Here is a 57,671-nt window from a genome sequence, read left to right on the forward strand (position 1 = left end):
TACCACATACGAGATAAATCTTGTCGTTCATGACAAATGCCCCGGCCGCGCCTCTACGCCTGTTCTCCGGAATAGGTGCGCCTTTCCGCCATTCGTTTTTGGCAGGATTGAAAATGTAAATGTCCGGTATAGGGATCTCGTGGGGATATCCGCCTGTAAATGCGCCCAGTACGTAGATCTCGTTCTTATAAGTGACAGCCTGAAAGTGGCTCATTTCAAGCGGACTCGGCGCCAGGCTTGTCCATGCATCTTTTTTGAAATCATATTCATCAACGGGCTTGATGCCCCGTCCACCCAGAAGGTATAGCTTTCCATTCGCAGTGGCCATTGCATTTTCATGCCGCTTTACGGGAAGATTCTCCGGCTCCGAAACCTGCCATATCTGTGCATTTGCAGAAGCAAAAATGAGGTTGAACAGGAAAATATAACATACCTTATGATAGCAGGATTTCATAGCCAAAAGTGTTTGTGAGGATTAAGAATGCATAATTTCATGCGGTTCATTCTCAAAAAAGCACCATCAAGATACAATTATATTCCTTAAAACCGAAAGACCAGCCACTGGCTGGTCTTTCGGTTAATTTAGGTCAAAAACTTGTCAATTTTTACTACTTACCTGCAATGCGGGACTCTCAAATCCAAGCTTTTTCAACCCAGATTGAATGTCGCTATCTTTCATAAACAGCTTCCAGAGCAAGCCCGTACGGTAGTTCTCGATCATCACAATGATCGGTCCCTGATCTATGGCAAGATGTGATTTTGCATACCAGTTCTGCGACTCGTTGAATGCATCCACGAAACCGTATTCGCTCCATATCTTGTCGCCCAGATCATCATAAAAATGCCGGAGCGCCTTCATTGATTCTTTTGGAGTATATGGAAATGAGGAAAGTGCGGCAGTCGGCGTAATGGTACCAAAGTCGTTTGTCGGTGAGTGCGCATTGTACCCGTTATAGGTATCACTGGCAGTGAGTCCCCAGCTATTTTCACCGTATCCTTTAAACTTACCGGGATTGGCTACACAATGTTTATAGTTGATCAAAGTATGATTTACATTCTGCTCCCAATAATCAGCATATTGGTCTTTCAGCTGTCGCGGGTCCAATCCCAGAAATGAGTAGTGCGCGAAAAACAACGGGCCGCCGTAATCGAAGCCAAGTGGCAGCTTCACGCCGTGGTATTCTTTCCCATTTTTGAAGTGGTCACTTTGTGCCCAGCATTTGTGGTAAACCTGTGCGGAAACCGGGTAACGCGGGGAAGCCGCAGCCAGTATGTGCGTGATCAAAGCTTCATTATATCCCCGAAGCTCAAAATTCATCGCCCAGCCATGATTAGGGCTCCAATGCCAGTACAGCTGATTTGCATTTCCCTGCGTATACCAATCCCATTCAGCTTCGCTCCATAACCATTGAATGCGGTTTCGGAGATCACGTTCCACGTAGTTTTCACCGTCGAAATATTGCCTTGCAGCGAGCAATCCCTGGAACAAAAAGGATGATTCAACCAGGTCGCCGCCATCATCTTTTCTACCGAATGGAATTGTTTTTCCGGTTGCTCCATTGAGCCAGTGCGGGAAAATCCCATGGTAACTATCAGCTTTGGAAAGAAACTTCACCATTTTCAACAAGCGCGCGGCCACTGAGTCGCGTGGCTGCCACTTTCTTTCCGCCGCGACGATCATCGCCATAACACCAAAACCAGTTCCGCCGGTGGTTACTACTTCGTCGCCGTACTCAAAAGCGATATTGCTTCGCTCGCGTGACATGCCGCTTACGGGGTGGCCGAATTCCCAGAAGTAGCGGAAAGTCTGCTTCTGGACAAGTTCAAGTAATGCGGTATCTGACAGATTTTTCGGCCGGTCAGCGGCACTGAATGCCACTGTTTTTGCAGCGGTATTCTTCTTCTTTTGCGCATTGCTATCCACGTTGGTGAACAGCAAAAATATTCCAAGAAGGTAATAACAGGATAACTTCATGATTGAGTAGTTAAATGTCTTAATTGATGTTCGGGCTTGTGAATCCCAGCTTTTTGAGGCCGGATTTAACTTCCGGATTGGTCATAAACAGCTTCCAGGGGAGCCCGCTTCTGTGATTTTCAATCATTATAATAATTGGTCCCTGGTCTATGGCCAGGTAAGAGTCTGCAAACCAGAGGTCCTTCAACGAGAATGCATCACGAAAACCGTATTCGCCCCACATCTTATCGCCAAGTTTGTAATAGAAGAACTTCAAGGCCTTCATCGACTCTGCCGGCGTGTAGGGAAATGAAGAAAGTGCCGCGGTAGGTGTGATAACGCCCTTGTCACTGGCAGGGGAGTTGGCGTTGTAACCAGCAGGAATGTCGCTGGCAGTCAATCCCCAGCATTGATCACTATATCCATAGAACGCGCGCGGATTAGCAATGCAATAGTTGTAATTGATTAACGTATGATTTTTGTTTTGGGTAAAATAGGCAGCGTACTGATCTTGGAGACCGGTCGGGTTTAATCCCAAAAAAGAATAATGAGAAAAGAACAGCGGACCTCCATAAGGTTCTCCCAAAGGCAGCGGAATGTTGAAGTAGCTGTTTCCATTCTTCAACCCGCCGGAATTGGCCCAGCCCTTATCATATACTTCCTTTGAAATACTGTGCGTAGGAGAGGAAGCAGCGAGCACATAAGTGATCAGCGATTCGTTCCAGCCGCGGATCTGGTGGTTCATGTCCCAGCCAAAAGTCGGGCCCCAATGCCAGTAGAGTACCTTTTCATCGTTTTTTGTAAACCAATCCCATTCCACACCCTCCCAGATTGCAGTAATGTCCGCCCGCAGTTTGGCCTCGGCTGCATTGTTTGCATTAAAGTATTGCCTGGCTGTAAGCAGCCCCTGGATTAAAAAGGAAGTTTCAACCAGATCGGCCCCATTATCCTTCTCACTAAAAGGAACCACGGAACCAGTTCCTCCATTGAGCCAGTGAGGAAATGCGCCGTGAAATTTCTGCGTTTTGTCTTTCAGGAAGGCAGTAATCTTCTGCATTCTTTCAAGCCCGGCCGTACGTGTAATAAACTTGCGTTCAATCGCCACCGGAATTGTCATAATCCCGAATCCGCTTCCACCACTTGTGACAACATCGCCTGAGCTATTCCGTTCTCTGGCGAGTCCGCTCACCGGATGTGCAAAGTCCCAGAAGTATTTAAAGGTTTGCTGCTGCACCAAAGTGAGCAATGCGTCATCTGTGATCACCGGAAATTTGTCGGTACTATCAAGCTGAGTATGCAGGCTTAACGTAACTGCATTGGCAAGCGTCGCATTGGATTTTGATTTCAGCGCCGACGTGGCCGAAACCGTGTATGCATTGAGAAATTGGAGATTGCCGGTTGGTACAATTACAATGGTACTATCTCCATCTTCAAGCGTAGCAGAGAATGGCACCTTCTCACCTGAGTTTGCTACGAAAGTAAGTCCGCTGGCAAGAGACGCATCGCTGAGGGCAGAAGAAAATGTGAACCTGAGATTGGGTTTCAGGCTCACATCCGTGTATTCATAGCCTGAGAATGCACCATTTACATCCAGGCTGCTTAGTGTGAAAGTGGAGGGTTTCGCCGGAGCTGCCGGCTCAGGATCATCCTTTGTATTACAGGAAATCCCAAACCAGATCAAAGCTCCGAGAAGAACTAATTTTCTAAAAGGCATTATTTCTTTTAAACCCATCCACTCACTGTTCACTTCAATTAATAACCAGGGTTCTGCACCAGAAGTCCGCCGCTCAGGTCAATTTCGTTTTGCGGGATTGGCCAAACTTCATTCTTGTTCGCTTTCCAGCCTTTTGGTCCAAAGATCTGTGCAGCTCGTCCCTGGCGGATTACGTCAAAATATCTGTCAAACTCCATGGCCAGCTCAACATGCCGCTCACGCCAGATCGCATTCCGCAAAGCCGCTTTTTCCGTGGTTGTAACCTTTGGCAATACATTTTTCAAAGTACCTCTTGCGCGGGCACGAACCATTTCGAGCGACACCAGGGCCTGAGTAGCATTTCCGAGTTCATTAGCAGCCTCTGCATTCATCAACAATACTTCGGCGTAACGTATAACGCGAATGTTCTGCTGAGCACCTTCGTTAAAGCCTGTGATGAACATGCTGAATGGAACGTAGGATTTCTGGTTGTACATCGGATTATCACCGACCGCAGGTATTACATCGCCGGCGGGAGTTGTTTCGCCGCGGAAAATGATTGTTGCGTCACGTCTCGGATCACCTGTTTCGAATGAATCAGCCAAAGCTTGTGTAGGTACATTGAAGCCCCAGCCTCCACCTACCACACCACGTACCCCCTGAACCTGCGAGTATTGCGAATTAGACACGTCTTTATTCGACTCAACCAATGCATTCTGTATCTCAAAAATTGACTCAACAGAATTCTCATTCGGAACACGGAAAAGTGCTTCGTAAGAAGGGAAAAGAGAATATTGTCCCGAAGCAATCACCTGGTTAGTCAGGTCAAATACCTGCTGCCACTTTGCCTGGTACATCGCTACTTTTGCATGAAGGGACTGTGCGGCTCCTTTTGTTGCGCGACCGATGTCCGCTGCACCATAGTTAACCGGCAATGCTGCTGTTGCATCAGCCAAATCCTGCTCAATAGCAGCGTAAACTTCCGCTTTCGGAGTACGGGGAATGTTATATTCGGTAGCATCCTTCGGCAATGTCAAACGAAGCGGTACGTCACCGAAAGCCCTGACCAGACGGAAGTAAGAATAAGCACGTACAAACTTGGCTTCCGCTATATAGCGGGTTTTCAATGCCTCGTCCATGCTGATCGCCGGAATATTGGTAATTACCTGATTTGCGTAGTTGATGTTCTGGTACTGTCCCTCCCAGAATCCAAGCAGCTGTCCGTCAGTTGATCCTACCGTAAATTGATCGTACTGGTTAAAGAATGGAGCATCGGAAGCAGTCGAACCTTTCTCTGCATCGTCGGAACCTACACTTTCAATGGAGATCGCCGCAAATGCCGTGTTGTTCCAGCTACGGAGATTGGCATACATCGCATTGACTGCCTTTGTTGCATCTCCTTCATTTTGCCAGAAAACGGCGCCTGCCTGTTTTCCCTGCGGGTCTGTGTCCAGGAAGCTTTCGTCGCAAGCCGCTGGGATGATCAGCATACCAGCCAGCCCGAAATACATGCCGGCTTTTCTGATATGGTTTTTAAAATTGATATAATTCATGTTGATTCTGATATTAGAAAGTAACATTGATACCGAAGTTGTAAGTAGCCGATAACGGGTACACATTCGCGTCAATTCCAGCTTGCGTCGGCTTGTTCTCATTTGCTCTCACTTCCGGCGACAATCCCTTGTACTTGAAGAAGTTCAAAGCATTCTGCGCATTTGCATAGATTCTCAGCTTGCGGATTTTCAGCTTTTCGTTAAACGACTGTGGCAGTGTGTAACCAAGCTGCGCATTCCTTACTCTGAAATAGCTGCCGCTCTGTACGTAGAATGTACTTGGAGAGTAGTTAACACCACCGCCAATGTTAGCCGAAGGATAGGTGTTTGAGGTACCTTCGCCATGCCAGCGGTTGTCAAAGAAATCCTTTGTGAAGTTCTCGTTACCATAGCGCCAGCCCAGGTTTGCATTGTAAACATCAACTCCGGAAACGCCCTGGAAATCGAGCATCAGATCTATGTTCTTGTAATTCCAGTTGGTATTGATCCCATAAGTAAACTTTGGATTCGGGTTGCCGATTACTTGTCTGTCAAGACCTGTAATAGCACCGTCAGGCGTACCCGAAGTACCACTTATATCACGGTACCGGAAGTCACCTGGCTTAGCAGTTGGCTGTGCCGACTTGGCGATTTCATCCTGATTCTGGAAAATTCCGTCCACAACGTATCCGTAGAAAGAACCGATTGGGTCACCAACGCGGGTACGGGTTGCAAGAGCGCCGCTGGTAAGTCCAACACCACCGTCATAGATCGGGTTGGCACCACTGGTTACTGCAAGTACCTTATTCTCATTGAAGCCGCCATTAACACCGATGCTGTAAGAAAGGTCTTTACTGATTTCATCTCTCCAGTTCAAAGCAAACTCAAAGCCTTTGTTTTGGAAATCAGCCTGGTTACCAACGATACGTCCTGATTGTGTACCAATGGAAGCCAGTACTGGGATATCGAAAATGGCTCTTTCAGTTTTCTTGATATAATAATCAAGTTCAACTGTCAGCCGCGATTTCAGGAAAGCTGCTTCCAGACCTACGTCAGTACCCACACCGCGTTCCCAGTAAGTGGTAGGAGGGATGATGGTGTTAATGCTCGCGCCGGTATTGATAAGGTTGTTTCCGAAAATAGCAGCCAGATTTCCGCCAGTTGCTACCGTCAGTGTAGACAGGTTCGAAGGCACTGACGCATTTCCTATTTTACCCCAGCTTCCTCTCACTTTCAGGTTGTCAAAGAAGTTTTGGTTTTTCATAAAAGCCTCATTACTGATCACCCAGCCCGCTCCGACAGAAGGGAAATAACCCCAGGCATTTCCACCCTGATAGAACTTGGAAGAACCATCAGCACGAAGCGAAGCATTGATCAGGTAGCGATCGCCAAAGGAGTAATTTACCCTACCAAAATAAGACGCATATGTTCCCAGATCACCTTCATCCAGTACGTTGCGGCCTTCGGTATTACCAAGCGACAGGTACAAATCGCCTTCACTGCTATATGGAACGTTCAATGCAGTTGCAGTCAGCTTGTAAGACTGATCACGCTGGGCTGATTGGCCTAAAAGGGCAGTGAAGCTATGCTGTCCGAATTCTTTGGTATAAGTCAATGTGTTTTCAAAGATCCAGTAGCGTGCCTGCGGACGGGTAAAACTTAGCAAGCTGGTCGTGTTGCGCTGCTTGAACGTTGCAGCATACTCGGGGTTGTAAAAGCGTGTTTCATCCTGCGAGTACCGGCCACCCAAGCTTGTTTTGAACGTCAGACCTTTCATAGGAGTGAACTCTGCGTAGGCATTACCGGTCAACAAAGTCCTTTTCGTGTTCTGGTTGTAGTAGTCGATGGTAACCTGTGGGTTGAAGTTGTTGGCATCTCCGAGATTGAAGTCATTTGGATCGCCATAAGAACCATCTTGTTTATACACAGGCACAATGGGAGCCGCAGTGTACAGTTGTCTGAAAATTCCACCTGCTTCGTCTTTCGATTTGCTGAAAGAGCCTGTGGCAGTATAACCTACTTTCAAGCTCTTCAATACCTGAAAATCATTTTGGAGGCGGGCTGTGTAGCGTTTGAAGTTGTTTTTCTGAACAACACCATCCTGATCCAGGTATCCAAGTGAGAAGTTATAGCTCGATTTTTCTCCTCCGCCGCTGATTGAAAGCTGGTGATTGGTGACCTTGGCCGTTCTCAAAATCTGGTCGTACCAATCAGTACCTTCGCCAAACTGGTTTGGGTCAAGAATATTCTCCTTCCCATTGATATTGCTCAGCTCATTGACCATCGTAGCGTACTCTTTCCCATTCGCCATTTTGATCTGGTTAGTTACTTTTTGGAAGCCTACGAAGCCATTGTAATCCACAACTGCTTTCCCGGACTTGCCTTTTTTAGTCGTAATCAGAACAACTCCATTCGCAGCGCGAACACCGTAAATGGATTGACTTGACGCATCTTTCAGGATGTTCATGCTTTCGATATCCCCGGAGTTCAGGAAGCTGATATCGTCAAACCAGACGCCATCCACTACGTAAAGCGGGTTAGCACTTCCATAAGCCGTACCCACACCCCTGATTCTGATCTGAGGAGCTTCCCCAGGCTTTCCTGAGTTGTTGATCTGCACACCAGCCACCTTTCCCTGTAAGCCGCTCACCGCATTCATCGAAGGTTGCCGGGATATGTCTTCACCTTTGATCTGAACGACAGAGCCCGTCACATCTAGCTTGCGCTGGCTACCATAACCCACAACAACAACTTCATTTAACGCTCTCGCATCTTCTTGAAGTCCGACGTTGATGACAGTTTGCGTACCCACCGTAACTTCCTGTGCTGTCATCCCGATCATCGAGAATACCAGCACTGCCTGGCCAGAAGGGACCCTGATTGCAAAATTACCTTCGGCATCAGTTGGTACGCCCGTTGTAGTACCCTTTATAAGCACGCTTGCTCCCGGAAGTGGCGAAGCGTCTGCTGCGGATGTTACTTTTCCTGTCACATCTATTTCCTGGGCGAAGGATGAAGTCCCGATCGCCAGGAAAACAAGCATGTACAGTAACCGTACAGTAGTTTTCATTTGGTATCAATAAAGTTGATTGAACTATTAAAGGAATTAATTGACTTCAAATTTAAATCCGAAGTGAGAGGGAAATCAAGAAATGAACTACATCACCACTACATCACTGGGAATAATGCAAGGTTTATTAAGATTAAACAGGCTTTGTAGTAGATAAGTCCTATCGTATCAAACATCCATCATAAACTGGACGAGATTGTCATCGTTGCCCAAACCCAGCTTTTTGCGGAGGCGATAGCGCTTTATTTCCACACCCCGGATGGAAATCCCAAGTACGGGCGCCATTTCTTTAGTGGATAAATTCATGCGCAAACAAGCAGCAAGTCTGAGCTCGGATGGAGAGATGGTGGGGGAGAGCTGACGAAGCCGCTTGAAGAACTGTTCATGTACCTCATCAAAGTTTTGCTCGAAAAGCTCCCAGTCATCTTTGCCGGCTACATTGCGCTCAATGCTGTGCAGTAACTTTTGGTAATGGATGTTGGGCAGTTGGTGGCCGAGTTCGGCTTTCACCTGTTTGAGTTCGTTACTGATCTCTTCCAGGATCTCATTCTTCCGCACCACGTTGATAGCAACATTGCTGAGTTGCTGACTTTTACTCTGAATTTCACTTTGCAGCTTCTCATTCTGGATCTGCATAATTTGCCTTTCACTGGAAAGTCGCTGCTGCCGGAGTTTTTCTTCCTGTTCCTCAATCAGCCTTTTGCGGTGACGGGCGAGGCGCTTTTCCTGGTAAAAGATCAATCCAAACAGGGCTGTTACGATCAGAATGGTAAAAAGGCTCCTTGCGAACAGCGTTTCGCGCCAGAGGGGCTGGACACTGAAACGGTAGGAAGTAATCAGATCGTTGAGGTTGCTGCGAACTTCGAAAACATAATCTTCCGATTCGAGGTTGGTAAATTCGACAAAGTTCTGATCTGTCCATTCCGACCATTGATCCGTCAACCCCTTCAAACGATACCTGTACTGGATGTTACGGCCATATTCGGGTACGGAATACGAGATTCGAACCGCGCGCACATCCCTGGGCAGAGTCGGATTATTGGTCACTGCATAAGTTTCAGACAGGTTGCGCAGGTTGGCAACTTTGCGGATCATGGGCGCGGAATCAGTATTACCGGCGTCAGTATCGGAAGATCTGTCGTATAGCGCATAGCCATTATCCAGGCATAAAAAGTAATGGTTTTTTGTCACCGGGATAATCGTCTCGCTATTCCGGACCAGTTTCAAAGACAAATCGCGGGGTCTGTTGCCGGGCGAATAGAACGTGACCCTATTCATGAAAACTTTAAACCAATCGTCGCCAATACCAGTACGTACTTTGAATGCTTCTTCTTCGGGCATGAAGTCGGTACTCGTTTTCAAACTTTGCTGCCCCTCGGGTTCAAGGAATGTATTGGCAGACCGGATATGTATTTTCTTCCGCCAGTTGAACAGCTCGACTGAAAACTCACTGGGTATATCGGCCGGTGAACGGAACTCCTGCCATTTTAATGCAGAGTCCAGGCGGGGTGTGAGCTGGCTCAGGAAAAGACCTTTATAAGCATGTGCTAGCCAGAAAAAACCGTTTTTATCCTCAGCAATCTGCCGGATGGGCGTAGGAGGTACCCCTTTCACGGGATATGCGTACGTCCATTGGTTCTGTGCGTTTTTCTTGTAAGTGTGCAGTCCATTGTACGCGCCTTGTAGCAGCAATGTGTCATTTTCGCTTTTGATCGGTAACATAATCCAGCCACCGGTAATATTGGACACCTTCCTGATCCCATTCTCTTCAATGCTATACGTAGCATCATTATGTCCGCAGAGCAGCTGATCGTCGAACACTTTCAGCATCCACGTCTGTCCTTCCAATCCGGGAACTGCCCGGAAAGGCTCGGACGAAAGCCATTTTTTTACAAAAACACCTTTGTTTGAACCGACGTAAAGTTTGCCTCTCCAGATAGCCGCCGCGTAAGTGGAGCCGAGCGGATTGTCGTTTGTTTGATAGGAAATAACGGGCGACGACATTGCTACAAGGCTGATTCCCTGGTCCATTCCAATCCAAAGCTTCTTGTGGCGATCCTCAGAGAGCGCGATAACGGTATTGTTTTGCAAGCCCGTTGTCTTGTTAAAACGATACTTTACCTCTCCGTTTTTCGACAACACATAAACACCGTTCTGAATTGTACCGAGTACAAGGCTGCTGTCCCGTGAGAGTATGATCGCTTTGTTAATGATATTCTGCTTCAACTCCTCCGAAACCGGGATCTGCCAGGGAGTTAGTACACCATTTTGCCAGATAAAAAGCCCGTTTTTGGTAGTTGTGATCAGGATGCGCTTGCCCGGAAGCGGAAGCATGGAGGAGATTATAGAGGTCGCAAGTGACTCGGTACCCGGCAGCCGCGAGAAGACCGCGCCTTTCAGCTCATAAATTCCCTTGTCGATAACCGGTACCAGTACGCGATTATGTACATAGCGAAGGAACATGAAATTCCCATCCGCCTGCATTTCGGTCAGGTTTTGCCCGTCGTACCGGTAGATTTTCGCAAATGACTGGAAGTAGATGTACTCGGGAGTTTTGAGAATATGCCAGATCTCTTCGGTTTTAAGACTTTTGAAATTGGCTTTTTTACTAAGCGAATGATATTTCAATTGTCCGTCAGCCGCGCGCAGCCAGTAGCCAAATTCAGAGAAGCCGCCGACGTAAATGCGCTGCTCCTGCACGGGGGGGCGCTTAGTCTTGCCCGCAAGTGGCGGTACAATGGTAACCTGGTCGCAAAGTACGGTGCGTACGATCTGTCCGTCGGGTAGCGGATACAGCTTCCACGAAGCCCCGTCGTACTCCATCAAACCGTCTGAGTTAGCGGAATATATGATCCCATCAGAGCTTTGGCTGATCGCCCAATTTTGATTGTGGGCCTTGTATTCTGACGAATAATAGTTGACCAAAGGCGGTGTTTCCTGGGCAAAAACCTGGGAGAAGATGCAGAAAAAAACAAGTATAGCACTACCCGAACGTGCCTTATGATTCAGGCTTGCAAAAACATTCATGTCAATAAATGAAAAAAATACTTTCTATTTTCTTGCTTACCGGCTCAGTTTCAATGGCGCAGGTAAAACCCACAGACGACAATACCAGGACTGACATTCGGTACAATCTTAACGAATCAGGATCACATTATGTAAAAGTAACTTTCACGAATCAGGCATGGTTCCGTTTCAATGAAAGTAACCCCGGGACTACGGTACTCGGAGACCCCAAGTCCAGCACATTCGACATCGGCCTCCGCAGGACGCGCCTGCAATTGTTTGGGCAGATCACAGACCGGATCTTCTTTTATACCCAGTTTGGAATGAACAATTTCAATAAGGTAAGTGCTTTCCCTGCCTATAATACCGCCGGAAGTCCCAGCAACAGGAAAGTCGCCGCATTTTTTCATGACGCATTGGGAGAGTATGAAGTCCAGCGGAAAGGAACGGGCTTCATTCGGTTTGGCGGCGGATTGACCATTGTTAATGGCTTTTCCCGTTTCTCTCAACCGGGTATTGGTTCTATTATGACCACGGATGTGCCTGTTTTTGCGCAGGCTACCGTGGACCAGACCGACCAGTTTGCCAGAAAGCTCGCTGTTTACAGCCGGGGTCAGATCGGGAAAGTGAATTATCGGGTAAGTGTTGCAGATCCTTTTCCGGTTGAAACAAATGGTTCGGCGCAGGCCGCGATTAGTCAGAATGCAGTCTTTTCCCAGCGTCACCATCATAAGCAGTTTGAAGGATTGTTGATCTACAACATCTTTGACACGGACGATAACACGACCCCGGGTTACCTGGCTGGTACTTATCTCGGAAAACGCCGGGTGCTGAACATTGAAGCCGGTATCAACTCCCGAAAAAATGCCACGTGGAGGCGGGAGGGGGCCGATACCTTGTACAACAATATGACTTTGTGGTCTGTGGCAGCTTACCTGGATATGCCGCTTGATAATGCAAAAGGTACTGCGGTATCCGCCTATTTAGGGTACTTCAATACCAATTACGGCAGAGGGTACCTGCGTTACAATGGGATTATGAACCCTGCTACCGGCACCACCCAGCCCATTGCGGGCGTAGGTGGTACTCAGGGGAATGCTTACCCGATGTTCGGTACGGGAAGTGTGATCTATGCGCAGGCAGGTTACAAATTCAAAGATGGACTACTCGGCAGTCAGGGAACATTAATGCCTTATGCCTCGCTGCAATATGCCGATTATGACCGTCTTCTTAACGGAATGAATGTTTTCAATGTGGGTTTAAACTGGCTGATCAAAGGACACACTGGTAAAATGTCGCTTAACTACGAAAACAGGCCTGTTTACCGCAACAGCAATGTAGTCAATGAGCTGGAAGCAAACGGCCGCCGCGGCGCTGTGACTTTGCAATACCAGATTTCCATTTAATCAAAAATTGAAATTCACCCTTGCAAAGATGTACCGCCCGTTAAAACCCATTTGCTGAACGCGGCGCGAGTATACAAAGCGGCCGAGGCTCACATTACCTGAATGCGTGTGTTTATCCTGATACACATCAAACACATTGTTAGCGCCTACGGAAAGGCTGATCCCTTTTACAATGTTGAAATTCACTGCCAGATCCGTGACGAGTTTTGCGCCAAAGGTTTGATCCAACGTTTCTTTCTGGCCTGTCAGTACGTTGACGGGCCAGGAGTCGGGTTTTGCGGGATCTATTGTCGGATCAAGATAAGTCACTTCTCCGAAGCGCACGCCGCGTAACATAAGCCCGAGCTTGCCGACATTATAGTTGATGGTCAGGCTCTGCTTGTTCTTAGGGCTTGCGATCTCAAACCTGCTCTGATCTTCCCGGTTGAAGTAGGTATTTACCTGTTTTGTCTGGACCAGGATATCCGATGCGTGAATAATGGGTTTTCCGTCTGCGCCTTTTTTTACTTCATTTTGAATGAAAGTACCTGCCAGTACCGCTCTGAAAGATTGATTGCCCGAAAATTTGGAAGAATAGGAGAGTACCCCCTCGATTCCCCTCGACCGTGTATTTACCGCATTGGAAAAGAAATTGGCAGTAGTTGCATTTGCCTCTGCAAGCTGAGCCTTCAAATCTGCATTGCCGCCGTCGTTGAAATTATTGGTAAGCACAATGCGATTGTTAATGTCAATCTGGTAAGCGTCCATAGTGAGTTCCAATGCATTCGCTAGCTGAATGGTTGTTCCTACGGTAGAGCTTTGCGAGGTTTCCTGTTTCAGCTTTGGAATGCCAAGGATAGCTGCGGGCCGGCTGTCGTTTGTAAATGTCCCGCTTTCCTGCGCTACCTGCTGTCCATTCTGAGTGACGAAAAGCGTGTTGGTTTTGGCATAAAAACGCTGTTGCAAAGAGGGCGCCCGGAATCCTGTGCTCGCCGATGCGCGCAATGCAATTCCATCGGTGATTTTGTAGCGGGTGGCGAATTTGTAGTTCAGTGTATTACCGAAATCCGAATAGTGCTCGAAGCGCAATGCAGCACTCAGCACCCATTTTTTTGTCAAATCCTGTTCAAGGTCCATATATCCGGCCACACTGTTCCGGGAGTGAGATCCTGCATTTTGAGGGAAGAACCCGGAAAACACCTGTGCGCCGGCTGCTACGCCTGCTGCCACGTCATAGTTTTTATAAGAAGCTTCTTCTCCCGCAGTTATGGTGTATTTATCAGTCCGCTGCTCGGCGCCGACTGCCACATTGAGGCCGGAGAGAACCTCGAATTTTCTGTTCAGGTCCAGGTTGATCGTATTCTGGGAAAATCCATTTCCTCCCGCATTGAACTCCTGCTGGATCATCGTTGCAGTGTTGATCTGCGTGTAGTTGACAGAATTGGAAATGGTATAATCGAAGTTGTTTTTGCCAAATGTATTACTCAGGTCAAACCGCCATTGACCCAACTTTCCGCGAAGACCAGCCGCAGCAGAAATATCGGTTACATTGCTGTTTATCTCAGGCAAAAATCCATTCGGATACAATGCAAATACTCCTGTTCTCACCGCAGCTGGAATTGAATTGGGATACCGGTAAAAACCTGCGGCATTGCCTTTCTTGTTATTGTAGCCTCCAAATGCATAAAAATCAACGTTCGACGAAATCAGCATGCTCGCATTCACAACCACTCCGCCGCCCTGCACTTTTGAATTCCCGATCCGCATATCGAAATTGTCTCTCGTCAGGCCTTTTTGTTTAAGTAGCTGCTCGTCCATAACAGCGCCGTCTACCGACGGGAAGATCTGGCCGGTATAAGTGCCCGCCCGGTTGGTTGCCCCGCGATTGACATATTCTCCTGTAATATTCAGAAATCCTTTTTCGCCGATCTTCAATCCATAGTTTAGCCCAATCTGCGCAGTACCTCCGTCTGATACATTCACGGATCCGTTTTTTCCATTATTCAATACATAGTTTTTATCATACTTGGTCATATTCTGACCATAGGAAACATTCCCGCTCAATCCTGTTTTTGATTTTAATATAATGTTGATAACTCCTGCAATTGCATCGGAACCATACTGGGCAGCTGCTCCGTCACGGAGAATTTCAATTTTGTCCACAGCAGTCGCAGGAATGGCATTGAGGTCGGTGCCGACTGTTCCGCGGTTGACAGTACCATTTACATTGACCAGCGAAGATTGGTGCCTGCGCTTTCCATTTACCAAAACGAGCACCTGATCAGGTCCGAGGCCGCGCAGCTGGGCGGGATCAATGTGATCGGAACCGTCAGAGATTGTCTGCCGGGAAGACTGAAACGATGGAGCAACGTAAGTCAGGATCTGGTTGATATCAACCTGTCCCACATTGTTGGTGATCTGGGATACCGGGATAATATCGACCGGAACAGGCGAGTCAATGCGCGAGCGGCCGCCGCTCCGGGAACCTGTGACTACTATCTCGCTTAATACTTCCGAAGATTCTGCAAGTGTGATATTGATTACAAAAGGCGCATTGCCCTGCAAAGTAGCGGGTATTGTTTTAGTCGTGTACCCGACAAAAGAAACGATTAGATTGTAGGTTCCGGGCCCGGCGGCAAGCGTGAACTTGCCTTCTGCATCTGTGACGGTTCCCTGGTTGGTACCCTGCAGCAGAACCGACACGCCGGGAAGCGTGGAGCCACTTTTTTCATCGGTAACCTTTCCGGTGATGGTTTGTGAGAATGCGCATAATGCATTCATAAACATGAACATAGCTAATAGTATTGTTTTCATAAAAGTGTGTTAAAAGATTAAATAGGTTAATTGTTAAAAACGAAAAAGCCGGCTTGGAGATCCAGCCGGCTTGCTTATTACAATTTAGGAATTTTAGAGACTTAGCGCTCCATTCATAGAACGAACGGCTTCTGCTGACTTTTCAAACGCAGCTTTTTCAGCGTCACTCAGGCGAAGGTTGATGATTTTTTCCCAGCCATTTCTGCCCAAAACAACAGGCACACCCATACAGATATCTTTCTGTCCATACTCTCCGTTCAGGTACACGCTGCATGGTACAATGCGTTTCTGATTACGCACGATACTTTCAACCAGAAGCATAGTGGCCGCGCCGGGCGCATACCAGGCCGAGGTACCGATCAGTTTGGTAAGCGTAGCGCCTCCCACCATCGTGTCAGCCGCAACTTTTTCAAGCTGCTCGGAAGAGAGGAACCGGCTCACAGGAATCCCATTGTAAGTAGCCAGTCGCGTCAAAGGGATCATGGTAGTATCCCCGTGACCGCCGATTACCATTCCGTGTATATCAAGCGGCGATACGTCCATTGCCATCGCCAGGTATGTTTTAAAACGCGCACTGTCCAGCGCACCGCCCATTCCGATCAGGCGCTTCTTTGGAATGCCCGATTCTTTCAAAGCCAGGTAAGTCATCGTGTCCATCGGATTGGATACAACGATGATGATTGCTTTGGGTGAATATTTGAGAATATTTTCAGTAACTCCTTTTACAATGCCGGCATTAATTCCGATCAGTTCTTCCCTGGTCATGCCGGGTTTGCGGGGCAGGCCGGAAGTGATAACTACTACATCAGATCCTTTTGTTTTTTCATAATCATTCGTGGAGCCGATTGGTTTTGTATTGAAGCCGAGCAATGCGGCAGTTTGATAAATATCAAGCGATTTACCCTCACTCACGCCCTCTTTGATGTCGAGTAGAACGACCTCCTCTGCCAGCTCACGACGAATAATATTATCGGCAGTAGTTGCACCAACGGCGCCCGCGCCTACAACAGTGATCTTCATAGGGAAATATGGTTTATTGAATAGAAACTAATGCTTTTTGAATTTTTCCTAAAAGTAGGATACATAATTTGTTAATACCAAGGGGAATGTAATTTTTTGGATGAAAAGTAACCAGAGTGATCTAAAATGCAATTTTTTACGTATTTAGATAGTTATATTGGCATTCAGAACCACTTTTTCCTGCCATTATACCATGAATAACAAGTCCATGATCACACAAATATTACAGTCGATTTTTTTCAGGAATGCGAAGGGCAAAGCAGGCCGGTATGCCAGGAATTCGGGTAAGCTTTTTGAACTGGCAAAGGATGTAATGAGCAAGCTCCAGCGCGTGGGAGTGCGCGAGAATATGGCTGAGTTTACGCTCAGTGTTCAGACGCTGATCCGGATGGTGCGTGCTTATGCTTCGGGTGAATACAGAAGTCTGCCCTGGAAAAGTCTGCTGTCGATCGTTGCCGTACTGATTTACTTCGTGTCGCCCATCGATCTGATACCTGATTTTTTGCCCTTTGTAGGTGTAACCGATGACGTGGCTTTGGTGGTCTGGCTGGTGAAAACTTTGGGTGATGATGTGCGGAAATTCGGCGAGTGGGAGAAGCGGGGAAAATCAATTAACATAGGATAAAACAGAACCTTTTAGTAGTTTCTGTAGAAAAGAATTTTTATTTTTGTAAACAATATAAAAGAAACAGATATGGAATCAGCAACCGTTTTGGCATTTATGGGATTGGGTGGACAGGAGATATTTTTTGTTGCCTTGTTCGTTTTACTCTTCTTCGGTGCGAAGAAAATTCCTGAGTTGATGCGCGGTTTGGGGCAAGGTATCAATGAATTCAAAAACGCTACTAAAGACGTTAAGGAAAATATTGAAAAAAGCATGGAAGACCCCAAATAACGCTTCCATCTTATCGAAGAAGGTATAACCAGAGCCTTTAAGCTAATCCCTTAATGGCTCTGATTATTTATTTACAACCCCACAAATAATTTACATTGAAAGAGTATCTGACGCTAGCCGAAATTCAGGAAGATTTGCGTACAGGAGGTCTGACCTGCGTCAAGTTAGTTGAGCATTACTTACACAATATAGCGTCCAGCTCCCACCTCAATGCTTTCGTTGAAGTATATGCCGACGAAGCACGGGAACAAGCGGCCGCCGTTGATCGCAAGATTGCAGACGGTACTGCTGGCAGGCTTGCAGGAATGGTGATCGGACTGAAAGACGTACTTTCCTACAAAGGCCACGCATTACAGGCGGCCAGCCAGATTCTTGATTCTTATATCGCGCCATTTACAGCCACTGCTGTTCAGCGGTTGCTCGATGAAGACGCGATCATCATCGGCCGGCAGAACTGCGATGAATTTGCGATGGGATCTTCCAACGAAAATTCATCTTTCGGACCGGTGCTGAATGCTGCAGATACAACCAAAGTCCCAGGAGGTTCTTCCGGTGGCTCGGCAGTGGCGGTACAGGCAGGTTTGTGTCACGCTTCGCTGGGTAGCGATACCGGCGGATCAGTTCGGCAGCCCGCTGCATTCTGCGGCGTTGTGGGAGTCAAACCTTCTTACGGACGGATTTCCAGGTATGGACTGATTGCCTATGCATCTTCTTTCGATTGCATTGGCCCCATTACCAAAAGCGTCTCCGATGCTGCATTGCTGCTGGAAATTATGGCTGGTACGGACGATTTCGACAGTACGGTTTCAACCCAGTCAGTACCTCAATATTCCTCTCAGCTGACATTTACGGAAAAAGCAAGGATCGGTTATCTTCGTGATTCTGTTGAAAATGAGGCTATTTCTTTGGATATTCGCCAGCACACAATGGATTTGCTCAACCGGCTCAGGGCGGAAGGTCACGAGGTAGTGCCTGTGGAGATGAAGTTGCTTGATTCGCTGCTGCCTACTTATTATATCCTGACAACCGCTGAGGCAAGTTCTAATTTGTCGCGTTTTGACGGTGTACGCTATGGTTACAGAAGTGCCGCCTCGGTGGATCTGGAATCCATGTACAAAAAGAGCAGGACAGAAGCATTTGGAGCAGAGGTTCGCAGGCGGATTTTGCTGGGTACTTTTGTTTTGAGCGCAAATTACTACGACGCATACTATACCAAAGCGCAACGCGTTAGAAGATTGGTGCGGGAGGAAACGAACCGGTTCTTCGACCAGTTTGACTTTCTGATTTCACCTGTCACACCTACCACTGCCTTTACAATTGGTGAAAAAACCGAAGATCCTTTACAAATGTATCTGGCGGATATTTTTACTGTGCAGGCAAATGTGGTTGGAAATCCGGCTATCGCAATTCCGAATGGAACAGACAGCGAGGGAATGCCGATTGGAATTCAGATAATGGCTCCTTATTTTGGTGAGGAAAAAATGTTGGCATTTGCCGACTACCTGACCAGGTTCAATCAGAAGGTTGCCGAAACACATCATACAGATCAGGAGGTCTAAAATTTTTGACCTTGCTTTATAAGCGGCATCTGTATTTTACCCAAACTTCAAAGTAAATTATCGTGCCAGAATCGCAGGCGGTTACCCAAAAGTTATTCTGACGCAGGTTTTTGTGTATAAAAAAGTAAATGTATTAGAGATTATTGCGATTCATCAGGACGATTTCCCGGAACAGGGAGTTTTGAAAACAGGATTTTCTATCTGTAAGTAGTTTAAAAACAGGTATCAGCCATCGAAAACCGTGAATTGATTAACCTTCAAAAAACATTTTATTAATGAGGCTTTCTAAAAAAGTATTGTGGCTCGGAGCCATGTGTGCAGGGTTCTGGAATGCGTCTGCAAATGCGGCAATTCCACAGGAGAAGTTAACATTCGAGCAAGATACGCTTAAAACCGAAGCTCAGGAGGAAGCAAGCCTGCTTCCCTACCTGCCCGAAGTTGAAGAGATAGGACCTAATCCCGCCGTTCCCCAGGATCTCCTGAAAGAGCGGTTTGCAAAACTAGAAAAGTCCATCCCGCTTACTTACCACAAGTCCTCTCACGAGTTCGTAGAATATTTCATTTATAAGAAGGCGGATTTCACCCGGACGATGATGGCGCGCATGCCCTTGTTTTTTCCAATGTTTGAAAAAGCATTACAAAAGCACGGTCTGCCTACCGAATTAAAATACCTTTCCATGATAGAGTCGGGCCTGAATCCGACGATCATTTCACATGCGCGCGCAGGCGGACTGTGGCAGTTTATGCCTGCAACCGGCCGCGAGTTCGGTTTGTATCAGGACAAATACATTGATGAGCGATTTGAGCCGGTAAAAGCTACTGAGGCAGCTTGCCTTTATCTTAAACAGCTTTACAAAATCTTTGGCGACTGGGAACTTGCACTGGCTTCGTATAACACAGGGCCCGGCAATGTAAAACGTGCAATGCGCCGGTCGAGAGGTACTACTTTCTGGACGATCTACAATGTGCTTCCGAGAGAAACACGTTCCTATGTGCCGCAGTACGTGGCGATGAACTATATGATGAACTATGGTTACGACCACGGTATTTTCCCTCAGACTACCGAGTTCCAGATTCCGCATGATACCGTGCACATCAATGGTTACATTGATCTGGCTGCTTTTTGCGAGCAGAGCAGTATCAATATGGAAGATCTGAAAAAGCTGAACCCGCAGATTACCAAAACTTCACTTCCTGCACAAACGCGCGATTTCGTGCTCAAAGTACCAAGCCCACAGTACACTTACTTCGTCAGCAACCGTGATTCTATCATGAACTACTGTACGGGCAAGGTGTTGAATGGCGTGCTTGTTGCCAAAGCAGATAGCACCCGAACCGACTCGCTGGGTGTCAATAAAGCATTCCCTTACGCATTGGCCAGTCAGACTTCCGAGACTGACGAAGATGAGGATACAGGAGAAGAGCAGGTATTGGTCGAAAGAAATCGCACCAAAAAAACCAGCCACACAGTACGCCGCGGCGAAACTTTATCCACTATTTCGAGGAGATACCACGTGAGTGTTGCCGAGCTGAGAAAGTGGAACCGTATTCGCAGATCTTCTATCGCCAGAGGACAGCGGCTGGTGATTTACAAAACCGTAAAAGAAACTGCGCCAGCTCCGGTGAGAGTAGCGGCAGCAGCTCCAAAAGCAGACGAGCAGAAAACATATAACCAGGCAAGGCATACCAGGAAACGCTACCATACTGTTCAGAAAGGCGATACGCTGTGGATCATTTCACAACGCTACGGACTTGAAATCGGACAGCTGAAAAAGCGCAATAAAATACGCGGTAACTCTATCAAGCCTGGACAAAAACTGATCATTTCTGCCTAATGTTCAACAGTCCACAATGCACATACTATTTATATGATTGCCTACGTTAACGGAACAGTAGCGTACAAAGACCCGGCATATGCGATTATCGATGTGAACGGATTGGGCTACGAAGTTCGCATTTCCTTACAAACATATACCTCACTTCCCGAACCGGGCGAACGTTGCAAACTTGTAACGTTTTTGAGTATCAGGGAAGATGCACATGTGTTATATGGTTTCTGGGGAAGCGATGAGAAAAAACTCTTCCTGGATCTGATTACAATTTCAGGAATAGGTCCGTCGACGGCTCTTGTCATGCTTTCCTCTCTGTCTTCATCTGAAATAAGACAGGGAATAATCGATGAAGATCTTAGACTGATCCAGTCTATCAAAGGGATAGGATCAAAAACTGCTCAACGCGTTATTCTGGAATTAAGAGATAAAATACGCAAGGAAGAGCTGGTATCAACAGGTCAGAAATCATCAGACACATCTTCCGGAACTTTGCGAAATGAAGCCCTGGCGGCGCTGATTACCCTCGGGATACCGAAGGCAACAGCGGAGAAAAGCCTGGACGCCATTATCAAAAGGGAAGGGTCTGAAATCACAGTGGAAAACTTGATAAAACTAGCGCTTCGTTAACCTGAACCGCAATGCATGTTTGTAAAAACCTTTACGCAGATAAAATCGTCTTGATGGATTTGATTGTAATTACAACCTTCTCTAAATAAGTCTATTACTTTGTCATCAACGATTTACTCTTTTCTATTTAAAGTCTTAAGTATATCAGCCGGAGCGGCTTTGCTGGCCAATATCTCGGTTGATGCGGATGAGCCATATTCACAATATCCACAGGAGTGGGTTGTGGAAGATACCATTCCCGATACGAACAGAAGAACAGTCGACAGGTCCGGAAACCAGCTGATCACACGCTGGAAGGATTACTATTCCAACCGGATCGCCGAGCCGCGTCCCCGCTCTCCTTTTTACCTCCGTGACCCGGCCAATATTTCTACCAACATCGTGCTGGATAGTGCCGGTAAAATTGCCGTCACAGAGAAAGTCAAGACGCAATCCGGAGACCTGAATTTCCGTGCACCTGAGCGCATGGACCTTGCTACTTACGACAAGATCCAGGAAGACCGGGCATTCAAGAGCTTGCTACGAGAATATGCAGGCCGGCAGGATGGAAAGAGTGCAATGGGAGCAAGAGGTTTGTTGCCAAAGCTGGATATTCCACCGGGACTTTCAAAGTTGCTGGGGGACGATTTTATCAACTTCAAGCCTACTGGATTTGTCTCGCTGGACCTAGGCTTAATGCACCAGTTCCTGGATAATCCCGCCATTCCGATCCGCCAGCGGCGCAATACGCAGTTTATATTCAATGAGCAGATCAGTATCAACTTTGATGCGCGGCTGGGCGATCAATTGGGCTTTCAAACCAACTTTGATACCAAGGCAAACTTCAACTTCGAGAATGCGATCAAGTTGAACTATAAAAATCCTGAGGAAAGCTTTATTAGGAAAATTGAAGCCGGTAATATCAACTGGGCAATTAACAGTCAGCTGATCCCGGGTGTACAGAACCTGTTCGGTCTGAAGACAGATTTTCAGTTTGGCCGTTTGAGCGCGACGTTTGTAGCTTCTCAGCAAAAGTCAAGCAAGGAGCGGATTGTATTACGTGGCGGCGCTCAAAACCGTGACTTCGAACTCCGGGCAGATACTTACGATGAAAACCGCAACTTTTTCCTCTCGCAGTATTTCAGAAATATTTACGAAAGCTCGCTGCGGAACACACCTACGATCACTTCCGGGGTTACCGTTACAAGGATTGAAGTGTACGTAACAAACCGGACTACGACAACCGAATCGCTCAGAAATGTGGTCGGTTTCGCGGATCTTGGAGAACCTGCACCTTACAAATCTGCTAATCCAAGCCTTCAACCTATTCGTTCCAGCTCGCCGGCCGACAATGCGGCAAATGGTTTGTACAAGACGCTAACTGATAATGGAGCATTCCGGCAGGTTGATAACACCAACAGTTCCATTACTTCGCTGGGTTTAGAAAAAACAATCGATTACGAATTGCTCCGTGGTGCCAAAAGACTGGTGGCTGATCGTGACTATACATTCCACCCGCAGCTCGGTTATATATCCCTGACCAATGCGCTGAGAAACGATGAAGTACTTGCAGTTTCTTATGAATATACCTTGAATGGACGCGCATTCAAGGTAGGAGAGCTTACCGAAGATTACCAGGCCCGCCAGGACAATGAAGTGATTGCACTGAAATTACTAAAATCATCGACGATCAGGAATAACACCAAGCTACCGATGTGGGACCTGATGATGAAGAACATCTACTCGCTTGGTACAAGCCAGATTGACAAGCAGGGGTTTCAGTTGCGTGTTATTTATAAGGATGATCAGACAGGTATTGACAACCCGAATTTGCAGGAAAGCAGTATCGCCAATGTTCCCCTGATCCGCCTCGCAGGTTTGGACAGGCTCAATCCTGTGAACGATCTTCAACCCGACGGTAATTTTGACTACGTGGAAGGCATTACGATTGATAGTAAGTCGGGGAGGATCATTTTCCCGGTGCTTGAACCGTTTGGTACCAATTTATCCCGTAAGTTCGGCGCAGGCGAGGATGCATTCAGGAATAAATACGTGTTCAGTGAGCTGTACCGCACTACAATGATAGATGCGCAGCAGGTAACCGAGCGTAATAAGTTTTTCCTCCGTGGATCCTACCAAACGAGCGGAGGCGCCGAAGTGCAGCTTCCTTTCGGGGTACTCGAAACTTCTGTGACAGTGACCTCGGGCGGCGTGCCGCTTTCGCCGGGCTCGGATTACATTGTGGAAGCGCAGATCGGTCGTGTCCGCTTGCTCAATGGAAGTGTGCTTAACTCGGGACGCGAGATTGTTATTGAATACGAAAGGCCTGATATGTTCCAGAATCAGGTGCGTTCATTACTTGGTACCCGCCTCGACTATGTGGTGAACCGGGATATGAGCGTCGGTTTGACGGCGATCAAGTACCGTGAGCGTCCGGCAGGGTTCTTGTCGAGGGTAGCGATCGGGAATGAGCCTGTGAACAATACCATGCTCGGCTTTGATATCAAATTCAGAAAAGACGTTCCGTTTTTAACAAAGCTCCTGGATGCATTGCCGCTGATCCAGACCAAGGAAATGTCGAGCATTCAGTTCAAGGGTGAATTTGCGAAGTTGCTTCCCGGTGTTTCAAAAGATGTAAATAACCGTTCTCTTGTAGACGATTTTGAAGCGGCGCGTACGATTTATGATTTATCCCGCCAGCCTCAGAAATGGCGCCTCGCTTCTGTTCCTTCCAAATTCAGGGACGGGCTTGACGGCCGGACTTTGAATTATGCATACAAAAGGGCAAAGATCTCTGCCTATACAGTTGATAATATTTTCGGAGGAGCGCAGGGGCTCGGCGGAGGTTACCAGCCACCAGCCAATATCGAAGATGCCGACCGTAAGAATTTCTACGAGCGGCTGTTCCTGCCTAACGAGATTTTCCCAAACCGCCCTATTGCCGGATTGGTAACCTATCCGCAGCAGGTACTTGACATTGCTTACTACCCCAGTGAGCGTGGAATGTACAATTACAACACAGATCTTAACCCCGATGGCCGGTTGAAAACACCGCGTCAAAACTTCGGAGCGATCAGTAGGGCAATTACTTCCGATAATGATTTTGATAATGCAAACATTGAAAGCATTGAATTCTGGATGCTGGATCCATTTATCAATACACCCGAGGGGAAAGTAAGAGACGGATTTGAAGAGCAAAACAACACCACCGGAGGAAAGCTGGTATTCAACCTTGGGGATATTTCAGAGGATGTAATTCCGGACGAGCGTTACAATTTCGAAAACGGACTTCCCATTGTTCCAAAGCAGGTAGGTGTTAATGTAGATTCAACAGCCTGGGGATATGCTACAAAATCCCAGTACCTGATCAATGCATTCAGCAATGAAGACGGAGCAAGAGAGCGGCAGGATATTGGTCTTGACGGATTGTCGAATGAAGAAGAACGTGCATTCTTCCGCCAGTTTATAGACAGGCTGCCCGCCAACCTAACGCCGGCTGCCCGCGAGCGTATCCTGGCTGACCCTTCGGGCGATGATTTTAAATTCTTCCTCGGTTCGGACCTGGATAGCGCGGACGCGAAAGTGCTGGAACGTTACAAGAATTACCTGGGAATGGAAAACAACTCTCCCGAAAGCCTTGGAAGATCTGCTGACGTTACGCCGGCTTCGACGAACGTGCCTGATGGAGAAGATATGAATGTCGATAACACAATTAACGACAACGAATCTTACTACGAATATGAAATTGACCTGAAACCAAATCAGCTTGGAGTAGGTAACGGATACATTGTTGATAAAACAGAAACAAACGGCCAAAACTGGTATTTGTTCCGCGTACCTATCAAAGAGTTTTCGGGTGTGGTCGGAAATATGAACGGTTTCAAATCCATTCGTTTTATGCGGATGTACCTGACCGACTTCCAGCAACCTGTTGTACTCAGATTTGCACAGCTGCAAATGGTAGGTCAGCAATACCGGAAATACACTGCCAATCTTGATGCGCCTGGCTTGCAGGAGGTACCTGAACCTTATGATGCAAAGTTCACCGTGGGTACGGTAAGTATTGAAGAAAATAAAAACACGGCGACCGGAACTGGCTCGGATAAGTACCAATATGACATTCCTCCGGGCTGGCAGCGCGATCTAGACAATACCCAGCGTCCTCCACTACAGCTGAACGAACAGTCCATGAGCCTCTGCGTAACTGACCTGCGTGATGGTGATTCCCGTGCTGTTTTCAAGAATGTAAATCTGGATCTGTTGTTCCGCAAAAGGTTGCGTATGTACGTGCACATGCAGAATGAGCAGAATGAGAATGGAATGGTCGGAACGTTCATGCGTATCGGAACTGATTTGACCCAAAACTATTATGAGATCGACCTTTCGTCACTGACCGCTACATCGCCTGGTCCCAAGTCGAGAGAGGAGATCTGGCCGGAAGGTAACGAGATCAATATCGCATTGGCGGACCTGATCGAAGCGAAGGCGCAGCGGAACCGGCAAATTGATAAGAACCTGAGTGTACCCTACACGATTCAAACTGCGGACGGCCGTTACAAGCTCACTGTGGTAGGTAATCCCGATCTGAGCTCTGTGCGGGTAATGATGATCGGTATGCGTAATCCGAAATCCTCAGATCAGCGGCCAAAGAGTTTCTGTTTGTGGGTTGACGAAATGCATGTGGAAGGTTTTGATGACACCGGCGGTATGGCGGCAATTGCGCAGCTGGACGCGAAGCTCGCCGACTTTGCCACGCTCACTGCATCGGGCCGTCTGGAAACTTTCGGCTTCGGAAGTGTGCAGCAACGTATCGGGGAACGCTCGCGGAACCTTACTCAGGAATATGGATTTTCGTCAAATATCGCATTAGATAAGTTGCTTCCCGCGAGCTGGGGTTTCAGTATCCCGCTTTTCGTGAGTTACGATCGCAGAAATGTAAAGCCGCACTTCAACCCGCTTGACCCGGACACCCCGCTGAATACATCACTGGACAATTTGCTCACTGACGAAGCGCGTGACGGCTACCGGCGCATGGTTGAAGAGAATGCGGTAAGGCGCGGGATTAACTTCTCGAATGTGCGCAAGGTCAAAACGAAACCGGGTGCGAGAAACCATTTTTATGATTTTGAAAACTTCTCGTTCACTTACGCTTTCAGTGACGACAAGCGACGCAATGTATTGACGCAGGAATATAACCAGCGAATGTATAAAGGTGGAATTTCCTACGTGTACAGTAGCCAGCCAAAAGCATTTGAGCCATTTAAGAAGTGGACACCCAAGAACAGGTGGGGTGAACTGATCAAGGATTTCAATCTGACTTTGCTGCCGAATATGGTTGCGCTGAGAACGGATGTAGACCGCCGCTTTCTGAAAACGCAGTTGCGTAATGCGGATCTTACTACCGACGGTATTCAGCCGCTTTATGAAAAATACTTCTGGTTTAACCGCTATTATGATTTCGGGTGGAACCTGACCAGGAATATGACGCTGACATACAGCTCGTCGGCCAACTCCATTATCGATGAGCCAATGGGCGACATTAATACTGCCGAGAAGAAAGATTCTTTGTGGACTAATTTCAAGAAGCTCGGAAGGATCAAGAATTTTGACCAAAAAATTGACCTGACATACCGACTGCCGCTAGACAAAATACCGCTTACAGACTGGATGACGGCTGATTACAAGCATTCTGTTGCTTACCAGTACCAGGCGAATGCGCTCGGGCTGCGGGATACAACCGGATTACCTTTTGGGGATATTATAAGAAACAGCAGAGAGCGCGGGGTTACCGGTAAGGTTGATTTTGTGTTGCTCTACAACAAGCTGCGCTATCTGAAATTTGCCAATACACCTTCGGCTGGTCGCAAGAATTTTGCGAGAAGCCCGGGTGATATCGAGGACATCGATATGCGTACAACCGATGTGCTGAAAAGTCTGACCCGCGCACTGATGACTGTTCGAGGCATCAATGTGAGCTACTCGGTACTGGAAACGACTGCATTGCCAGGCTACCTGCGTGCGCCTCAATACTTTGGAATTGACAATACCAATGCGCCCGGCCTGCCTTTCGTGCTTGGCCAGCAGGACAGAAATTTCCAGAAAAAGGCCGCTGAGAAGGGTTGGATTACCAGAAGTGACCAGCAGAATATGCCTTTCCAGCAGACTATTGCGAAGAACTTTTCTGCCAATACAACCCTGGAACCATTTAAAGATTTCAGGCTGATTATTGAAGCGCGCCTCACCCGGCAGGACGCATATCAGGAGTTTTACCGGCCTGATTCCAGCGGTGCATTTGCTTCACAAAGTCCGTTGCGGAACGGGCAGTTCAGTATGTCGTTTATGTCATTCCGGACTGCATTTGCGAAGATGCGGCGGGATAATTCGTCACCGGTTTTCGATAAATTCAGAGCATACCGGGCGATTATCCGCGACAGGCTGAACCAGGAAAACAGGAGCGGAGGTGAGTACAACGAAACTTCCCAGGATGTACTGATTTCGTCATTTTTCGCAGCTTATACCGGAAAAGACCCCAATACGTCCCGGACAAATCCATTCCTGAAATTCCCGATGCCAAACTGGGATTTCAGCTATAACGGACTATCTCAATTGCCTGCATTCAAGCGGCTTTTCAGCTCGTTTACATTGAAGCATAAGTATATGTCCAATTACAGTGTAGGTAACTTCACTTCTTCGCTGGATTATGAGGCTTTGTATGTGAACCTGGCTGTGACAGGTTACCCGTTATCTTCGCGACTTAACGATCTGGGGCAGTATATTCCGGTATTTGCGATGAGTACTATCACACTGTCGGAGAAATTCCAGCCGCTGGTGGGCGTGGAGGTACGTACGCAGAGCAGGATCACAGCGAGAATGGAATACAACAGAGACCGGACGATTGCATTGAACCTATCCAATTCACAGGTTGCCGAGCTGTTTAATCAGGATGTGACGGTGAATATTGGTTTTACCAAAAACAATGTGAAACTGCCTTTCAAACTGAACGGGGTTAAGAAGACTTTGAAGAATGATATGACCATGCAGCTTGGAATGACTTTCCGGGATACCAGGTCCATTCAGCGGAAATTTGACGGGGAGAATATTCCGATTGCCGGTAACATCAACTTCCAGCTGCGGCCCACTGTTAATTACATGGTTAACAATAGGCTGAGTGTGCAGTTTTACTTTGACCGCACATTCAATGACCCGCTCGTTTCCAACTCCTTTTACCGGGCCAGTACCTCGGGGGGTGTACAGTTGAAGTTCAATTTGGCTGAATAAATTTTTGATTTGGAAAATACACGCCACATCTTGTAATTTGCGGATCAGATTCATCCAAAACTTACCTAATAAATCATGAATTTCCCTTCAAATCTAAAGTACACAGAAGACCACGAGTGGATTCTAATAGAAGGCGATACAGCAACAATCGGAATCACGGATCATGCGCAGCACGAATTAGGCGATATTGTGTACGTGGATATTAATACTGTTGGGGATGCACTCGAAAAAGGGGAAGTTTTCGGTTCTGTTGAAGCCGTAAAAACAGTTTCCGATTTATTTATACCAGTTGCAGGAACAGTGCTAGAAGTAAATGAAGAACTTGACGGTGAACCTGAACTTGTGAACACAGATCCTTACGGACGTGGCTGGATGGTTAAGATCAGCCTTGCCGGTCCTGCCGACGGCGATGGGCTGTTATCCGCAGAAGACTACCAAAAATTTATAGGTGCCTGATAAAAGGTTAAAGCTCCAATCGGAGCTTTTTTTTTGAAACCGGATCAACAAATGCATCCGGCTACCAGATTTAGAATATGAAATTGCTAATCCGATCCGTCCGAATCATTGACAGTAAATCGCCGTTCAGCGGCCAGGTTAAAGACATTCTTATTGAAGACGGGAAAATAAAAGAAATAGGTCATAACCTCTCCGCCGGGGACGCGGCTATCAGGGACACGAAAGGGCTTTGCGTATCTGCCGGGTGGATAGATATGCGCGTGGCTGCACGTGACCCGGGGTTTGAACACAAGGAAGATTTGACAACCGTTCGCGCCGCGGCCGCTCATGGTGGTTTTACAGAAATTGTCCTCCTGCCGAATACCAATCCGGTAGTACATAGTAAAGATACACTGAACTATATCCGCCAGGCGGGTAGTGGCACTCTGGTTACGTTACGTCCGACTGCTTCTGTAACCAGGAAAGCAGAAGGTGTGGATTTCACGGAAATGATCGACCTGCATACTGCGGGGGCAATCGCATTTACCGACGGCGAGCATGCGGTTCAAAGTGCGGATCTGCTGCTGAAAACGATCCTGTACCTTCGTCCGCTCAATGCATTGCTGATGAACCGGCCCGAGGAGGCGCAGCTTTCATTGTACGGGCAAATACACGAAGGCATTACAAGTACTCTGACGGGCATGAAAGGAATACCTGCGCTGGCTGAGGAAATGATGCTCACGCGGGATCTCAAACTGCTTGAATATGCATTAGAAAAGAGCATGTACAGCAACTCAGATCCGGTACTGCACATTTCACTGATCTCTACTTCGGTGGCCGTGGACCTGATCCGCGACGCTAAAAAGCGGGGCCTGCCGATATCCTGTGACGTAGCTGCGCATCAGCTTGCATTCGAGGACTCGGACCTGCTGGGCTTTGATACCAACCTGAAAGTTAACCCGCCATTCCGTTCTGCGGATGACCGGGCTGCATTGAGACAGGGGCTGGCAGACGGAACGATCGATGCGATCGTTTCTGACCACAATCCGCACGACGAGGAGAGTAAGAACCTGGAATTTGATCACGCGGACTTCGGTATGACTGGTCTTGAAACAGCTTTCTCGCTGGCAATAATGCACAGCGGGTTGGGCCTGGAACAGATCATTGAGAAATTTACAAGTAAGCCAAGATCAATCCTGCGGCTTCCTGCGGCGGGAATTGTAGTAGGAGACCTGGCGAATCTCACATTCTTTGAGCCGGAAGCTGAATGGACATTTGATAAGAGCTACTCTAAATCTAAAAATACACCGTTTTTGGGGAAGACGCTGAAAGGCAAAGTAAGTGGGGTGATCAACAACGGTAAACAGGAGTGGTATTCATGAAGTCAATAATTGCCTATTTTAACAAACCTATTCTCAAACTTTCGCTGCTCTTCGGACTGGCATTGGGGATACTGGTTTTCGTATTTTTTATCGGGTTGTATCTGATGGGCATCGTTCCCCTGGGAAATAACAAGATCATGGATTTTGGGATCCACGTGATATTGATCGCGGGAGCCTGCTGGTACTATCGCAAAAAGGTGGGGAATGGATTTTTGCACCTCTGGGAAGCGCTCACGATCGGTTACGTGGTCAATACCATAGGCGCCCTGATTGCGGGCTGGCTGATCTACTTTTTTGTTACTTACATTGATCCCGCCGTTTTTACCAGTTACCTGGCCGAAATGAAGGCGCTGATGCTTGAAGGAAAAGCGGAGCTCGTGAAGAACATTGGGGAAGCCGAGTTTATGAAAATGTACAATGGAGTGGGTAGCATGGAGCGATCGGAGATTATCATGGATGAAGTAAGCAAGAAGACAGTAATGGGGATTATCCCTATTCTCGTCATATCATTGATATTGAGAAAGCAGGATTACGGCGTTTTTCATAATAAATCATAAACCTATCGACTTACCTGAATCAACCTAGGAACCATGGAAGAAAAAACATCTACTGCGCGGGTGGCTTTGAAGTACGGCGTGCTGGCTTCGGTCGTCATCATGATCTACACCACCATCATCAATGTGGCCGGTTTGGGGCAGAACAAGCTGCTTTCGTCGCTTTCATTTGTATTCATGATCGTCGCCATTGTGTTGGCAATGAAGAATTTCAGGGAGCAGAACAAGGGTTTTATGAGCTATGGTGAAGGCCTGGGAGTAGGATCACTTCTGTCGGCGGTAATGGGGCTTCTGAGCTCCGCCTTTACGATGTTTTACATTCAATTCATTGACAAGACAATGCTCACGCAGAGCATGGATCAGGTGAGGGAAGATATGGAGCGGAAAGGAATGGACGATGCGCAGATTGACCAGGCGATGGAGCTTTCGCAGAAATTCATGTCTCCCGGAATTGTGTTTGTAATGGGGGTACTGGGTTATGTGGTGACCGGATTTATAATTTCCCTGATCGTAGCTGCAATAATCCGCCGGGATAAACCCGTTTTTGAATAACTTTTAAAAGTTGATATCTTAAAATAAAGACAGTGTTTGCAATTTTCCGGAAAGAAATTGGCAGCTTTTTTAATTCGCTGATTGCCTATATGGTGATGGTCGTGTTCCTCACTGCGATCGGGCTGATCGTCTGGGTTTTCCCGGATTCCAATATCCTCGACTACGGTTATGCAGATATGGGCTCGTTTTTTCGCCTCGCACCTTACGTGCTCTTGTTCCTGATCCCGGCGATTACCATGCGATCCATTGCTGAGGAAGCCCGCAACGGTACACTTGAACTGTTGCTTACGAAGCCTGTCACCAACGCAGACCTGGTAATCGGCAAGTTCCTGGCCAACTGGAGTCTTGTTTTACTTACATTACTACCAACACTGATCTATTATTACAGCATTTACCAGCTGGGTAGTCCGGCAGGGAATATTGACTCAGCCGCAGTTGCGGGATCTTACATTGGATTGCTGTTGTTCAGTGGGGCGGTAGTTGCAATGGGCTTGTGGGCATCTTCGCTCAACGACAATCAAATCGTAGCATTCATCCTGGGTGTATTCATCGCGTTTATCTGGTACGTTGGTTTCAGCGCGGTGTCTCAGATGCTCGGTACGGGCATACTTTCAAAGCTGTTTTTATGGGTAGCGCTGGATGAGCAATACCTCGCGCTCGGCAAGGGACTGGTTGACTCCCGCAATGTCATTTATCTGCTGAGCCTCATTGCTTTCTTCCTTGTTCTGACCCTCTGGCGCGTCGAAAAGCTGAGAAAGTAAAAGCTTTGAAAATCAACATGCATCGTTTGATCTAACCGCGTGTATTTGATCGTATATGATTGAAAACACACTAACATGATCGCCTTTTATTTAACACCCGACTCTCCTTCTGAACATGTGCAATCCGGCCGTTTGAGGAGGCGGCCGGGCGTGACAATAATTTACAATCGCGCAGACTGGTTCTTGGGAAATTTCGCTAGATTGCCAGTAAGTAATGCACAATTAACTATTAAGCGACTCTTGGCGACAAGCAAGGTAAAATACTCGGAAGAGGAACTCGTGCTGGCTCTCAAAAGGAATGAGAAGGTGGCATTTGATTTCCTGTACGACCATTACTCGGGCGCTTTGTTTAATATCATTTCAAAAACATTAAGGGACGAGGAGAAAGCCGCAGATGTGTTACAGGAATCCTTCGTTAAAATCTGGAAGAATATAGCTTCATACAATCCGGAGAAAGGACGGCTGTTTACATGGATTATGAACATAGCGCGTAACGGCGCGATTGACGCGGTGCGGGTGGAAGGTAGAAAGCCGGCAATGGATGATATTGAAGACATAGCGGTGAGGAATGAAAAAGACGCGTACGAAGATTTACAGACAACGAGTTCGGATATGAAGGCAATCATAGATATGCTTCGTCCCGAGCGAAAAATTCTCATTGACATGGCTTATTTCCAGGGGTACACTCATGAAGAGATTTCCGAGGAGCTGAGCATTCCGCTGGGCACGGTTAAATCGAGGATCCGAACCGCGTTACAAGAGTTAAAACAATACTTTGCAGCATGAATATCCAAGCATACATAGAGTCCGGCATATTGGAAGAATATGTATTGGGCACTGTTTCTCCTCAGGAAAAACAGGAGGTCGAGTGTATGTCTCATATTTATCCGGAGATCAAGGAAGAGTTGATGAGAACTGAGAATGCTTTGGAAGAATATGCATTGAAACATCAAACACCGCCTCCGGCTTCATTGAAAGAATCGATTTTCGCTATGATGAACTTCGATTCGGCTGGTGAAATAAATAATGACACGCAAAACGGTGATACTACCGGCACTCAGGAAGAAGTAAGAGCAAACGACAGCATCGAAGCACCCAGGGTTATGGAGACTGATGGTGGCAGGGTAATAGGAGACGCGTTTGAAAGGGTAGTGGTTGAGACGAGAGAAGTAACTCCGCTTTGGGCGAAAGTTGCAGCTGCGGCTGCTATTCTGCTGGCGCTTTTTGCAGGCTGGTCAGCCACGCAGATCAGCGGCTATAAGAGCAGTAACGAGCAGCTGGCTGCCGAAGTCGGCAGTATGCGTGGCGAAATGGAAGGAATGAAAAACAATCTTGCCTATACAGAGTCGCTTGCGGGAATGTACCGGAACCCACAATACAAGGTGGTCAAAATGGCCGGTATGCCGAAGTCTCCGGAAAGCAGTGTGGCGGCATTCTGGAACCAGCAGACGAACGAAGTAATGCTAGATGTGCAGAACCTGCCTGTTGCACCTGCCGGGAAGCAATATCAACTGTGGACGATTGTAGATGACAAGCCGGTGGATATAGGAATGCTTGACAAGGATTTCGCCGGGAAAGTACTTAAGATGAAAAGCACCAAACCTGGCGCAGTTGCATTTGCCATTACCTTGGAAAAAGAAGGCGGCGTACCTTCGCCAACAATGGAGGAAATGTACGTAATGGGTAAAGTGAGCTGATTTTCGCATCGTGCACGTTGCTTCGACCGCCCGGCGGCCCGGTGCGCTCAGCATGATAAGGCATTTTTAACTAGTAAGTGTAAACAATGAAGCGTCGTAATTTCCTAGGTAACATCGCACTGACAGGTGCATTCGTAAATACAATTTCAGAAGGTTCGGCTAAACAGTCCGAACCTTTTTTGCATAACAGCAAGTCGCAGGAAACCCTAACTGCGGATTTGATAGTCGCCGGCGGTGGACTCGGCGGCTGCGCCGCCTCGCTCGCCGCTTTGAGAAACGGATTAACCGTAATCCTCACCGAAGAGACCGACTGGATCGGCGGGCAGATTTCCCAACAAGGCGTCCCGCCGGACGAGCATCAGTGGATCGAAACGCACGGCGCGCCGAAAGCTTACCGCGATTTCCGCAATGCGATACGGGAATATTATATCAAACATTATCCCCTCACCGACGAAGCCAAAAGCCGTAAATACCTCAATCCGGGCGATGGGGCGGTGTCGCGGATTTGCTGTGAGCCGCGTGTGGCGGTGGCGGTGCTGAACGAAATGCTGGCGCCTTACATAAGTTCCGGCAGGCTTACGCTCCTCACCGAGCACAAAGCCGTTTCGGCCGAAGTGCAGGGCAACTGCGTGAAGTCGCTCGATGTCGTGAGCACGCGCACGGGCCGGCGGGTTACCTTGTCGGCGCCGTATTTTGCCGATGCCACCGAGCTGGGCGACCTGCTGCCGATAACCGGCGCCGAGTTCGTCACCGGCACCGAGTCCAAAGCCGAAACCGGCGAGCTCCACGCCCCCGAAAAAGGTAACCCCGACAATGTGCAGGCATTCACGATGTGTTTTGCGATCGACTACCGGCCGGGCGAAAACCACGTCATCGAAAAGCCCGCCGAATACGATTTCTGGCGAAACCACGTCCCTAAAATGAGCAAACCCTGGTCGGGCAAGCTGCTGGACCTGGCGTACTCCAATCCCAAAACCCTCGAACCGAAAATGCTGGGCTTCCACCCCGAGGGCATCAAAACGGGCGACGCGCTCAACCTCTGGCTGTACCGCCGCATTATCAGCCGCCAGAACTTCACGCCCGGCACCTACGCGGGCGACATCACGATCGTCAACTGGCCGCAAAACGATTATATGCTCGGCAACCTCATCGGCGCCAGCGAAAAGGATTTCCGAAAGCACATCGACCGCGCCAAACAGCTCAGCCTCTCGCTGCTTTACTGGCTGCAAACCGAGGCTCCGCGCCCCGACGGCGGCAAAGGCTGGCCCGGCATCCGCCTCCGGAAAGACATCATGGGCACCGACGACGGCCTCGCCAAATACCCCTACGTCCGCGAATCGCGGCGCATCAAGGCACTTTTCACCATCAAGGAAGAGCACGTCGGCGCCGTAAACCGCGAAATGGCCGTCACAAACGGCGCGCCCGGCGACAAAACCAAAGCCGCCTTCTTCCCTGACAGCGTCGGCATCGGCTACTACCACATCGACCTCCACCCCAGCAGCGCCGGCGACAATTACATCGATTTCGCCTCCCTGCCATTCCAAATCCCCCTCGGCGCCCTGCTGCCCATACGCATGGAAAATCTGCTTCCCGCCAACAAGAACATCGGCACCACGCACATTACAAATGGCTGTTACCGCCTGCATCCGGTTGAATGGAGCATTGGGGAGGCTGTGGGGTTGTTGGTGAAGTTTGCTTTGGGGGAGAAGGTTGCGCCGAAGAAAGTGCGGGAGGATAAGGATTTATTGGAGGGGTTTCAGGGGTTTTTGGTGGGGGAGGGGGTGGAGTTGGAGTGGAAAGTTTGAGATGAATTAGGTAAAATACCGATCATGTTCATCATTGCTAAAATGGAAAGAGTATCATGGAAATTGAAGTGAAAAAAGTTTGGTTTGCGGATGATCATATATTTATCCAAACCGTATCCGGCGAAGAGCGCAGCCATCCTTTAAAGTGGTTCCCGAAATTATTAAATGCGTCTATTGACGAGAGGGAAAGCTACGAATTATCTCCTTTCGGAATTCATTGGGAAAAGCTTGATGAAGATTTGAGTTTTGAAGGGTTCTTTTCCTAGGCAGGAGACGCTACACAATTGCACGACATTGTAAGCTTAAGCTACTATTCATATCGACCTTCTCCCAAGCAGCATTGGCGACGATTACGTCGACTTCGCCGTCTTTCCAAATTGCGCTGTGTCGCACGATCGATACTCATCACCGGGTACATGGAAAGCAAAGTACATGCTTGAAGATATTGGCCGTTGGCATTGAATTCACAAGTAAAAATTGAAGAGTTACAGCTTATAAGTCAAAATCCCACAGCCTTAATGATGTATTAACTCTCCTTTGTTTTAATGTAGTTATGAGCATGAACTTTACTCGTATAAATGACGGACATGTGTGTAAATGTCTCAGAAATTGTGTTGAAAACTACGAAGATCTATTTCTCAGACGTATTGATAACAAAAATAAGCTGCACATTAGAGACTTTCGAACGCATCACGAGAGAAATAAAACTAGCGAAGGAGGATGTGATAATTTGTGTGGAAACCGGGGTCTTTCTATCGAAATTTTTAATGAGGAAAGTTTAGCAGCGACAATAAACCAGATACAAGTTACCCGCCAATTTAATCCGCAATCTAGTAGAAAGCACGTAGCAATATTCAGGTTGAGAGAAGGTGCGGGAATTGTTAAGCATACCCCGAATCAAATTGTATATAATAAAAATCACTACGACCTGTTTAAATCTGACGAATTTAGCCTTGATTTTGAGCCGTGGACAAGTTTATTCCTGTTGAAGATGTTTGAAATAGACGAAAAATATAAGCAGGAAAAGGAATCCGATATTTTTACCATAGCGGATAATTATCAAGTTTTTCATTTTGATGAATTTCCGATTCTTTTCTCGGGAACCAATATCTATGGAAATAGAATTTTAGGTTCATTGATTAGTGAGGACGAGGATGGATATCTCTTTCATTATATGCATTTTTTGGTCACTGATAAAGAATATGTCCTTTTTACGAAAGGAGTAAGTACTTATCGTGATCTTTTATTGAAAAAACAATTGATTTACATTGTTGAGAAAACCATCAATGGAGAATTGAATCAGAACTTTATCATTGATGTGAATTTAATTCCTGCCGAATATTTACCATTAGAAAAATCTTTTTGTCCTAATGTTCAAAGTGTTCTGGGCCTAAATTATTCATTTAGTCTTCAAGGTAAGCTCGCCGACGTGTATTCAGCTATTCCGAAAGTGGCGGCTTCGATAACTACTAGCATTGAAAGTATCTTCTTGAATCTTCTTAAACCACTTAATATACCAAGCATTGATCCTAAATTGCTTCTCACGGTACCATCAGAGGGAAGCTTTAAAATTAACTTTCGGATAACAGTCGATCGGAAAGGGCAATTACCTCTATTTTTTGGCAATCAGGACGAGAGTATTCAAGAATATGTTCAAAACTTCATTGAATACCTTTTGAATGATTTTACTTCTGAGACAGAATTGCTATTAGAGCGTGAAGCTAATCTAAACAAAGTCGATTTTGAAGATCTAGGGATAGACAAAGAGTCGAAATATTCAAAGAAGATAACCTCGAAACTAGCTAATGTTTACCAATCAATTGGTCTTCCTTATTCCAAATCAGCGGAGCAGAAAACAATGAGTTCTATACTCAAATCAGTTGATCATCTTGATAAAATTGGTGAAGAGATTGGTAAAGGCTTTATTCAAATTGAAGTCCTTGGCCATGATAATAACGATAAAGACATTTCCATAGGATTAATTAATGCTGATTTCGCCGAAGAAATTGTCGAACAAATTCAGTATATAGAAGAATATGGAAAAGTTGTCGAGATTGATGATGAATATCAGCAATACAATTTACAAATCTATGATTTGAACACTGACACACGAAAAGGTACAGCTCATATAAAGAACAAGTATGTCGATGATATTTGGGATAAGCCAAAAATTAAGATTATTGGAGATAGTAATTTAATTAAGTCTACATTTACCGAAAGTTTACACTTAAACAAGTTTATCACTGTTAGTGCCAAAGCAAAAAGCGTTAACGGTAAATTTACTTATATGGACATCCTTTTTGAGCGTTAAACTTGATCTGATCAATTTATATTTTTAAGCTGTTACTAGCTTTGTATTTCTTATTTTTCCCAAGGTTTGATTTTAACAATTTCACTACCTCTCATCACAACAAGCGGAGTACCTTTTTGCTTTTTGAACTCGACAACTTTTTCATGCGTTTTTTTGATTCCCAATAGAATTTTTTCTTGTAATGCCAACTCTTTTTCAATTTCGCTCATACAGATTTCGAAGTTGATTAAATTTCTCTTTTTGAAATACATTTAAACTATAATCTCTTGATCTTTTCGCAATTAATTCTTCATCTTCAAATGAGTTGTCAATTATGAAGGCAAGATCAACTATTGGTAGGTAGATTTCAAATAGATTTTTGATTCCTTTGATATACCTTCTTTCAATCACATCGGGTTCTATATTGTGCCCTCCTTCTGAAACTCTCATCCGTACACGCTCTTTTGCTAGTTCGACATCATTGAGCCAATAGAAAATCAACGTTACTGTAAAACCTTTCTTCTTCGCTTCTTCAATTTTGGGTTTGTAGCTTCGCGTAGACAATGTCGTCTCAAATGCAAAACTGTCATTTCCATTTAGGAGTTCATTTACTCTGCTCAACATGATTCGCCCAGCTTCTAACGCTACTTTTTCGGGTTGAAATGGAGAAACTCCTTTGGCTATTTCATCTGCATTTACAAATTCTTTGCAGTCCAAAATCTCTGGTAATATTGCAAAAGACGCAGCTGTTTTTCCAGCACCGTTACAACCCGCAATTATGTATAGATTCTTTTCTAGCATTGGTTGCAATAAATTCACTTTGCAAGAATCAACCGCTCCAACCTCCCCATCATTTCATCCTTCTCCTTCAACATCCGCTCATAAAGCTCCATTTTCTCCTCATGCAGTCTTCTTATTTCTGCAATTGGATTAACATTAAATGTTGAATGCGGATTACCTAAATAAGCCTGATCGTGAAATGTATTTGAAATGATATTGATCGCCTGATCCTCATCAAAATTCCGAATTGCCTCAGCGGGGATTTTAAGAATAGCGGAAACCTGTTCGAGGATGTCGGCATCGATTTTTTCTTTTTGTTCGAGGAGCGAAACTTTTTGCTGGTTCCACTCGCTGCCGAGCTCGAAAGCGAGCACATCTTGTTTGATTCCGAGCATTTCGCGGAACCGTTTGAGGTTTCGTCCCTCGTGGATCTTCGGGTTGGCGGTAGTATGTGTCATGCGGAAAGGTGTTTGGTTAAAGAGGCAATTTATATAAATCCGGCGGTAAGTTTTTGGGTAATTTACATGGGGAGGCGGTTGGTTACTTGGTGAGATGGTAGGAGGTTTGTGGCTACCGCATCAGCCCTTCGACTGCGCTCAGGGTGACAAGGGTTGGAGAGCTCGCCTTTGTCATGCTGAGCGCAGTCGAAGCATCACGTGCAAGAGGCTTTGTCGCTAGGCCCTTCGACTCCGCTCAGGGTGACAAGGGGTGGTCGCTTCGGGTGACAAAGCTTAGTTACCTCACCTTTGTCATGCTGAGCGCAGTCGAAGCAACATGCATAATGTCACACCTTTAAACCTCACAAAAAATGAACACAAACACACACACAACCCCACCTTCTGACGCAATGTTGCTGGCTTACGGCGAGGAGGTAAGCGAGTTGCTCAGTAGCAGCGCGGTCGAGCGGTGGAAGGAGGAACTCTGGACGATGTTTGGCGGGTATATTCTCGCTCTAAAAGACTTGGGCTACGCTCCCAACCTGAGTAATACGTACTTTTCCTTCAAACAGCTCCTTGATTTTTTCGAGAACGTGGAGCGGATCAGGTTGGGAGAATCTTCTCCTGATTAAAGATGAAAAATTTTAGATGAAAATGATTATATAGCGTTCGAAATCAATGTGTTTTACCTTTTTTTCGAGAACGTGTATGAGAAAGTTGTTTACGATTTTGGCAATGGCGCTTGTTAGCCTTTCATTTTCCGCAAAAGCCCAGAAAGTGGCAGGATGGGAAATCGGCATTCAGGCTGAGTATGGACGTGATTGGTACCACAAAAGCTACGCAGCCGATGTAAATTACGGGGAAGAGGACCTGGATTTTTCTTCGGATCGCTCGTCGGGCGGGGGGATCTATTTTGAAAAATCCCTCAATCCGCGATGGTCTGTGATGGGGCAAGTAGGTTATGCGCAGAAGAAGGTGCATCCGCAACTTTTTCATTATCCCAGCCAAACTACGGCGCATTATTATACCCGCGAACTGCATCACAGGGTTGCGGCGGATGCGGGATTGAGGCTGTACCTGAATCCGGAATCACAATTTAAGTTTTTTGTCGACGGCAAAATAGGAGGAAATGCCTTTATCTCAATCGTCCAACGCGAAGCCCGCGACGGAGACAGAGTTATTAAAGACGTTTTCGGCTTTCAGCGCGTCGCCCCGGTGTCATCAGCTTCTGTCGGTTTCAAATGGTCGCGACTAACCGTTTCGGCGGAGTATAGAGACGATTTGATGGTTTCAAAACGGAGTGACAAGAGAAGCGGGATTTCGGGCAAGGGATTATTTGGGAAAGTTGGGGTGACATTGTTTGAGGGGAAGAGTAGGTAGTATATCAATGGCGGACCTGCTAAACCTCAAAAATCTCTTTCACTAAAAGCTTAAATGAATCGAGCGACTGGGAAGTCAAAGTTTCGGATTCCGTAAAGGGTTTCAGCCCAATATACTTGCCACTTTCATCAAGCACATACACCAGCACAATACGGTCATTCGGCTCCACCAGCCAATATTCCTTCACGCCATTTTCCCGATAGATCTCAAATTTTTCATTCATCTCCTTCTGCGTATTTCCGGGGGATAGAACCTCAATAATCAAGTCTGGAGCACCAATGCAGCCTTTTGCATCGATTTTAGAGGGATCACAAACCACGCAGATGTCTGGCTGTACTACTGTATGGATTTTCGTAGAGTCCGTCTTTTGAGATGGTGTTAGTCTCACATCAAAAGGCGCGACGAAAACCTTGCAAGTGTTGCGATGCAAGTGATTACTAATCTGCCGAAAGATCTCGCCTACATATTGCTGGTGCCTGGTAGCAGGCGCGGGCGACATTTTGAAAATCTTGCCTTTGATCAACTCAATACGCTCATCGAACTGCCATTTGAGGTAGTCGGCGTAGGAGTATGTTTTGTTAAGATCAAGCTGGTCAAGGTCTAATATTTTCATTTGTTATGAATGCTATGGATTGGGATGTGGCGAAAGACAAAATTGAAGTTGTATGCGTTTTTCATAAAAAAAACATGATTTAAGCGTTTTTCACGATAAATAGGTGATATTCACAACTTTGTAACTTGTTAGAAGGACTCTGATGTATAGCATGGCAAGTGCATCGAGAACAAGACATTAAAATATGCATTTTTCACGAGCGATAACCACTTTTCATGGACGAGAAGCACCGGAAGAAGCAGAGTTAGTTGGGTATGGAGCGGTCATTGATACACTCGCCCTGCCGCTCCCTTTACCGGATACCTTGTCACTTATAGGAAGTCGTCATAAACTGTATTCAACCAAAGGTTGGAAAGTCTACACACCCAGACATAAACCATCGGACAGTCTCTACGGGCACCTGGTATTTGCGCTAAAATATGAAGGAGTTAATCTTCTTTTCTTCAAAAAGCTATTTGATGTCATCGGTAGAGAAGGAGTTGAAACTTTAATTAGATCGCAACCAAATGGGCAATACAGTAGGCGCGTTTGGTTTTTGTACGAATGGCTTATGCCGCAGCCGCTCGATGTACCTGATTTGAAGAATGGAAACTATGTGGAATTGCTGAATGAAAATTTACAGTACACTCTTAAAAAGTCTGTGAATGTTCCCCGGCAGCGCATTCGTAATAATTTGCCAGGAACTATTGACTTTTGCCCATTGATATTTAAGTCAGTCAAGCTTGAAGAATACATTGATAAGAATTTGGAGCAGGAAACTTATGAAATGCTAGCAAGCATTCGACAAGACATCTTGCTCAGGATTTCTGCGTTTTTGATCTTAAAAGATTCAAAGTCTTCCTTTTCGATTGAGGGCGAGTCTCCGTCTCAAACACGAGCCTCTGATTGGGGAAAAGCAATTGCCCAGGCTGGAAGTAAAGAGCTTTCATCTGAGGAATTTCTACGCTTGCAGCAGATGGTGCTTGGCGATACAAAAAAGCTCAAGTTGGGATTTCGGAAACAAAATGGTTTTGTTGGTGAGCATGATAAAGTAACAGGCGCACCTAAGCCCGATCATATTTCAGCTAGATGGGAAGATCTAGACTCCCTGCTTAGCGGCCTCTTGGAAGCTGCCAAACTGATGACTGAAAAAGGATATCATCCTGTTCTAATCGCAGCATCGATTGCATTCGGCTTTGTATTTATTCACCCTTTCATTGATGGTAATGGCCGTATTCATCGATATATCATACACCATTTGTTAGCCCGAAACAAGTTTAGTCCCGAGGGGATGATATTTCCTGTTTCAGCTGCTATTCTTGAAAGAATAGGTGAGTATCAGGCTGTCTTAGAGCATTACTCACGTCCGATCTTACCCTTTATTGAATGGGCCATTGCAGCAGACAATAACGTAGAAGTCAAAAATGAAACGACTGATTATTACCGTTTTTTTGACGCTACAAAACAAGCTGAATTTCTATTTGATTGCATTGCCTACACAATGGAGAATATTATTCCGAACGGCATTAAGCAACTGGAAAACCGTGACACCTTCAAAACACGATTAAATGATGATGTTCTAATGTCAGATAAAAAAGTGGAATTGGTTATCAAGTTTTTAGAGCAAAACGAAGGACGATTGTCCCGAAGAGCAGTAGATAAAGAGTTTGATGAATTAGAACACGAACAAATTCAACTTGTCGAAGAGCAATACAAAGAAATCTTCAAAAGGGAACAGCCAGTTAGATACTCTATCGTGATCAGGCCGCCAGCTGACATTATTGAAAAAGTAAAAGGAATGAAAAATGCTTTGAAACAAGCAATTGGCGGCTTCTTCAATAGTGTCAATTCGGAGGCGCATATTACATTGTTTGAATTTCACGCATACGAAAACGATTATCCACTACTGCTTAAAGAGTTCAGAAAAGTAATTGGAGGCCTAGATCCATTTGATATTAAATTGGATGGATTTAAACATTTTCCAACCAACGGCGCATTTTACATTCAGCCTACCATTGATTCATCGAAAGAGATCGTAGCAGCGTCTAAAAAGTTTAAGGAAGAGCTTAACTCAAAGTTTTTGAAGGAGTTAACGGAAGGTTGGATGGAGCTGTTTAAAGTACCCCACATGTCAATTGGCCGAAAACTTCAACCAGAATGGATTGAAATTGCTTATTCACTTTTCACAGAGTTTAAAGCTGAATTTCGCTGCGACAGAATTACAATCAGAAAATTCAATAGTAACAGACGACAGTTCGACGTAATCGATGAATTGCCAATGCTAGGAAAGGGGTTTGCGTCTGATAACCAATTGAATTTGTTCTAACAAAAAAAAGCGAGCAGCGCTCCGCGCCGCTCGCCAAATCCATTTCCGTCGGTTTCAACCGACGGAACACGGGTCATGCAATCATTTCGCCTTCTTCAAAGCCTCCGTCGTCAACCAGTACTTCGCAATCATATTCGGTACTTCCCATTCCGGCAGCTTGCCTGCTTTGAGGAAGCCCATATAAGCATTCGCAACCTGTGCGAAGTGCGATTCGTGGCCTGTGTCGTATTTCGCAGGAATCGTAATTTCCCAGCCGGCAGCGATCTTCTTCAATTCAATACCAGGGTATTTGTCCTGAACCGGTTTGAATGCAGCTGCAACTGCGTCTTCATAAGCTTTGCTCTTGTCTTTGGTCTCGATGTAAAGCACAGGCTTATACTTCTGATCTTTGCCCTGACGTACGATCAGGTTGGATTTTGAACCTTTCATAATCGAGTAATGCGTGTCGCCGGTACCTTCGGGAGCCTGAAAATTCCATAGTACAGAAACTTTTGCGTGCACGCCTTTCAGCTTATAGGTCATTTCTCCATTTGAATACACATTCAAAATGGTATCCTTCACATCTTTTTTCAGGAAGTCAGGGAAAGTTTCGCTTTTGGTGACGAGCTTGAATTGCGATGGCGTCAACTGCGTGGCGGTACGTTTTGAGCTGAGCAGCTCCATGTCTTTCGCATAATCCAAAGCCACATCCGGGAATGCGCTCCATTGCACAAGGTCAACCAAATGCGTCGTCACGTCCACCATTCCTTCGCCCTGCTGTTTTACGTCGAAAAACCAGGTCGGGCGGACCAGCGGCTCGCCGGAAATGTATTTGAAATAATGGTGCACGCTTTCTTTCATCACTGCCGGATTTTCAGGTGTACCTTTTTGCAACTCACCAAAAATCTCAGGAACCGCAGCCAGCTCGCGCTGCAATGCATTTGTGATCTCATAACGCTCGGTCATGATATCATACAAAAGCACATTGTTCTTTTTCGCGCTCTCGAATGCCTCTTTCAATTTATCAAAACCAGCCGCGTCGATCGCCATTGGTTTGTCTGCAAGCACATTTAAGCCCGCGTCGACAGACTTTTTGATATAATCAGTTTTCTTCTGGTTGTTACCAGCCAAAACCACCACGTTGCCTTTCTTGTCGGACAGCATTTTGTCCATAAAATCGGTACCCGTGTACACTTCTTCTTTCCACCGGGTCGGATTTTCGGGCGCGGAATTGTATTTCTCCACTTTGTCGAGATATGCCTTCACATCGGGACCTTCGGTTGCATACACGTGCACTACCGAATCCACATCGTCATACATGGATTTCTGAACAAGCGCCGCGTGGAAGTGGCCGGGCTCCACCACGATCAGACTCAGCGGCTTTTTACCTTCCTCATCCTTTGCCTCTTCCTTATTCGAATTACATGCCTGGTTAAATGCCATTGCGCTTAATAAAGCGGTTGTCAAGAGTTGTTTTCTCATTTGAATGGGTTGATGTAACAGGTGCAAGATAGTTTCAAAACGAACTATGCCTGACTGTAAGACGAAATTTCTTTGAGCATCCCTGAACTCGCTTTATCGATAAAAAGAATTGCATTCGGGTGGTTGCGCAGGATCGTCGACGGGTACAATTCCTGAATATCTTCCTCAACGGTATGGGCAATCGCCTGCGCCTTTTTCTCTCCCGGAACAATGCAAAAAGCATATTTGGCCTTCATCAAAGTAGGGATCGTAAGCGTCAATGCAGTGGCAGGTACCTCATTGAACGTATCAAAACACGCGTCATTTACCTGCTGTTGGCGGCAAGCATCGTCAAGCTCCACCTGTTTTACAACCTGCGGATCATCAAAAAACGCCACATGCGGATCGTTGAATGCCAAATGCCCGTTTTCACCAATACCCAGACAAACAATATCGGTAGGGTTATCGAGCAGCAGCTGCGCATATCGCTTGCATTCCGCATCGAGGTCAGCTGCATTTCCGTCGAGGTAGTTAACCGATTTAAGCGGTTTGAAATCGAACAGACGTACTTTTAAAAAGTAGCCAAAGTTTTGCGGCGCATCGGCAGGGATACCTACATATTCGTCCATGTGAAATGCATTGATCTTTTCCCAGGCAATTCCTTCCTCTTCCTTCAATGCATCCAGGAATTCATTTTGAGAAGGCGCAGAGGCGAAAATGATGTTCAATGTATCTTTTGAGACCTGCAATTCCCTGATCTTGTCTGCTACTAAGCGAGCCGCATCAGTGCCCATTTCTTTTCTTGTATCAAAAATCTTTATTTCCAGATTGTCAACTTTCATCTCTCGTGTTGTTAATACTTATATAGCGTTATTGTAGATTACTTTTCCTTTCACGATGGTTTTTTGTACTGATATGTTTTGGTCAAAAATTACAATATCAGCATCTTTCCCAGCCACTAGGGAGCCTTTTCGCTGGTCCACTCCCATGATTCTTGCAGGTGTCAAACTCGCCATTCTCACTGCATCCAGCAGCGAAACATCCGCCATTTGAACCATCGTCCTGATCAGCCTGTCGGCTGTTGACACGCTTCCTGCAAACGAAGTACGGTCGGGCAGCTTGGCCACACCGTCTTCCACAATTACTTTCAACCCGTTTTTAAGCGAGCCCAGCGTACTTTCCCCTTCGGGCATTCCTGCGGCGCGCATGGCGTCGGTAATCAATGCAATGCGATCGGCTCCTTTGATTTTATAGATCAGCTTCAAAAGCGGCGCAGGTAAATGCACCCCGTCGGCGATAATTTCCACGTCCATATCCAGCAAAAAAGCGCTTTCAATGGTACCCGCGTACCTGAATGCATTCCGCCGCGTTACACCCGACATTGCTGAATATAGATGCGTGGCAAGCGTATAGCCATTTTCAAATGCATCCAAAACCTCCTCATAAATAGCGTCGGTATGCGCTACTGCGGCCAGAATGCCTTTTTGTCTTAATCTTTTACCAAAATCAATAGCCCCCGGCAACTCCGGCGCAGCACTCCACCGGGTAATGGAAGAAGAATAAGCCAGCACTTCTTCATATTCGGCAGGATCAGGATTGCGGATATAACGCGGATCCTGGGCGCCCCGCTGGCTCAATGCGAAATAGGGACCTTCCAAATGCATCCCGAGAAACTGCGCGCCGTTTGTATTCACTGCATTTGCTTTTTCATACAAATCCAGCGTTTCCAGCAAATCAGCCTTTTCACTTGTTAAAGTAGTGGGCACCATTGCTGTCGTGCCATATTTGGCATGCGTTTCAGCAATTCCTAAAAATGCTTCCACACTTCCATCCATAAAATCATGTCCGCCACCACCGTGAATGTGAATGTCGATGAAGCCAGGTGCGATGTAATGTCCGTTTGCGTCGATTACCTGCGCGTCAGGTACATGAATATCTCCCTGATGAATGCCAATGATTTTTCCTTCCTCTATTACCAGCGTACCGTTTTTGATATAGCGGTAAGGGGTGATTAGTGTGCCGTTTGTGATTTTTGTTTTCATTTCAAAATATTAGATTTTACCATCGGGCTTGCCCAACCACTTTGTCATGCTGAGCGCAGTCGAAGCAGAATGCAGGATGTCCTTAATACCAGAGCGGTCGCCTTTACCCTTCGACTGCGCTCAGGGTGACAAAAGCCGACAGCCGACTGCCGAAAGCCGACAGCATTTAGAAGCCCCACCTCCTCAACTTATGCCCCTTCACGGCATAAAACACCAGGTACAAATAACAAGGAATCAATACCCAATACGCCTGCCTTACGTCAAACTGATCGGCGAAGTAGCCGTAGAAGAGCGGCATGATTGCGTTTCCGCAGAGTCCCATGATCATGATTGAGGCACCTAGCTTAGTAAAGCGGCCCAGATCATCCAATGCAAGCGGCCAGATGCCTGCCCAAACCAGTGAGTTGGCTAAGCCAAGCAATACCACAAACCAGATCGAAATGTCGGTCTCGTGTCCGAGGAAGTTAACCTGCCCTTTTGTGAAAATAATAAGCAGGGAAAACACGGTACCCAGGATCGTGCAAATGCGTAATGCATTGACTTGACTGATGAATTTCGGAATAACCGTAATACCGATCAGGTACCCGCAGATCGTGCAGAACAAAGTGTAGGAAGGAAAAACCTTCGCTTCCAGTAAGTCAATGCCCATTGAATTGGCATAACCGATAATGGTGTCGATCGCGATTACCTGCGTGCCTACGTGCAGGAAAATCGCCAATGCACCCAGGATCAGGTGAGGGAACTGGAAAATGCTCGTTTTCCCCGCATTGGCAGTTGCTATCTCCTCACTCTCGTGTTCGGTATCGATCTCCGGCAGTGGCGATTTGAATACCAGGATACCCAGCACAAACAAGAACGTACCCAATGCGATATACGGATTGATCACGCGACGGATCAGCTCGTCCAGCGCGGCGCTTCTTTCAATGTCTGTCATTGAACTGAGCTGCGCGAAGAGGTCCGTGTCGGTCGGTTTCAGGATAACGGCTGCAAACACAATGGGCGACAAAATACCCGCTGCCTTGTTGCATATCCCCATGATACTGATCCGCTGGGCGGCTCTTTCCTTGGCGCCCAGAATGGTAATGTAAGGGTTTGCGGCAGTTTGCAGGATAGCCAGACCGATACCGATGGTAAAAAGACCAAGCAGGAATATCTCGTAAGTACGGGTCATGGCGGCGGGCACAAAAATGAATGCGCCCAAAGCCATCGACCAGAACCCGAACATCATACCCTTTTTAAAACCAACCTTCTTCAATAAAAATGAAGAAGGTACCGACATCACGAAATAGGCAATGTAGAATGCGAATGCGACGAGGTAAGCCTGAAAACTGGTGAGCTCGCAGGCGATTTTGAAATAAGGGATCAATATCGAATTGACCCAGGAAATGAATCCGAAAATGAAAAACATTACCCCGATCAGGAAAATGGAAATGGTCGTTTCCTGACGGGTAAGGTTCTCAACTTTTATTGCGGCTGTTGCTGTTTTCATATTTAAACCGTCGGTTCCCAGCCCTTCTGATATTCTCTCTTCCACAACTTCTCCGCCTCCTTATTGCCCTTGATATGCCCATTCGTAGGGTCCACATTCAGCACACCGCCGGAGCGTACCGCAATGTTTCCGAGCTGCGCGAGCAATGTGCTCTGGTGTCCGCCTACAATCTCGGCATTCAATGCAGTGCCTTTTTTGATACCGTCAAAGAAGTTCTGGATATGCAATGCGTCGAGTCCCTGTGACGGGTTCATCTTGTTAAGCGGGTCGATCACGAAGTCGTTCTTCGCTTCTTTCACCAGTTTGTTTTTAAGGTCGAAAATCTGGTAAGTATTGCCCTCGCCGATCTGCAGCGAGCCATTTTCACCGTAAAAGACAACCCCTACACTAGTCCCTTCATTGGTGCGGCCATTGCAGCTGCGGCCTTCCCACGACATCATGGTATTGTTTGCAAATTCAAGATTGATCACCTGCGTATCCGGTGTTTCCCAATCATCTTTGTAGCGGAATCGGCCGCCTGATGAGGTTACCCGCGTCGGGTATTCTACTTGCAAGCCCCAGCGCAGAAGATCGAGCATGTGGGTTCCATTGTTCAGGGCTTCGCCTGTTCCCCAGTTCCAGAACCAGTGCCAGTTGTAATGCACCACATTGTCTTTGTAAGCTTTGCGAGGTGCTGGTCCCTGCCATAAATCATAGTTTAGCCAGGATGGCACAGCTGTTTCTTTTCCAATGCCGATTGATGCGCGGTTATTGGTATACCAGCCTGTTCCATAATACACCCGGCCAATTACTCCGTCATGCAAAGACTTGATCGCAGCGGCTACATTGGGCCACGAGCGACGCTGGTTACCCATCTGAATTACATTCTTATACTTTTTCGCAGCCTGGATCAGCAACTCGCCTTCATGCGGATTGTGGCTGCATGGTTTTTCGAGGTACACGTGCTTGCCTGCTTTTGAGGCGAGTATCGCCGCTGGTGCGTGCCAGTGATCGGGGGCTGCCACTACCAGCGCGTCCATATCCTTGTTTTCAAGTGCCTTTCTGAAATCAGGAACATTCGCAGGCTTGTATTTGGCAATTCCTTCAACAGTACTGATCGCCTTTTCAGCAGCACGGGAGTCTACATCCGAAATGGATACGATCTCGCAATTGGGCTGCAAAGCGTAGTTCGAAGACAATGCGAGTCCGCGGCTGTTCACACCCATCATTCCTACGCGCACTTTCTCGTTTGCGCCGATAATTTTGGCATAGCTCTTAGGAGAAAAGCCTGGTAACACGCCGCCGAATGCAAGCGCCGCGCCTCCTGTAAGCGATTTCTTGATGAAATCTCTCCTGTTGTTGCCGCTTTCCTGGTTTCCCGAAGCAGCGTTGTTGTTATCGTTCAGATTGGTTGTCATTGGATATAGGTTTAAGATTTTAATTGCGTTGTCAGTTGGAAAAAAGCATTGGAATTGAAATCATACTGGTAATCAATGTACTTTGATCGTCGGTCAGGCAAATGGATTAGGGATCCTTACCAGATCCTGGATTGTTTTTCCATTGTGTTCAAACCGGGCAAGCGTATAAACATCGCCATTCGCGCCCACTGCAATCGAGTTCACGTAAGTAGGTCTTTCGCCATCTTCGTAAAACACGGGACCGTGGTCAATGTAAGTCTGTGAAGGAATATGGTAAGTGATCAGATGCAGGTTTTCCAGGCCCTTGGCAGCCCCTTTTGCAATTTGCTCTTCGCCTTTCAGCCGTTTTCCATCGACATAAATGGGGCCGCCTGTCAGGTAGTAGATCGTTTCCTGGTCCGGGCCAAGCTGAAAGCCGAGGTAACCGTAACTGAACTGATCAAACATCCCGCTCCTTTTGGAAGGTCCGGAAGTAATGCGTTCCACGATCTCGATCTGCTCCTTGCGCGGGTCAAACCGGAAGAGGTAACCCGAGTTTCCATGCACGCCGTAAGCTACTTTTTCAATCGGGTGCCAGAAGATCTTACGCCAGTTGTACGACATGCTGCCCGGACGTGTAGGATCGTATTTGCCAAAATAATCAAGGCGTAAATCCACATTCTGCAACTTCCGAACAGCGCCTACTTCCGGGTTGTATGTAAAAATATCACCTTCTGCCACTGAAAAATATACATCTGCCAGCTCGGCATCCACGAAAAGCGAGCGGCACAAGGAACGGAAATCGTCACCCGGTGTACCTGCCTCGCCATCTGCCGAAATCGGTCCGAGGTTTTTAAGCTTATTCTGATCTATATCATAATGAACAAAATTCCCGTGCGGCCACGTAATCCCGTATAAATGCCCACGCTCCCGGTCCATCGTCATCGAAACCATTCCCTCTCCGTTTGGCACGATTGCCAGATCTTCGAATGCGCCGGTTTTGAGATCGTACGAAAGAAAGTGGCCGCCTGGATAAAGCTGATAACCCGCCGGCGGTGTTTCAGGCAAGCGATCCATTCCGTCGATCAGCTGGTAAAAACCGACGTGTGTCGAGAAATACAGTTTGCCATTTCTTTCATAAAACCGCACGTGGCTTTTTCCCTGCGGAATCACTTTCAGCTCTTTTTCTCCGCACACTTCAGTCAGATCGGCGATAAACTGTGTCTCGTCAGTTTCCGGATCAAACACAAACATTTGTCCGCCGATTTCGTACTGATCCGACGAAAGGACGTAGTAAATCCTGCCGTCGCTTGCAGCCGAAATCGCATTGTACGTATCGTGAGCGCGATCAAAACCCGAATAATAGTGCCGGGCTGTAAGTGATCCTTTATGATCAAGCGCTTCAAATCGGAGGTGGTGGTGGGTATGGGTCACTGTTTAGTCTAATTTTTGATCACACGGGATTCAGGTTTGGTCACACCTGCTTCTTTGGCAAGGTTAACCATTCCGTTTAAAATCTTGATTTCTACATCGGAAGCCCAGGTGGCAGGCAGCCCGTACACAATTGCTGCCGCCTCTCCTTCATAGCCGCCTTCACGCAGGATGGTGGCACTCGGAATGTAGGTCATCACATCATTGGAGTAGCCCATCACGAAAGTGTCCTGGCCGAAAATCTTTTTCAGATTAATGGCATAATCAACCACCAGCTCGCCGCCCAGTGTCATGATCGCCTGGTCGCCCAGCTTCCATACCTGCAGGGGAAAAGGGTAGGAGGTTGTAAAAGGCTCTTTCTTCTCCATTTTTTCAAGCATCCGGTTCGCCCATTTCTGCTGATAACCTGTCGTATTTTTGGCCAATGCAGTAAATTGTTCTTTCGTAGGCGCAGTGGTAAGCGACAGCTCCACTTCCGAATAAGCAGTTGAGAGTTTTGGTTCGAGCGTTTTCATATCCTCGCTCAGCACGCGTTCCACCGCGGCTGCAAGCGTTTTTCCATATTGGATCGCGAGCGGCACGGTACGTCGCGGCAATGGGTTCTGGTCTGCGCCGGCGCCCTGGAAAAACAGCGCGGTAGTTCCGGGATATAGCTTTTCGAGCTCGATCTGCGCATAGCCAGGATAGTCTCCCGACCATTTATACAAATCCAGAACGGTAGGGTGGCAGGCGTAACCAAATGCAACTGCCAGCATTTTGCCTTTTGCATCAGTTACTTTCAGTACAGGTACAGCCGCGTCACCTGGCCCTGTGATCTCAGTCAGCCTTTCCAGCGTAGCTGCATTGTTATTTCTCCGGTTCACCTGAAAACGCGCCACGCCATTCTGTGACTGCAATGTAGCAGGCTGCAAAGCTTTCAATGCATTCCCCGCCAAAGTCACGATCTGGCTGACCAAGGCTGCGGTATAAGCATCAATTTTCTTTTGATCATCGGCCTGCAATGGATAAATGTCAGACAATGCACTTCCCAAAACCGGCCCTGAATGTGTATGCGAGCTGTTGAGGATGATCTGCGCTTTGGAGAGTTTGTATTTTGCAAAAAGCTGCGCGCGTATCTCGTCTGACATTGCTTTCGGGAAACCCAGCAAGTCGGAAGTGATCAGTACTGCCTGCTTTCCGTCTGCATCTTCCAGCGCCAGCGCTTTTGCCCACAAATCGTGCAGCTTACCTTCCGAAGCGTGCGTGCGGACAGCGAAACCCGCCATCCAAAGCGGACCTTCGGGCGTGATCACAACTTTGGACACACCTGCTTTCCATCCTTTGTTTTGGGCAAAAGCGAAGGTTTGCGCGAGTACCAGGAAAACCAGCAGCAATGCTCTCATTTCTTTGCAGCAGTTTTAATCTTATCGGCGTGGGCGTATACTTTTTCTATCGCCGACGAGATTGATTTCATATCCTCTTTTGTACCAAGCAGCATGTTTTGAGTAAACCAGACTGCCTCCTCGTTACAGATTTTGTCGTTCACCGGGCATTTGTTCCGCTCGTTGTATGCATTGATATCAAGCATTTCCTTCGAATACATTTTCCGGTAATTTTTCGAATCAAAGGTGTCTTTCAGGTAAGGCTGGGTGTTCAAAGTCGCGTAGCCGCTTGCGCAGGGTACCCCTTCCGAGCGGAGCGCGGTAAGGAACAAATCGCGCGACAGGTTTTTAAAACCTTCTTTTTTAAAACGGAATGGAAAAAGGTGGAATGCGCCGCGGTTTACATTGTCGTACAACTTATAAGGCACGATCCCGGGAATGTCTTTGATGAGCGATTTGAGGTATTCGGCATTTTCGTGGCGGAGCGTGGTTTGCGCGTCGAGCCTTTTCAATTGCGCGAGGCCGATCGCCGCCTGGTATTCGGTAAAGCGGAGTTTGGTGCCTTGCATAAGACTTCCCGCACTCACCGAGCCCACGGCAGTTCCGTACGCATTCCCGAAGTTGGTGTACGAAAAGCAGCGGTCCATAAACTGGTCATTATTGCTCACCACCGCACCGCCTTCACCGATCGGCAGGTTCTTCGAGTTCTGAAAGCTGAAACAGCCCGCATCCGCGATTGAACCTACTTTTTGATCCTTATATATAGCCAAATGTGCCTGGCAGGCATCTTCAATCACCATCAGCTTGTGCTTTTTGGCAATCGCCATAATCCGGTCCATATCAGCCGGCAAGCCGAGGATATGGACGGCGATGATCGCTTTGGTGCGCGGCGTTATTTTCGCTTCAATTTTCGCCGGGTCGATCTGAAAAGTTTCCGGGTCGATATCCACAAAAACGGGCATCGCACCATTTGACAAAACTGCTGAAACCGTCGCAATGAAAGTGTAGGGAGGCACAAGTACTTCGTCGCCTCCTTTGATATTCATTTGGTTCAAAGCAGTTACCAGCGCATTGGTCCCATTCACCACAGCCAGGCAGCGTTTCACGCCCAGCGCGGCTGCCCATTCTTTTTCAAATTGGGTAACCACCTGCGCCCGCGACCATACTCCGCTCCGCAGAACTTCAAGTACCTGCTTTTCGTCCGTTTCAGGGTTCCATTGCGGCCAGGTGGGCCACTTTTCGGCACTCCATGCTGCCGGTCCGCCGAGGATAGCCGGCTTTTGAGCTGCATTCGCCTTTATAGAAAATGCATCGGCAGCGCCTGTGGAAGCAAGCACAAGGCCGGCTCCGGCAAGGGAATTTTGTTTAATGAAGCTTCGCCTTGAAAGTTTGTTCAAAAACTGTTTCATGGGATTTCCGGGTTTAGGGTGACGGACTCGATGCTTACTTCTTGCGTGCTTTGGCCAGCACTGTTTCCAGCAATACACTTTTTCCGCCTTGCCTTTTACTCTCGTCGGCAGCTTCCATGAAGGCGAATATTTCAATCGTTTCTTCGGGTGTTACCGGCACTTCCCCGGTCTGGAAATACTTTATAATGTCTTTCAAAAGTGGTTCATAACCACCGTAGGGGCCGAGAACTTTGTTTCCATCCTGTGTGAATACGGTTGCGCCGTAATCGTGTTTTCCCGTGCGGGTACCGCGGAATGTTCCCGTGCGGCCATCGCCCCAGATACCTACTACAATATCCGTATTGGGAGTATTGACGCGGGTTACGCTCTTGCAGCCGGTGCCCATGACGGTGTATAGCGTCTCCACGCCGTGGATACCATACCAGTAGAAATCAGGGTGCGTTTTTTCGAGAACGGCCGGACTATACGTATCCGCCCCAAGTACTTTCGACTTGTCGATCGCTTCAATGCCTTTGATATACCGCAGGGATGAGGCAGAGAATATAGGTACTTTGTATTTTTTCGAGGCTTCAAAAATAGCGAGCGTGTCAGAAAGGGAAGCTGCTACCGGCTTGTCGATGAACATTCTTTTTCCCGACTTGAAAACTTCCAGCGCCTGCTGTAAATGCAGCCTTCCGTCGTTGGTTTCCAGAAGGATCACGTCAGTTTTGCTTAACAAATCCTGAATGGAATCGACGATCTCAACTCCCAGCTTTTTCACCTCTTCAATGTAACCGGGAATGCGTTTCGCGCTGGACTCGATTTCTTTGCTGCCGTAAGGATAGGCAGCCGCCACTTTGTAGCCTTCAAAAACCGGGTCGGGGGTAGCTGCATTGAGCGCCTTGGCAAACGCAATGCTGTGCGAGGTATCCAAACCGATGATACCAACCCGTTTGCCTTCTGCCGGCTTTGCTGAAAGTGGCATGTGGCCCAGCATGCCCAGACCTGCGCCTGCTGCTGCCGATTGTAAAATGAATGTTCTTCTGCTAAGCGAATGCATAGAGATTTTAGGAAAAGAGTTTAGGAATAGGATTAATGATGTAGTGCGATCGGGTACGTACCCGTAAATATACTAACATATTTGAATTTGCAAAATGATCAGTTTTGATAAAATGCGTGGTTCTCTTTAGTAATGATGTCAATAGGCATAAAATGCACCTTTTCGACAGGTGCGCCAAGTACCAGTTTTTGATAAAGCGCCATCAGTCCGCGGTAACCCTGCTCTTCGGGTTTGTGGCAGATCAGGAAATCAATCAGTCCTTCGTTCAGGTAATTGATATTTTCTTTCAAAAAGTCGTATCCGATCAGCGAAATATCGGTACGCTTGCTCTTCTTCAAAAAGGAGGCAACTGCAAAAACCCTGGAATTGGTAACGAAAATGGCTTCCAGATCTTCATGTTCATGCAAAATGCGCGTCAGTGCATTGGTAACTGACAGGTTATCCGTATCCGGGATATCGATCCGCACAATTTCGCAAGGCTGATCGTGGTCGCTGAAATAGGCGCGAAATCCTTTTTCGATCTGCAGGTAATTATAGTTGTCGATCTCTTTCGAAATATTGACGACCAGCACTTTGTGATTTTCTTTCAACCGGTAGGTCAGCAATTTGGCGCCTACGTAGCCGCTCTGGTACAAATGCGGACCAATGTAGCAAAGGTTATCCTGGCCCGGCAGATCGGAATCAATGAATGCGAGCGGGATCTTTTTTTCGTGACAAGCCTGAACAAACTCCTTTGATTCTTCAATAAAAGAAGGAGAGAGCAGCACGCCCTGGATATCTTCTTTCAATAGCTTGCGCGCCTGTTCCTCAAAAGAATTTTTATCATTCAGATCAAAAAAGAAATGCTGTATTTCAATTCCGTACTTCTTGATTTCTGCCTCAGCCCGCTTGATACCGCGCAGGGGAGCTTCCCAGAAATCGGTTTCGTCTGAAACGCGGGGTATGATTACGGCCAGTGTGATGATTTTACGGGAAGCCAGCCGGCTTGCCAGAATATTGGGTTGATAGTCAAGTTCCTTGATGATCTCGTTGATCTTCCGCTTGGTCTTTTCAGAAACGCCTGTCCGGTTGTGAATGACCCTGTCGACGGTCGCAATGGACACATTGGCCCGCCGTGCAATTTCCTTCACTCCGTAATAAGTAGTATCTTTTTTCATCGGGTATTAACAGGCATTTTTGCCCAATATAAAGCGCGTTTTCTCAAAAACAACAAAGAAGTGACCCTGGTATCAGGAAAGGCTGCACCTGAGCCGGTTATACTTTCGGTGCAGCCTCAATGTTTGTTACTCAATCGTTTCAAGCGGGGCGACATTCCTCTCCGCACCTTCATAACCTACATTCTGGTTGATCACGGCGAGGGTATTGGCTGTAATTACAATAGACGGAATGGGCCAGAGTACGTGGAATGGTGCAATAGAAGCTACATTTCCGATGTACGATACCTTTTTCTCGTAAAAATTATTGCGCGAGTAAACCCGGTCATAGAAATAGTTTTTTGAGCTGAAATTAGCCAGATCGTAGCCGCCTTTGTTCAGTTTTGCCATGATATAGGAAACGCGCACCAGCTCCGAGTGGCGCGGCTCTTCTGCAAAAAGCTCGCGGGCGCGTTCGTCAAAAATGAAATCTAGGGTAACCTGTCCGGCTGCAACAGGCAATGCATTGGCGCGTGCGCGGACCATATTCAGGTCGGCAGCAGCAGCGGCAAGGTTATTTTTCCAGAAATGCGCTTCTGCCCGCAACAGGTAAGTTTCCGCCAGTCTGAAAATGTACCAGTCGCCATTCCCGCCGAAAGGTGCGGCTTTGGGATCATCCTGGGGTACATAAGTAATGTAATGCGGCATCGCGTAAAGCGAATAGAATGTGTCCGCCAATACCGCCATATTCTGTGGTCTGATCGGTTTTCCGAAATCGACAGAAGCAGGATTGTTGTAAAGCAGCTCGTCCAGATCCACCCAGTTGATATTGGCGCGCCTCAGGTCAGTGGTATTTTTCCAGTTTGCATTGCCGAATTTCCACAGATCATATTGGTAAAATGGCGTAAGCCGCACGTTTCCATTGCCACGGCCCAGCGAATCGTACATCGGTCCGGAGGCTAGCGTACCCGCTTTTCCCTGACTATCCCGTACCACCGCATTCCACCACGCACTGTTGTAATGCCGCATGGTAAGCAACCCGGCCGACTTTGCTCCCGGAGGCGCTTCAAACCGGTCGACAATCGCAAGAATGGTCTCGGTGTTTTGTGTGCTGTTAAAGTTTTTAGGCCGGTGTAAATCCCAGATCACATTGCGCTTCGCATCACCTGCAGCTACGCCAAACCTGTTTTTCATCAAAGCATAAGGTCCGTTAATCACGCGTGTAGTTGCTTCGATCGCTTTATCAAACTGCATGTTCGACAGGTAAATCTTGGCCAATAAATGATCTCCTGCGCCTTTGGTAATTGCGCCCGGAG

Annotated in this window: 43 protein-coding genes (2 of these 43 cut by a window edge); 20 read left to right on the forward strand and 23 right to left on the reverse strand. The window is 47.0% G+C overall.

Annotated elements, in window-relative coordinates:
- The 6 genes from ASG33_RS03360 to ASG33_RS03385 form a co-directional block, all read right to left on the reverse strand.
- On the reverse strand, positions 1-454 hold the 5' portion of the coding sequence (locus tag ASG33_RS03360; protein WP_082489074.1) for a kelch repeat-containing protein. It extends 527 nt beyond the left edge of the window; the window shows 454 of its 981 coding nt (coding positions 1-454); it begins with the start codon at positions 452-454; the stop codon falls past the left edge of the window.
- Between the two features lie 144 nt (positions 455-598).
- A complete protein-coding gene (locus ASG33_RS03365) occupies positions 599-1,975 on the reverse strand; it encodes a glucoamylase family protein (protein WP_082489075.1) in 1,377 nt (458 codons plus the stop codon).
- Positions 1,976-1,994: 19 nt separating this feature from the next.
- Positions 1,995-3,668 carry a glucoamylase family protein gene (locus tag ASG33_RS03370; protein ID WP_056283204.1) on the reverse strand — a complete coding sequence of 558 codons (1,674 nt, stop codon included), beginning with the start codon at positions 3,666-3,668 and terminating at the stop codon, positions 1,995-1,997.
- A 38-nt stretch (positions 3,669-3,706) separates the two neighbouring features.
- Positions 3,707-5,200 (reverse strand): RagB/SusD family nutrient uptake outer membrane protein, encoded by a 1,494-nt coding sequence (locus tag ASG33_RS03375; protein WP_082489140.1) that lies wholly within the window; start codon positions 5,198-5,200, stop codon positions 3,707-3,709.
- A 13-nt stretch (positions 5,201-5,213) separates the two neighbouring features.
- Positions 5,214-8,249 (reverse strand): TonB-dependent receptor, encoded by a 3,036-nt coding sequence (locus tag ASG33_RS03380; protein WP_056280293.1) that lies wholly within the window; start codon positions 8,247-8,249, stop codon positions 5,214-5,216.
- A 168-nt stretch (positions 8,250-8,417) separates the two neighbouring features.
- Positions 8,418-11,276: a triple tyrosine motif-containing protein gene (locus ASG33_RS03385; RefSeq protein WP_056280298.1), complete on the reverse strand. Its 2,859-nt coding sequence runs from the start codon at positions 11,274-11,276 to the stop codon at positions 8,418-8,420.
- Positions 11,277-11,284: 8 nt separating this feature from the next.
- Here ASG33_RS03385 and ASG33_RS03390 point away from each other — a divergent pair, with 8 nt between their 5' ends.
- Positions 11,285-12,661: a hypothetical protein gene (locus ASG33_RS03390; RefSeq protein ID WP_056280302.1), complete on the forward strand. Its 1,377-nt coding sequence runs from the start codon at positions 11,285-11,287 to the stop codon at positions 12,659-12,661.
- Here ASG33_RS03390 and ASG33_RS03395 read toward each other — a convergent pair whose 3' ends face one another.
- Both ASG33_RS03395 and mdh read right to left on the reverse strand, forming a co-directional pair.
- Positions 12,662-15,454, reverse strand: coding sequence for a TonB-dependent receptor (locus tag ASG33_RS03395; RefSeq protein ID WP_056280305.1), 2,793 nt, complete (start codon positions 15,452-15,454; stop codon positions 12,662-12,664).
- Positions 15,455-15,547: 93 nt separating this feature from the next.
- On the reverse strand, positions 15,548-16,474 hold the full coding sequence (gene mdh / locus ASG33_RS03400) for a malate dehydrogenase (RefSeq protein ID WP_056280308.1): 927 nt from the start codon (positions 16,472-16,474) through the stop codon (positions 15,548-15,550).
- A gap of 208 nt (positions 16,475-16,682) precedes the next feature.
- Between mdh and ASG33_RS03405 the strand changes: the two genes are divergently transcribed.
- The 16 genes from ASG33_RS03405 to ASG33_RS03480 all read left to right on the forward strand — a co-directional run bounded on the left by ASG33_RS03405 (position 16,683) and on the right by ASG33_RS03480 (position 38,141).
- Complete coding sequence (locus tag ASG33_RS03405; protein WP_056283210.1) at positions 16,683-17,099, forward strand: YkvA family protein; 417 nt, start codon at positions 16,683-16,685, stop codon at positions 17,097-17,099.
- A gap of 69 nt (positions 17,100-17,168) precedes the next feature.
- Positions 17,169-17,369, forward strand: a complete 201-nt coding sequence (locus ASG33_RS03410; protein WP_031528639.1) for a twin-arginine translocase TatA/TatE family subunit — start codon at positions 17,169-17,171, stop codon at positions 17,367-17,369.
- Positions 17,370-17,464: 95 nt separating this feature from the next.
- Entirely contained in the window at positions 17,465-18,928 is a 1,464-nt protein-coding gene (gene gatA / locus ASG33_RS03415; protein ID WP_056280312.1) for an Asp-tRNA(Asn)/Glu-tRNA(Gln) amidotransferase subunit GatA, read from the forward strand.
- Between the two features lie 275 nt (positions 18,929-19,203).
- Positions 19,204-20,763: a lytic transglycosylase domain-containing protein gene (locus ASG33_RS03420; RefSeq protein ID WP_229238547.1), complete on the forward strand. Its 1,560-nt coding sequence runs from the start codon at positions 19,204-19,206 to the stop codon at positions 20,761-20,763.
- Positions 20,764-20,796: 33 nt separating this feature from the next.
- Positions 20,797-21,387 carry a Holliday junction branch migration protein RuvA gene (gene ruvA / locus ASG33_RS03425; RefSeq protein ID WP_056280315.1) on the forward strand — a complete coding sequence of 197 codons (591 nt, stop codon included), beginning with the start codon at positions 20,797-20,799 and terminating at the stop codon, positions 21,385-21,387.
- A gap of 159 nt (positions 21,388-21,546) precedes the next feature.
- Positions 21,547-28,644 (forward strand): cell surface protein SprA, encoded by a 7,098-nt coding sequence (gene sprA / locus ASG33_RS03430; protein WP_409012498.1) that lies wholly within the window; start codon positions 21,547-21,549, stop codon positions 28,642-28,644.
- A gap of 75 nt (positions 28,645-28,719) precedes the next feature.
- Complete coding sequence (gene gcvH / locus ASG33_RS03435; protein WP_056280320.1) at positions 28,720-29,100, forward strand: glycine cleavage system protein GcvH; 381 nt, start codon at positions 28,720-28,722, stop codon at positions 29,098-29,100.
- A gap of 77 nt (positions 29,101-29,177) precedes the next feature.
- Positions 29,178-30,461 carry a dihydroorotase family protein gene (locus tag ASG33_RS03440; protein WP_056280323.1) on the forward strand — a complete coding sequence of 428 codons (1,284 nt, stop codon included), beginning with the start codon at positions 29,178-29,180 and terminating at the stop codon, positions 30,459-30,461.
- Positions 30,458-31,018: a DUF4199 domain-containing protein gene (locus ASG33_RS03445; RefSeq protein ID WP_056280326.1), complete on the forward strand. Its 561-nt coding sequence runs from the start codon at positions 30,458-30,460 to the stop codon at positions 31,016-31,018. The genes ASG33_RS03440 and ASG33_RS03445 overlap by 4 nt, the downstream gene beginning before the upstream one ends.
- A gap of 33 nt (positions 31,019-31,051) precedes the next feature.
- Positions 31,052-31,567: a DUF4199 domain-containing protein gene (locus tag ASG33_RS03450; RefSeq protein ID WP_056280329.1), complete on the forward strand. Its 516-nt coding sequence runs from the start codon at positions 31,052-31,054 to the stop codon at positions 31,565-31,567.
- Between the two features lie 32 nt (positions 31,568-31,599).
- Positions 31,600-32,328: a gliding motility-associated ABC transporter permease subunit GldF gene (gldF, locus tag ASG33_RS03455; RefSeq protein WP_056280331.1), complete on the forward strand. Its 729-nt coding sequence runs from the start codon at positions 31,600-31,602 to the stop codon at positions 32,326-32,328.
- 240 nt (positions 32,329-32,568) lie between these two features.
- Positions 32,569-33,114, forward strand: coding sequence for an RNA polymerase sigma factor (locus tag ASG33_RS03460; protein WP_229238548.1), 546 nt, complete (start codon positions 32,569-32,571; stop codon positions 33,112-33,114).
- Entirely contained in the window at positions 33,111-34,025 is a 915-nt protein-coding gene (locus ASG33_RS03465) for an anti-sigma factor domain-containing protein (protein WP_056280333.1), read from the forward strand. The genes ASG33_RS03460 and ASG33_RS03465 overlap by 4 nt, the downstream gene beginning before the upstream one ends.
- A gap of 86 nt (positions 34,026-34,111) precedes the next feature.
- Positions 34,112-35,830: an FAD-dependent oxidoreductase gene (locus ASG33_RS03470; RefSeq protein ID WP_056280336.1), complete on the forward strand. Its 1,719-nt coding sequence runs from the start codon at positions 34,112-34,114 to the stop codon at positions 35,828-35,830.
- Between the two features lie 56 nt (positions 35,831-35,886).
- Positions 35,887-36,096: a DUF2442 domain-containing protein gene (locus ASG33_RS03475; RefSeq protein ID WP_056280339.1), complete on the forward strand. Its 210-nt coding sequence runs from the start codon at positions 35,887-35,889 to the stop codon at positions 36,094-36,096.
- Between the two features lie 293 nt (positions 36,097-36,389).
- A complete protein-coding gene (locus ASG33_RS03480) occupies positions 36,390-38,141 on the forward strand; it encodes a hypothetical protein (protein WP_157474546.1) in 1,752 nt (583 codons plus the stop codon).
- A gap of 50 nt (positions 38,142-38,191) precedes the next feature.
- On the opposite strand, the gene ASG33_RS25915 is transcribed toward ASG33_RS03480, so the two are convergent.
- The 3 genes from ASG33_RS25915 to ASG33_RS03490 are packed head-to-tail and all read right to left on the reverse strand — an operon-like array spanning position 38,192 to position 39,358.
- Entirely contained in the window at positions 38,192-38,350 is a 159-nt protein-coding gene (locus ASG33_RS25915; RefSeq protein ID WP_200942717.1) for a hypothetical protein, read from the reverse strand.
- Positions 38,337-38,921, reverse strand: coding sequence for a zeta toxin family protein (locus tag ASG33_RS03485; RefSeq protein ID WP_056280345.1), 585 nt, complete (start codon positions 38,919-38,921; stop codon positions 38,337-38,339). The genes ASG33_RS25915 and ASG33_RS03485 overlap by 14 nt, the downstream gene beginning before the upstream one ends.
- Before the next feature lie 14 nt (positions 38,922-38,935).
- The gene (locus tag ASG33_RS03490) at positions 38,936-39,358 is read right to left on the reverse strand and encodes a helix-turn-helix transcriptional regulator (RefSeq protein WP_056280348.1); all 423 of its coding nucleotides are present in this window, start codon (positions 39,356-39,358) and stop codon (positions 38,936-38,938) included.
- Between the two features lie 350 nt (positions 39,359-39,708).
- Between ASG33_RS03490 and ASG33_RS03495 the strand changes: the two genes are divergently transcribed.
- Together ASG33_RS03495 and ASG33_RS03500 are read left to right on the forward strand one after the other, a co-directional pair.
- On the forward strand, positions 39,709-39,969 hold the full coding sequence (locus tag ASG33_RS03495) for a hypothetical protein (RefSeq protein WP_056280350.1): 261 nt from the start codon (positions 39,709-39,711) through the stop codon (positions 39,967-39,969).
- Between the two features lie 76 nt (positions 39,970-40,045).
- On the forward strand, positions 40,046-40,717 hold the full coding sequence (locus tag ASG33_RS03500; RefSeq protein ID WP_056280353.1) for an outer membrane beta-barrel protein: 672 nt from the start codon (positions 40,046-40,048) through the stop codon (positions 40,715-40,717).
- A 19-nt stretch (positions 40,718-40,736) separates the two neighbouring features.
- Here ASG33_RS03500 and ASG33_RS03505 read toward each other — a convergent pair whose 3' ends face one another.
- Positions 40,737-41,330, reverse strand: a complete 594-nt coding sequence (locus ASG33_RS03505) for a Uma2 family endonuclease (RefSeq protein WP_056280356.1) — start codon at positions 41,328-41,330, stop codon at positions 40,737-40,739.
- A 184-nt stretch (positions 41,331-41,514) separates the two neighbouring features.
- Here ASG33_RS03505 and ASG33_RS03510 point away from each other — a divergent pair, with 184 nt between their 5' ends.
- Positions 41,515-43,635, forward strand: a complete 2,121-nt coding sequence (locus ASG33_RS03510) for a 2'-5' RNA ligase family protein (protein WP_082489076.1) — start codon at positions 41,515-41,517, stop codon at positions 43,633-43,635.
- 81 nt (positions 43,636-43,716) lie between these two features.
- Here ASG33_RS03510 and ASG33_RS03515 read toward each other — a convergent pair whose 3' ends face one another.
- From ASG33_RS03515 to ASG33_RS03565, 11 genes are all read right to left on the reverse strand, one after another.
- Positions 43,717-45,096: a putative oxidoreductase C-terminal domain-containing protein gene (locus tag ASG33_RS03515; RefSeq protein WP_056280359.1), complete on the reverse strand. Its 1,380-nt coding sequence runs from the start codon at positions 45,094-45,096 to the stop codon at positions 43,717-43,719.
- 44 nt (positions 45,097-45,140) lie between these two features.
- The gene (locus ASG33_RS03520) at positions 45,141-45,917 is read right to left on the reverse strand and encodes a glucosamine-6-phosphate deaminase (RefSeq protein ID WP_056280362.1); all 777 of its coding nucleotides are present in this window, start codon (positions 45,915-45,917) and stop codon (positions 45,141-45,143) included.
- An 18-nt stretch (positions 45,918-45,935) separates the two neighbouring features.
- A complete protein-coding gene (gene nagA / locus ASG33_RS03525; RefSeq protein WP_056280364.1) occupies positions 45,936-47,117 on the reverse strand; it encodes an N-acetylglucosamine-6-phosphate deacetylase in 1,182 nt (393 codons plus the stop codon).
- A 166-nt stretch (positions 47,118-47,283) separates the two neighbouring features.
- Positions 47,284-48,606 (reverse strand): sugar MFS transporter, encoded by a 1,323-nt coding sequence (locus ASG33_RS03530; RefSeq protein WP_056280367.1) that lies wholly within the window; start codon positions 48,604-48,606, stop codon positions 47,284-47,286.
- Between the two features lie 2 nt (positions 48,607-48,608).
- Positions 48,609-50,003 (reverse strand): Gfo/Idh/MocA family oxidoreductase, encoded by a 1,395-nt coding sequence (locus ASG33_RS03535; RefSeq protein WP_056280368.1) that lies wholly within the window; start codon positions 50,001-50,003, stop codon positions 48,609-48,611.
- A 93-nt stretch (positions 50,004-50,096) separates the two neighbouring features.
- Positions 50,097-51,416 (reverse strand): hypothetical protein, encoded by a 1,320-nt coding sequence (locus tag ASG33_RS03540; protein ID WP_056280372.1) that lies wholly within the window; start codon positions 51,414-51,416, stop codon positions 50,097-50,099.
- Between the two features lie 8 nt (positions 51,417-51,424).
- A complete protein-coding gene (locus ASG33_RS03545) occupies positions 51,425-52,795 on the reverse strand; it encodes a neutral/alkaline non-lysosomal ceramidase N-terminal domain-containing protein (protein WP_056280375.1) in 1,371 nt (456 codons plus the stop codon).
- Positions 52,792-54,183 (reverse strand): DegT/DnrJ/EryC1/StrS aminotransferase family protein, encoded by a 1,392-nt coding sequence (locus tag ASG33_RS03550; RefSeq protein WP_056280378.1) that lies wholly within the window; start codon positions 54,181-54,183, stop codon positions 52,792-52,794. The genes ASG33_RS03545 and ASG33_RS03550 overlap by 4 nt, the downstream gene beginning before the upstream one ends.
- A gap of 34 nt (positions 54,184-54,217) precedes the next feature.
- Positions 54,218-55,222 carry a Gfo/Idh/MocA family protein gene (locus ASG33_RS03555; RefSeq protein WP_056280381.1) on the reverse strand — a complete coding sequence of 335 codons (1,005 nt, stop codon included), beginning with the start codon at positions 55,220-55,222 and terminating at the stop codon, positions 54,218-54,220.
- A 98-nt stretch (positions 55,223-55,320) separates the two neighbouring features.
- Positions 55,321-56,379: a LacI family DNA-binding transcriptional regulator gene (locus ASG33_RS03560; protein WP_056280384.1), complete on the reverse strand. Its 1,059-nt coding sequence runs from the start codon at positions 56,377-56,379 to the stop codon at positions 55,321-55,323.
- A 126-nt stretch (positions 56,380-56,505) separates the two neighbouring features.
- Positions 56,506-57,671: the 3' portion of a RagB/SusD family nutrient uptake outer membrane protein gene (locus tag ASG33_RS03565; RefSeq protein WP_056280387.1), read on the reverse strand. 592 nt of this gene lie beyond the right edge of the window; only the last 1,166 of its 1,758 coding nucleotides appear in the window; its start codon lies beyond the right edge, outside the window; it ends in the stop codon at positions 56,506-56,508.

This window comes from Dyadobacter sp. Leaf189 (genome assembly GCF_001424405.1).
In the GTDB taxonomy this organism is placed as follows: domain Bacteria; phylum Bacteroidota; class Bacteroidia; order Cytophagales; family Spirosomataceae; genus Dyadobacter.

Excerpts from the sequence above, each read along its gene's own strand:
- ASG33_RS03440 (WP_056280323.1), top strand. The coding sequence starts at position 29,178 with ATGAAATTGCTAATCCGATCCGTCCGAATCATTGACAGTAAATCGCCG.
- ASG33_RS03535 (WP_056280368.1), bottom strand. The coding sequence starts at position 50,003 with ATGACAACCAATCTGAACGATAACAACAACGCTGCTTCGGGAAACCAG.
- ASG33_RS03555 (WP_056280381.1), bottom strand. The coding sequence starts at position 55,222 with ATGCATTCGCTTAGCAGAAGAACATTCATTTTACAATCGGCAGCAGCA.
- ASG33_RS03475 (WP_056280339.1), top strand. The coding sequence starts at position 35,887 with ATGGAAATTGAAGTGAAAAAAGTTTGGTTTGCGGATGATCATATATTT.
- ASG33_RS03520 (WP_056280362.1), bottom strand. The coding sequence starts at position 45,917 with ATGAAAGTTGACAATCTGGAAATAAAGATTTTTGATACAAGAAAAGAA.
- ASG33_RS03385 (WP_056280298.1), bottom strand. The coding sequence starts at position 11,276 with ATGAATGTTTTTGCAAGCCTGAATCATAAGGCACGTTCGGGTAGTGCT.
- ASG33_RS03495 (WP_056280350.1), top strand. The coding sequence starts at position 39,709 with ATGAACACAAACACACACACAACCCCACCTTCTGACGCAATGTTGCTG.
- ASG33_RS03470 (WP_056280336.1), top strand. The coding sequence starts at position 34,112 with ATGAAGCGTCGTAATTTCCTAGGTAACATCGCACTGACAGGTGCATTC.
- ASG33_RS03445 (WP_056280326.1), top strand. The coding sequence starts at position 30,458 with ATGAAGTCAATAATTGCCTATTTTAACAAACCTATTCTCAAACTTTCG.
- ASG33_RS03405 (WP_056283210.1), top strand. The coding sequence starts at position 16,683 with ATGATCACACAAATATTACAGTCGATTTTTTTCAGGAATGCGAAGGGC.
- ASG33_RS03420 (WP_229238547.1), top strand. The coding sequence starts at position 19,204 with ATGAGGCTTTCTAAAAAAGTATTGTGGCTCGGAGCCATGTGTGCAGGG.
- ASG33_RS03505 (WP_056280356.1), bottom strand. The coding sequence starts at position 41,330 with ATGAAAATATTAGACCTTGACCAGCTTGATCTTAACAAAACATACTCC.
- ASG33_RS03485 (WP_056280345.1), bottom strand. The coding sequence starts at position 38,921 with ATGCTAGAAAAGAATCTATACATAATTGCGGGTTGTAACGGTGCTGGA.
- ASG33_RS03545 (WP_056280375.1), bottom strand. The coding sequence starts at position 52,795 with ATGAGAGCATTGCTGCTGGTTTTCCTGGTACTCGCGCAAACCTTCGCT.
- ASG33_RS03500 (WP_056280353.1), top strand. The coding sequence starts at position 40,046 with ATGAGAAAGTTGTTTACGATTTTGGCAATGGCGCTTGTTAGCCTTTCA.
- ASG33_RS03560 (WP_056280384.1), bottom strand. The coding sequence starts at position 56,379 with ATGAAAAAAGATACTACTTATTACGGAGTGAAGGAAATTGCACGGCGG.
- ASG33_RS03490 (WP_056280348.1), bottom strand. The coding sequence starts at position 39,358 with ATGACACATACTACCGCCAACCCGAAGATCCACGAGGGACGAAACCTC.
- nagA (WP_056280364.1), bottom strand. The coding sequence starts at position 47,117 with ATGAAAACAAAAATCACAAACGGCACACTAATCACCCCTTACCGCTAT.
- ASG33_RS25915 (WP_200942717.1), bottom strand. The coding sequence starts at position 38,350 with ATGAGCGAAATTGAAAAAGAGTTGGCATTACAAGAAAAAATTCTATTG.
- ASG33_RS03395 (WP_056280305.1), bottom strand. The coding sequence starts at position 15,454 with ATGAAAACAATACTATTAGCTATGTTCATGTTTATGAATGCATTATGC.
- ASG33_RS03480 (WP_157474546.1), top strand. The coding sequence starts at position 36,390 with ATGAACTTTACTCGTATAAATGACGGACATGTGTGTAAATGTCTCAGA.
- ruvA (WP_056280315.1), top strand. The coding sequence starts at position 20,797 with ATGATTGCCTACGTTAACGGAACAGTAGCGTACAAAGACCCGGCATAT.
- ASG33_RS03365 (WP_082489075.1), bottom strand. The coding sequence starts at position 1,975 with ATGAAGTTATCCTGTTATTACCTTCTTGGAATATTTTTGCTGTTCACC.
- ASG33_RS03380 (WP_056280293.1), bottom strand. The coding sequence starts at position 8,249 with ATGAAAACTACTGTACGGTTACTGTACATGCTTGTTTTCCTGGCGATC.
- mdh (WP_056280308.1), bottom strand. The coding sequence starts at position 16,474 with ATGAAGATCACTGTTGTAGGCGCGGGCGCCGTTGGTGCAACTACTGCC.
- ASG33_RS03390 (WP_056280302.1), top strand. The coding sequence starts at position 11,285 with ATGAAAAAAATACTTTCTATTTTCTTGCTTACCGGCTCAGTTTCAATG.
- gcvH (WP_056280320.1), top strand. The coding sequence starts at position 28,720 with ATGAATTTCCCTTCAAATCTAAAGTACACAGAAGACCACGAGTGGATT.
- ASG33_RS03410 (WP_031528639.1), top strand. The coding sequence starts at position 17,169 with ATGGAATCAGCAACCGTTTTGGCATTTATGGGATTGGGTGGACAGGAG.
- ASG33_RS03450 (WP_056280329.1), top strand. The coding sequence starts at position 31,052 with ATGGAAGAAAAAACATCTACTGCGCGGGTGGCTTTGAAGTACGGCGTG.
- ASG33_RS03515 (WP_056280359.1), bottom strand. The coding sequence starts at position 45,096 with ATGAGAAAACAACTCTTGACAACCGCTTTATTAAGCGCAATGGCATTT.
- ASG33_RS03550 (WP_056280378.1), bottom strand. The coding sequence starts at position 54,183 with ATGAAACAGTTTTTGAACAAACTTTCAAGGCGAAGCTTCATTAAACAA.
- ASG33_RS03375 (WP_082489140.1), bottom strand. The coding sequence starts at position 5,200 with ATGAATTATATCAATTTTAAAAACCATATCAGAAAAGCCGGCATGTAT.
- ASG33_RS03530 (WP_056280367.1), bottom strand. The coding sequence starts at position 48,606 with ATGAAAACAGCAACAGCCGCAATAAAAGTTGAGAACCTTACCCGTCAG.
- ASG33_RS03510 (WP_082489076.1), top strand. The coding sequence starts at position 41,515 with ATGCATTTTTCACGAGCGATAACCACTTTTCATGGACGAGAAGCACCG.
- ASG33_RS03465 (WP_056280333.1), top strand. The coding sequence starts at position 33,111 with ATGAATATCCAAGCATACATAGAGTCCGGCATATTGGAAGAATATGTA.
- ASG33_RS03370 (WP_056283204.1), bottom strand. The coding sequence starts at position 3,668 with ATGCCTTTTAGAAAATTAGTTCTTCTCGGAGCTTTGATCTGGTTTGGG.